This window comes from Burkholderia sp. WAC0059 (assembly GCF_002870125.1).
In the GTDB taxonomy this organism is placed as follows: domain Bacteria; phylum Pseudomonadota; class Gammaproteobacteria; order Burkholderiales; family Burkholderiaceae; genus Paraburkholderia.
In genome coordinates this window covers 1-57671 of record NZ_PNEO01000022.1, presented here as the reverse complement: position 1 = coordinate 57671, position 57671 = coordinate 1, and the positions used below count along the sequence as shown (strand labels likewise).

At 63.3% G+C, this 57671-nt stretch carries 44 protein-coding genes and 1 pseudogene (1 of these 45 running past the window's edge); 25 read left to right on the top strand and 20 right to left on the bottom strand.

Annotated elements, in window-relative coordinates:
• From CY652_RS20180 to treY, 15 genes are all read left to right on the top strand, one after another.
• On the top strand, nt 1–459 hold the 3' portion of the coding sequence (locus CY652_RS20180) for an efflux RND transporter periplasmic adaptor subunit (RefSeq protein ID WP_219723787.1). 636 nt of this gene lie to the left of the window's left edge; the window shows 459 of its 1095 coding nt (coding positions 637–1095); the start codon falls outside the window, past its left edge; it ends in the stop codon at nt 457–459.
• An 18-nt stretch (nt 460–477) separates the two neighbouring features.
• A complete protein-coding gene (locus tag CY652_RS20175) occupies nt 478–3744 on the top strand; it encodes an efflux RND transporter permease subunit (protein ID WP_102132527.1) in 3267 nt (1088 codons plus the stop codon).
• Complete coding sequence (locus tag CY652_RS20170) at nt 3741–5258, top strand: efflux transporter outer membrane subunit (RefSeq protein WP_258002386.1); 1518 nt, start codon at nt 3741–3743, stop codon at nt 5256–5258. Before CY652_RS20175 ends, CY652_RS20170 begins: the two co-directional genes overlap by 4 nt.
• Before the next feature lie 186 nt (nt 5259–5444).
• Nucleotides 5445–6884: an ATP-binding protein gene (locus CY652_RS20165; protein ID WP_146010161.1), complete on the top strand. Its 1440-nt coding sequence runs from the start codon at nt 5445–5447 to the stop codon at nt 6882–6884.
• Nucleotides 6885–6886: 2 nt separating this feature from the next.
• A complete protein-coding gene (locus CY652_RS20160) occupies nt 6887–7567 on the top strand; it encodes a response regulator (RefSeq protein WP_180970694.1) in 681 nt (226 codons plus the stop codon).
• A gap of 613 nt (nt 7568–8180) precedes the next feature.
• Entirely contained in the window at nt 8181–8663 is a 483-nt protein-coding gene (locus tag CY652_RS20155) for an Hcp family type VI secretion system effector (protein WP_102132491.1), read from the top strand.
• Between the two features lie 5 nt (nt 8664–8668).
• Nucleotides 8669–9034 carry a tlde1 domain-containing protein gene (locus CY652_RS20150; RefSeq protein WP_102132490.1) on the top strand — a complete coding sequence of 122 codons (366 nt, stop codon included), beginning with the start codon at nt 8669–8671 and terminating at the stop codon, nt 9032–9034.
• Nucleotides 9031–9387 carry a hypothetical protein gene (locus CY652_RS24205; RefSeq protein WP_146010160.1) on the top strand — a complete coding sequence of 119 codons (357 nt, stop codon included), beginning with the start codon at nt 9031–9033 and terminating at the stop codon, nt 9385–9387. Before CY652_RS20150 ends, CY652_RS24205 begins: the two co-directional genes overlap by 4 nt.
• A gap of 300 nt (nt 9388–9687) precedes the next feature.
• Complete coding sequence (locus CY652_RS20140) at nt 9688–11517, top strand: ABC transporter ATP-binding protein (RefSeq protein ID WP_102132488.1); 1830 nt, start codon at nt 9688–9690, stop codon at nt 11515–11517.
• Nucleotides 11518–11978: 461 nt separating this feature from the next.
• The gene (locus CY652_RS20135; RefSeq protein ID WP_102132487.1) at nt 11979–12134 is read left to right on the top strand and encodes a DUF3309 family protein; all 156 of its coding nucleotides are present in this window, start codon (nt 11979–11981) and stop codon (nt 12132–12134) included.
• Nucleotides 12135–12726: 592 nt separating this feature from the next.
• Nucleotides 12727–16143 carry a maltose alpha-D-glucosyltransferase gene (gene treS, locus CY652_RS20130; protein ID WP_102132486.1) on the top strand — a complete coding sequence of 1139 codons (3417 nt, stop codon included), beginning with the start codon at nt 12727–12729 and terminating at the stop codon, nt 16141–16143.
• Between the two features lie 83 nt (nt 16144–16226).
• Complete coding sequence (gene glgB / locus CY652_RS20125) at nt 16227–18524, top strand: 1,4-alpha-glucan branching protein GlgB (protein WP_102132485.1); 2298 nt, start codon at nt 16227–16229, stop codon at nt 18522–18524.
• Between the two features lie 3 nt (nt 18525–18527).
• A complete protein-coding gene (gene glgX / locus CY652_RS20120; protein ID WP_102132484.1) occupies nt 18528–20666 on the top strand; it encodes a glycogen debranching protein GlgX in 2139 nt (712 codons plus the stop codon).
• Nucleotides 20663–22516, top strand: a complete 1854-nt coding sequence (treZ, locus tag CY652_RS20115) for a malto-oligosyltrehalose trehalohydrolase (RefSeq protein ID WP_258002385.1) — start codon at nt 20663–20665, stop codon at nt 22514–22516. The genes glgX and treZ overlap by 4 nt, the downstream gene beginning before the upstream one ends.
• A 123-nt stretch (nt 22517–22639) precedes the next feature.
• Entirely contained in the window at nt 22640–25456 is a 2817-nt protein-coding gene (gene treY / locus CY652_RS20110) for a malto-oligosyltrehalose synthase (protein ID WP_102132482.1), read from the top strand.
• A 394-nt stretch (nt 25457–25850) separates the two neighbouring features.
• On the opposite strand, the gene CY652_RS20105 is transcribed toward treY, so the two are convergent.
• On the bottom strand, nt 25851–26819 hold the full coding sequence (locus tag CY652_RS20105; RefSeq protein WP_102132481.1) for a carbon-nitrogen hydrolase family protein: 969 nt from the start codon (nt 26817–26819) through the stop codon (nt 25851–25853).
• A gap of 173 nt (nt 26820–26992) precedes the next feature.
• Between CY652_RS20105 and CY652_RS20100 the strand changes: the two genes are divergently transcribed.
• Complete coding sequence (locus tag CY652_RS20100; protein WP_102132480.1) at nt 26993–27739, top strand: TrmB family transcriptional regulator; 747 nt, start codon at nt 26993–26995, stop codon at nt 27737–27739.
• Between the two features lie 58 nt (nt 27740–27797).
• Nucleotides 27798–29471 carry an MFS transporter gene (locus tag CY652_RS20095; protein WP_102132479.1) on the top strand — a complete coding sequence of 558 codons (1674 nt, stop codon included), beginning with the start codon at nt 27798–27800 and terminating at the stop codon, nt 29469–29471.
• A 194-nt stretch (nt 29472–29665) separates the two neighbouring features.
• Here the strand turns inward: CY652_RS20095 and CY652_RS24565 are convergent, their stop codons facing one another.
• Nucleotides 29666–29824: a hypothetical protein gene (locus CY652_RS24565; protein WP_180970692.1), complete on the bottom strand. Its 159-nt coding sequence runs from the start codon at nt 29822–29824 to the stop codon at nt 29666–29668.
• Between the two features lie 97 nt (nt 29825–29921).
• On the opposite strand from CY652_RS24565, the gene CY652_RS24200 reads away from it, so the two are divergent.
• Both CY652_RS24200 and CY652_RS20090 read left to right on the top strand, forming a co-directional pair.
• Nucleotides 29922–30215 (top strand): hypothetical protein, encoded by a 294-nt coding sequence (locus CY652_RS24200; RefSeq protein ID WP_146010159.1) that lies wholly within the window; start codon nt 29922–29924, stop codon nt 30213–30215.
• A gap of 1516 nt (nt 30216–31731) precedes the next feature.
• The gene (locus CY652_RS20090) at nt 31732–32907 is read left to right on the top strand and encodes a porin (protein ID WP_102132478.1); all 1176 of its coding nucleotides are present in this window, start codon (nt 31732–31734) and stop codon (nt 32905–32907) included.
• Nucleotides 32908–33854: 947 nt separating this feature from the next.
• On the opposite strand, the gene CY652_RS20085 is transcribed toward CY652_RS20090, so the two are convergent.
• The 6 genes from CY652_RS20085 to CY652_RS20060 all read right to left on the bottom strand — a co-directional run bounded on the left by CY652_RS20085 (nt 33855) and on the right by CY652_RS20060 (nt 39848).
• On the bottom strand, nt 33855–35222 hold the full coding sequence (locus tag CY652_RS20085; protein ID WP_102132477.1) for an MFS transporter: 1368 nt from the start codon (nt 35220–35222) through the stop codon (nt 33855–33857).
• Nucleotides 35223–35273: 51 nt separating this feature from the next.
• The gene (locus tag CY652_RS20080) at nt 35274–36203 is read right to left on the bottom strand and encodes a 2-hydroxyacid dehydrogenase (RefSeq protein ID WP_102132476.1); all 930 of its coding nucleotides are present in this window, start codon (nt 36201–36203) and stop codon (nt 35274–35276) included.
• A 379-nt stretch (nt 36204–36582) separates the two neighbouring features.
• Nucleotides 36583–37023: a RidA family protein gene (locus tag CY652_RS20075; RefSeq protein WP_102132475.1), complete on the bottom strand. Its 441-nt coding sequence runs from the start codon at nt 37021–37023 to the stop codon at nt 36583–36585.
• A gap of 62 nt (nt 37024–37085) precedes the next feature.
• Nucleotides 37086–37523, bottom strand: a complete 438-nt coding sequence (locus tag CY652_RS20070) for a VOC family protein (RefSeq protein ID WP_102132474.1) — start codon at nt 37521–37523, stop codon at nt 37086–37088.
• Between the two features lie 134 nt (nt 37524–37657).
• Nucleotides 37658–38620, bottom strand: coding sequence for an alpha/beta hydrolase (locus tag CY652_RS20065; protein WP_102132473.1), 963 nt, complete (start codon nt 38618–38620; stop codon nt 37658–37660).
• A 7-nt stretch (nt 38621–38627) separates the two neighbouring features.
• Nucleotides 38628–39848 (bottom strand): FAD-dependent oxidoreductase, encoded by a 1221-nt coding sequence (locus CY652_RS20060; protein WP_102132472.1) that lies wholly within the window; start codon nt 39846–39848, stop codon nt 38628–38630.
• 423 nt (nt 39849–40271) lie between these two features.
• Here CY652_RS20060 and CY652_RS20055 point away from each other — a divergent pair, with 423 nt between their 5' ends.
• Entirely contained in the window at nt 40272–40940 is a 669-nt protein-coding gene (locus CY652_RS20055) for a GntR family transcriptional regulator (RefSeq protein WP_180970690.1), read from the top strand.
• Here the strand turns inward: CY652_RS20055 and CY652_RS24560 are convergent.
• From CY652_RS24560 to CY652_RS20000, 11 genes are all read right to left on the bottom strand, one after another.
• The gene (locus tag CY652_RS24560; RefSeq protein WP_180970688.1) at nt 40897–41268 is read right to left on the bottom strand and encodes a hypothetical protein; all 372 of its coding nucleotides are present in this window, start codon (nt 41266–41268) and stop codon (nt 40897–40899) included. The genes CY652_RS20055 and CY652_RS24560 overlap by 44 nt on opposite strands.
• Before the next feature lie 217 nt (nt 41269–41485).
• Nucleotides 41486–42841: a sensor histidine kinase gene (locus tag CY652_RS20045; protein WP_102132470.1), complete on the bottom strand. Its 1356-nt coding sequence runs from the start codon at nt 42839–42841 to the stop codon at nt 41486–41488.
• A gap of 94 nt (nt 42842–42935) precedes the next feature.
• A complete protein-coding gene (locus tag CY652_RS20040; RefSeq protein WP_102132469.1) occupies nt 42936–43643 on the bottom strand; it encodes a response regulator transcription factor in 708 nt (235 codons plus the stop codon).
• 10 nt (nt 43644–43653) lie between these two features.
• Complete coding sequence (locus CY652_RS20035; RefSeq protein ID WP_258002384.1) at nt 43654–44472, bottom strand: MipA/OmpV family protein; 819 nt, start codon at nt 44470–44472, stop codon at nt 43654–43656.
• Between the two features lie 375 nt (nt 44473–44847).
• On the bottom strand, nt 44848–46566 hold the full coding sequence (locus tag CY652_RS20030) for a methyl-accepting chemotaxis protein (RefSeq protein ID WP_102132467.1): 1719 nt from the start codon (nt 46564–46566) through the stop codon (nt 44848–44850).
• Nucleotides 46567–46778: 212 nt separating this feature from the next.
• Entirely contained in the window at nt 46779–47819 is a 1041-nt protein-coding gene (locus CY652_RS20025) for a porin (RefSeq protein WP_258002383.1), read from the bottom strand.
• Nucleotides 47820–47989: 170 nt separating this feature from the next.
• A complete protein-coding gene (locus tag CY652_RS20020; RefSeq protein ID WP_102132465.1) occupies nt 47990–49390 on the bottom strand; it encodes an MFS transporter in 1401 nt (466 codons plus the stop codon).
• Nucleotides 49391–49517: 127 nt separating this feature from the next.
• Nucleotides 49518–50342, bottom strand: a complete 825-nt coding sequence (locus CY652_RS20015) for an alpha/beta fold hydrolase (RefSeq protein WP_102132464.1) — start codon at nt 50340–50342, stop codon at nt 49518–49520.
• 79 nt (nt 50343–50421) lie between these two features.
• Entirely contained in the window at nt 50422–51447 is a 1026-nt protein-coding gene (locus tag CY652_RS20010; protein ID WP_102132463.1) for an aldo/keto reductase, read from the bottom strand.
• A gap of 28 nt (nt 51448–51475) precedes the next feature.
• Complete coding sequence (locus tag CY652_RS20005; protein WP_258002382.1) at nt 51476–51958, bottom strand: aromatic-ring-hydroxylating dioxygenase subunit beta; 483 nt, start codon at nt 51956–51958, stop codon at nt 51476–51478.
• Between the two features lie 4 nt (nt 51959–51962).
• On the bottom strand, nt 51963–53225 hold the full coding sequence (locus tag CY652_RS20000) for an aromatic ring-hydroxylating oxygenase subunit alpha (protein WP_374703684.1): 1263 nt from the start codon (nt 53223–53225) through the stop codon (nt 51963–51965).
• Nucleotides 53226–53389: 164 nt separating this feature from the next.
• Between CY652_RS20000 and CY652_RS19995 the strand changes: the two genes are divergently transcribed.
• From CY652_RS19995 to CY652_RS19975, 5 genes are all read left to right on the top strand, one after another.
• Nucleotides 53390–54346, top strand: coding sequence for a LysR family transcriptional regulator (locus tag CY652_RS19995; protein WP_102132462.1), 957 nt, complete (start codon nt 53390–53392; stop codon nt 54344–54346).
• A 113-nt stretch (nt 54347–54459) separates the two neighbouring features.
• On the top strand, nt 54460–55461 hold the full coding sequence (locus CY652_RS19990) for a 2Fe-2S iron-sulfur cluster-binding protein (protein ID WP_102132461.1): 1002 nt from the start codon (nt 54460–54462) through the stop codon (nt 55459–55461).
• 32 nt (nt 55462–55493) lie between these two features.
• On the top strand, nt 55494–55808 hold the full coding sequence (locus tag CY652_RS19985; protein ID WP_102132460.1) for a non-heme iron oxygenase ferredoxin subunit: 315 nt from the start codon (nt 55494–55496) through the stop codon (nt 55806–55808).
• A 40-nt stretch (nt 55809–55848) separates the two neighbouring features.
• Complete coding sequence (locus CY652_RS19980) at nt 55849–56637, top strand: SDR family oxidoreductase (RefSeq protein ID WP_219723785.1); 789 nt, start codon at nt 55849–55851, stop codon at nt 56635–56637.
• A 63-nt stretch (nt 56638–56700) separates the two neighbouring features.
• Nucleotides 56701–57462: an ABC transporter substrate-binding protein gene (locus CY652_RS19975; protein WP_102132523.1), complete on the top strand. Its 762-nt coding sequence runs from the start codon at nt 56701–56703 to the stop codon at nt 57460–57462.
• A 23-nt stretch (nt 57463–57485) separates the two neighbouring features.
• On the opposite strand, the pseudogene CY652_RS19970 reads toward CY652_RS19975, so the two are convergent.
• Nucleotides 57486–57671 (bottom strand): annotated as a pseudogene (locus CY652_RS19970) (peroxidase); the annotation flags it as partial.

Genomic DNA, 57671 nt, shown 5'->3' with positions numbered 1-57671 from the left:
GGCACGACCTACGCGCACGAGGGCACGCTGCAGTTCGCCGGCGTGGGCGTCGACCAGACCACGGGCACCATCACGCTGCGCGTCATCGTGCCGAACCCGGAGAAGCTGTTGCTGCCGGGCGAATATTTGCACGCCGTCATCGATCAGGCCGTCAACGAAGACGCGATCCTCGTGCCGCAGCAGGCGGTCACGCACGACCAGCGCGGCAACGCGACGGCGCTAATCGTCGACGCCGGGAACAGGATCGAGCAACGCACGCTGATGCTCGCCGGCACCGCGAACAACAACGAATGGGTCGTGACCAGCGGCCTCGCGGCGGGCGAGCGCATCGTCGTGGCCGGATCGCAGTTCGTGAGCGTCGGCGATACGGTGAAGGCTGTCGAGGCGCCCGCGGCCGATCAGGAGGCCGCGGCCGACAGCGCGTCGTCATCGGCGGCGGCAACGCCTTCGGCGAACTAGGGGAGCGGGTGCATGCGTATCGCTCACTTCTTTATCGACCGGCCGGTTTTCGCGTGGGTGCTTGCGATCCTGGTGTCGCTGATCGGCGCGTTTTCGATCACGCAATTGCCGCTCGACCAGTATCCGGACATTGCGCCGCCGACGATCCAGATCACGGCGACCTATAACGGCGCGTCGGCGCAGACCAATCAGGACTCGGTCGTGCAGGTCATCGAGCAGCAGATGGTCGGCCTCGACAACCTGATGTACATGTCCTCCTCGGCGAACTCCGAGGGCAACATCACGATCAAGCTGACGTTCTCGGCCGGCACGAATCCCGATACCGCGCAGGTGCAGGTCCAGGACCAGTTGCAGTCCGCCAACGCGTTGCTGCCGGAAGAGGTGCAGGAAAGCGGCGTGACCGTGAGAAAGGCCTCGCCCGATACCTTCCTCGTCTTCAACCTCGTGTCCGAGGACGGCAAGATGAGCAAGGCGGCCATCGCGGACTATCTGTACAGCAATCTCGAGGAGTCGATCGAACGTCTGCCCGGCGTGGGCCAGGCCCAGCAGTTCGGTTACGAATACGCGATGCGGATCTGGCTCGATCCGAATAAGCTTCAGAAGTATGCGCTGATGCCGTCCGACGTCGTCACGGCCATCGACGCGCAGAACGACGACGTCGCCGCCGGCGAAGTGGGCGACACGCCCGCGACCCAAGGCCAGGAGCTCGACGCGACGATCACGGCGCGCAGCCGCCTGACGACCGCGCAGCAGTTCCGCGACATCGTGCTCAAGACCGAGACCAACGGCTCGCAGGTGCTGCTGGGCGACGTTGCGCGCGTCGCGCTGGGGCCGCAGGAATACACGGTCGAAACCAACTTCAACAACAAGCCCGCCTCGGGCCTCGGGCTGCAACTCGCGCCGGGCGCGAACGAAGTGCAGGTCGACAAGGAGGTGCACGACTTCCTGAACAAGCGCGCGGCCAGCTTCCCCGACGGTCTGAAGGTCGAGTATCCCTACGAGATGGTGCCGTTCATCAAGACGTCCATCGAGGAAGTGGTGAAGACGCTGGTCGAGGCGATCGTGCTGGTCGTCGCCATCATGTTCCTGTTCCTGCAAAACTTCCGCACGACGCTGATCCCGGCGATCGCGGTGCCGGTCGTGCTGCTCGGCACCTTCGGCATTCTCGACGTGTTCGGCTACTCGATCAACATGCTGACCATGTTCGGCGTGGTCCTCGCGATCGGCCTGCTGGTCGACGACGCGATCGTCGTGGTGGAGAACGTCGAACGCCTGATGACCGAGGAGCATCTCTCGCCGCGCGAAGCCACGAAGAAGTCGATGACGGAAATCAGCGGCGCGCTGGTGGCCATCGCGATGGTGCTGTCCGCCGTGCTGCTGCCGATGGCGTTCTTCGGCGGCTCGACGGGGATCATCTACCGGCAGTTCTCGGTGTCGGTGGTGTCGGCGATGGCGCTGTCGGTGGTGGTGGCGCTGACCTTCACGCCCGCGCTGTGCGCGACGATCCTGAGGGACGACCACGAGAAGCCCAGGGGCCGGTTCTTCAGCGGCTTCAATCGCGGCTTCGATGCGTCCACGAGCAAGTACCGCCGCGCCGTCGACAAGATCCTCCATCATCGCAAGCCCGCGATCATCGTCTACGTGCTGCTCGTGCTGGGCGCGGGCGTGCTGTTCATGCGCCTGCCCACGTCGTTCCTGCCCACCGAGGATCAGGGCGTGCTGATGGTGACGGTGACGGCGCCGGTGGGCGCGACGCGCGAGCGCACGGAAGCGACGATGGCGAAGGTCGAGGACTATCTGCTCAAGCAGCCGGCCGTGTCCGAAGTGTTCAACGTCGCGGGCTACGCGGTGGGCAGTAACGGGCAGAACGTCGGCATGATGTGGGTGAAGCTGAAGGACTGGAGCCAGCGCACCGCCGTGAACGATACCGCGCAGGGATTCGTCATCAAGGCCTCGCGCGACCTCGCCCAACAGGTGCGCGACGCGAAGGTGTTCGTGCTGCAGCCGCCGACGGTTCGCGGCCTCGGCATCAGTTCGGGCTTCGACATGGAGCTGGTCGACGAAGGCAACCTTGGCCACGCGGCGTTGTCGGCCGCGCGCGACAAACTGATTGCGATAGCCAACCAGAGCGGCGTGGTGCGCCAGGTGCGCTTCAACGGTCTGAGCGACACGCCGCAACTGTCGCTCGACATCGACGACCGCAAGGCGAGCGCGATGGGGCTGTCGCTCAGCGACGTCAACACGACCATCGAGGACGCGCTGGGCGGCGAATACGTCGACGAATTCCTCGACAATCAGCGTATCAAGAAGGTCTACGTGCAGGGCGATGCGCCGTTCCGCATGACGCCGGAGTCGCTGGAGCAATGGTATGTGCGCAATGCGTCGGGCACGATGGTGCCGTTCTCCGCGTTCTCGACCTCGCACTGGACTTACGGACCGCCGGAGCTGGACCGCTATAACGCCCAGTCGTCGTTCGAGATCGTCGGCGATCCGGCGCCCGGCGTGAGTTCCGGCCAGGCGATGAAGACCATGGAGCAACTGGTAGGAAAGCTGCCGAAGGGCATCACCTACGCGTGGACCGGGCTGTCCTACCAGGAGCAGCTCTCGGGCGGCCAGGCGCCCTATCTTTATGTCGTCTCGGTGCTGTTCGTGTTCCTGTGTCTCGCGGCGCTGTACGAGAGCTGGTCGGTGCCGCTGGCCGTGATCCTGATCGTGCCGCTCGGCGTATTCGGCGCCTCGCTCGGCACGACGCTGCGCGCGCTGTCGAACGACGTGTACTTCCAGGTGGGGCTGCTCGTCACCGTGGGCCTCTCGTCGAAAAACGCGATTCTGATCGTCGAGTTCGCCACGATGCTCGAAAGGCAGGGCGCGAGCACGCTGAAGGCCATCGAGCAGGCCGTCGCGTTGCGGATCCGGCCGATCATCATGACGTCGCTGGCGTTCCTGCTGGGCGTCGCGCCGCTGGTCGTGGCGACGGGCGCGGGCGCGGCCGCGCGGCAGTCGATCGGCACGGGCGTGTTCGGCGGCACGCTCGTCGGCACCGTGCTCAGCATTTTCTTCACGCCGCTGTCGTACTTCATGGTGCGCAAGCTGAGCGGCAAGGGCGGCGAACCTGGCGGCCCGGACGGGCGCGGCGGAGCCCACGCGCCGGCCGGCGATTCGGGGCCGCCGGGGCCGGAGTCGCCCGCGAGCACCCACGAGCACGCCGCTCAGGAAACCGCTCACGAAGCAGAAAACAGCGCACAGGTGTCGTCGAGCATGCCGGCGAACGGAGGCGCAGCATGAGATACGGCATGAAGCACGTCGTCACCTGGGTCATGGCCGGTACGGCCGTCGCGGCGCTGAGCGCGTGTATCGACCTGTCCCCTCACTATCAGCGGCCCGCCGCCCCGGTGCCGGCGTCGTGGCCGGTCGCGGCTTCGGCAACGGGCGCGTCCGGCGCCTCGCAAGCCCAGGCAGCGGGCACGCTCGCCGCCGATATCGGCTGGCGCACGTTCTTCGTCGACCCGCGCCTGCAACGCACGATCGCGCTGGCGCTGTCGAACAACCGCGATCTGCGCATCGCGATCCTCGACATCGAGAAGGAGCGCGCGGAGTACCGGGTCGAACGCGCGTCGCTGTTCCCTGAAATCGATCTCGGCGGCAGCGAGGACGCGGGCCGCACGCCCACGTCCGTGCGGCGAGCGGAATCCAGCGGGTCCACGACGACCACGGACGGCGCGAGCGGCGAAACCTCGCACATCTATAGCGCCGGCCTGGGCGTCACTTCGTATGAGCTCGATCTGTTCGGGCGCGTGCGGAATTTGAGCAAGGCGGCGCTGGAGACGTATTTCTCGACGATCGAGACGCGCCGCAGCGCGCAGATCAGCCTCGTGTCGGACGTGGCGAGCGACTGGCTGACGCTGGCCTCGGACAAGCGCCTGCTGGTGATCGCGCAGGACACCCAGACGAGCGAGCAACGCACCTTCGATCTGGTAGACCAGGAGCACGCGCTGGGCGCGGCGAGCGCGCTCGATGTCGAACAGGCGCAGGCAAGCCTCCAGTCCGCGCGCAACGACGTCGCGCAGGCGACGACGACGGTCGCGCAGGCGCGCAACGCGCTCGAACTCGTGGTCGGCGCGCGCGTGCCCGACGCCGATTTGCCCGACGCGCAGGTCGATCCGGTCTCCAGCATCACGACGATTCCCGCCGGCATTCCGTCGACCGTGCTGCAACGCCGCCCCGACGTGCTCGCCGCCGAACACACGTTGAAGGCGGATAACGCGGACATCGGCGCCGCGCGGGCGAACTTCTTCCCGACGATCAGCCTGACCGCCGCGCTGGGCTTCGAAAGTCCCGCGCTCGCGCAACTGTTCACGGGCGGCAATCGCAGTTGGTCGTTCGAGCCGTCGGCGACGATCCCGATCTTCGACGCCGGCGAGAATCGCGCCACGCTCGATGCGGCGAAGGTGACGCTCAAGATCGACGTCGCGACGTACGAAAAGACCATCCAGACGGCGTTCGAGGAAGTGGCGAACGCGCTGGCGACGCGCGCGACCATCGACGTGCAGCTCGACGCGCAAACGCGCACCGTGAAAGCCGATCAGCACGCTTACGATCTGACGATGGCGCTGTACCGACAGGGCAGCGAGAGCCTGCTCGACGCGTTGACCGAGCAACGATTGCTCTATTCGGCGCAGCAGTCGCTGGTCTCGACGCAGCTTTCAGCCCAAACCAGCCTGATCGCGCTTTACGCGGCTCTGGGCGGCGGCGTCGATCCCGCCACGGGAGACGCGCCGCACGCGGCAGGCGCGCATTGAGTGGCAGGGCGTCCGGCGCGCGCGTCCGTCGGCCGGGGGGCCGGGCTTGTGGCGGATAAGCGGCATGCCGCGCGGCGCAGGTATGATGACCGGGCGCCTCGAAGGCGGTGCGCCTGTTGCGCCGCGCCGGGGACGTTTTTGAAAAGAAGGATGGAGTAAGAAGACCGTGTGCCCGGAATCGACGCCATGCCCGAAGCGCTGACACGCGTGACGCGCGAGATTCATCGCGCGAGCCTGACCGGCAAACTGTTTGCCGCGATGCTCGCCGTCAACGTCCTGGTGATCAGCGCGATGGCGGTCGGGGCGCAGCTCAGTTTCGAGCGCGGCTTCCTGGGCTATCTCGAGAAGCAGGAAGTGAAGCGGCTCGAATCGAGCGTCGGGCCGCTGGCGCTGGCCTGGCGCGACCACGGAAGCTGGAATTTTTTGCGGGAGAACCGCAGCCTCTGGCACGAGATCATGCGGCCTTACGCGCCCGCATCGTATCCGGTGTCGGGCAGCGCGCCGTTGCCGCGCCTGCCGGTATCGTCGCTGATCGGCACCAACACGCGCTTCACGCTGCTCGACGCACGCGGCGCTTACGTATTCGGTAATCCGTCGTTTGCGGCCGTCTCGCCGCGCCGGCCCATCGTGGTCGACGGCAAGACGGTCGGCTGGTTGTTGATGGTGCCGTTCAAGCGCGCGACCGAAGCGGGCGATCTGCGTTTCCAGAAGACGCAGCGCGAGGCGAGCTGGATCATCACGATCGCGGCCACGCTGCTGGCCATTCTCACGACCTTGTGGATGGCGCGCGCGCTCGCGTCGCCGCTGCGCCGGATCGCGAGCGCGACGCACACGCTCGCCGGCGGCGATCTGAGCGCGCGCGTGCCGACGGTATCCGGCGGCGACATCGGCCAGCTCGAACACGATTTCAACCATCTTGCGCAGACGCTGGAGAGTGCGGAACGCATGCGCTCCGCGCTGGTCGCCGACATCTCGCACGAGTTGCGCACGCCGCTCGCGGTGATGAGCGGCGAGATCGAGGCGATCGAAGTGGGCGTGCGCCCCATGAGCATAGAGGCCGTGCGCTCGCTCGGCGGCGAGATCAAGCGTCTGAGCCGGCTGGTCGACGACCTGTACGATCTCTCGCTCGCCGACGTCGGCGCGCTGCGCTATCACCACGAGCAGCTCGACGTCTGCGAAACGCTGCGCTCGGCGCTGCGCCGCAGCGCGCGACGGCTCGGCGACGCAGGGCTCGCGCTGCACGCCGATCTGCCCGAGGAGCCGCTCTGGGTGCGCGGCGACGAGCGGCGCCTGCAGCAGGTTTTCACCAATATTCTCGAGAACGTGGTGCGTTACGTCGATGCGGGCGCCGCCGTGTTCGTGACGGCGCGCGAGGACGCGCGCACGGTGCGGATCGACTTCGACGACAGCGGCGCGGGCGTGCCGGACGCGTACCTGCCGTCGCTCTTTCAGCGCTTCTATCGTGTCGAGGCGTCGCGCAGCCGCGCGACCGGCGGCGCGGGTCTCGGCCTGCCGATCTGCCGCGGCATCGTCGAGGCGCACGATGGCCGCATCGACGCGTCGCGCGCACCGCAAGGCGGCTTGCGCATCGCCATCGAACTGCCCCGTCTCCAGGAACCGAAGTGAACATGAGTAACGAAACGCCCATCGACGTCCTGATCGTCGAAGACGAGCCCAAGCTGGCGAGCGTGATGGCGGATTTTCTGCAGGCGGCGGGCTATACGACGCGTTGCGTGGCCGACGGGCGCGACGTGGCGAAAGAGGTGGACCGGCGGATGCCGGACCTGATCGTGCTCGATCTGATGCTGCCCGGCCGGGACGGCCGGGACGTCTGCCGCGACCTGCGAACCTTCAGCGACGTGCCGATCATCATGGTGACGGCGCAGGTCGAAGAGGTCGATCGCCTGATCGGCCTCGAACTGGGTGCCGACGATTACATCTGCAAGCCTTTCAGCCTGCTGGAACTGGTCGCGCGCGCGAAGGCGATCCTGCGCCGTTCGCGCTTCGAGCGCTTCCCCGAGAGCGTGCCGCTCAAACTCCACGAAGAGCGCTTTCAGGCGACGTTCCGCGGCGTGTCGATCGAATTCACGCCGATCGAATTCCGGCTGCTCAAGGCGCTCGCGCTGCGGCCGGGTCGGGTTTTTTCGCGCGATGTCTTGATGGACCGGCTTTATCCGGACGGCCGCATCGTCGAGGATCGGACGATCGACAGCCACGTCAAGAAGATCCGCCGCAAATTCGAGGCAGTCGCGCCGGACGAAGACGTGATCCAGTCGGTGTACGGCGCCGGTTTCCGGCTGGCTTTATAGGGCGGAGCGGGACCGTAATCGCGGCAACCGCACGAATCATTTGAGCCTCGCAAGCAGCGCAGGCCACCGCCCAATCCACGGCCTCAAAGCGACAAGTACACAAATGGGTACGCTTTCCCGGGCCAATGAAAAAGGACTGACGGTCGAAACCGTCAGTCCTTGATTTTCCCCGTCAGGCGAGAGGATTTGAGCCTCTGCCTAACCTGCCCATCGCGGGCCGCGCGCGCCGGGACCGCACTCGGCAAGAGCTTCACGCCAAACGGGGCAAATACCGCCGGGATTTTGCCGCCCTGTCGTTCCGAGGTTCCGCCTCAATATATTCAACAGCATTCGCGTCTGTTTCAGGTCACTACTGCGCCCCGTCTTGCCGGCGGGAAGTAGTTTGCGCCACGGCAGCCTTTTTCGCCACATTCCTTGATCGCAATCAACCCACGGGTACACGTTTCTTACGCATCCCTAAAAATTCATATTCCACCCCATGTTTGTATACCGACTTCGGGCCGAATTGGATGGAAATGCGGAACAGCTTGACATGGATGTGCAGCAAGCTCCGTCCTCCGGCTTTCGTAGTGAATCGCGGCAATCAACCATTCAACAGGGGACGCAAACCAGCATGCCTATTCCAGCGTACATGTGGCTCAAGGACGACGGCGGGTCAGACATCAAGGGATCTTCGACCGTCCAGGGACGCGAAGGCAGTATCGAGGTAATCGGATTTGGTCACGGCTTGAATCTGCCCGTTGATAGTCTGAGCGGCAAGATTACCGGCCCGCGCGTCCATTCGCCTATGCGCATCGAAAAAGAATTCGATGCGGCGTCCCCCTATCTCTACAAAGCCCTATCAAAAGGGCAAACCCTGAAATCTGCCGAACTGCGCTGGTACCGGATCGACGACTCCGGGCGGGAAAAACTGTACTTCACGATGGCGCTCGAGAACGTGAAGGTTAGCGGCATCAATCCCGGCATGCCCAACATCAAGACACCCGGAGTGTCCGGGATTAATCACGTAGAGTCGGTCGCGCTTATGTATGAGCGCATCACCTGGCATTACGAGGATGGTCACATCAAGTTCACCGATACCTGGAACGAGCGGTAAACACCATGCCCTGGACGTACCATCAATCGTCGGCACGCCTTCTCCATAATGGGGTTTATGTGGATTCTGGATATTCAGGCCACGGTATTGGGAGAGACAACCCCACTATGCAAAGCGTTCCCAATATCGGACCTATCCCACGCGGCACATATCGCATAGGCGCCCCATTCACACACCCGCACGCCGGGGAATATTCTATGCGCTTAACTCCGGTCAATGGCACTAACACCTTTGGCCGTGATGGATTCATGATTCATGGAGACAGCATAAAACATCCGGGCCAGGCATCCAACGGGTGCGTTATTGAAGTGCCGCTCACACGCCACAAGATATGGAGCAGTGGCGATCATATTCTGGAGGTAATTCAATGATACGCCGCCTGCTTACACTGCTGGTGCTCATCGCTCCCATTGCCTGCTTCGCTAAACTGCCGCAGGGACTGCCCTGCTCTAGCTGGCCGACAAATATAACTGAGGGTAAGCTGCGCAATGCTGGAATTCTCACGATTCCAGCATTGGACGAATCAAAAACCAGGGCCATGCCGATTGCAATTCAGAAAATCGGCAAGGATCTCTATAAGCAGGTTTTCGACATCACCCTTTACTCAAAATCGGGCGAGCAATTCCACGTCGTTACCGTCAACAACGTCTCATCGCAAGAATGCTCCATAAGTGGTGTGGACATCTATCTGGTTTCCAGAAAATTCGGCGCTGACGAGCCCTGAACCAAGGCTAAATTGCTCATTGCATTGGTGCGCCCTTCCTGGACTTGCGTGGGGGCGCCAGGTTTGCCGTCCGCCACGGCTCCATGGAAATCCCCGACGTTTCGGCGATGCTGCGCCTCGCCCGGACGCACACAGCCGGAATCCCGCGGCAAATCGGCGGCCCGCGCATCCGGCAAGGCGATCGGCGCAGGCGTGATACTTGCGCAACCGGCACGGCCGCCCAGGGGACGCGCACCACGCGACTGGGGCCGGATCCGGCCAGCCAAGTTTCGCTGTTCGAGGTAACCATGGGTCGTCCATATGGAAAATGCCGATTCGACAGATCTGTCCGAACAACGCCCCCTGGCGCAGCACAACGCCCATGACGACCGGCTGGCGAGCTATGCGCGCCGGCCACTGAGGTTTCTGCTCAGCTATATCGTCCACCGCCCGGTCGAGCACGCCGTCGTGTTGATCAGTGTGTTTGCCGCGGTAGGGTGCGCGTTGGCTTCGCAATATGCCATCAAGCACCTGATCGATGTTCTGGGCCAGGGGCGCGGTCATCCGGGCCCATTGTGGGAGGCGTTCCTGATCCTGGTTGGCCTGATCGCCGCCGATAATCTGCTGTGGCGCCTCGGCGGCTGGGTCGGGGCCCAAACCTTCGTCAAGGTAACCGGAGACTTGCGGCGGGACCTGTTCCGGTATTTAAGCGGGCATTCGTCGAATTACTTCACCGAAAAGCAGCCGGGCACGCTGGCCAGCCGGATCACGGCGACCTCGAACGCCATCTACGTCACCGAAAACACCCTGGCCTGGAACGTCCTGCCGCCCTGCATTGCCGTCCTCGGCGCCATCGTCATGATCGTTGCCGTCAACCGCTGGATGGCGTTCGGCCTGTTCGCAGCGTCGGCCATTCTCGCGCTGGTTCTCTATAAGCTCGCCGGGCGCGGCAGCGCACGTCACCATGATTTTGCGACCAAGGCGGCATCGGTAGACGGCGAACTCGTCGACGTCATCGGCAATATGCCGCTGGTGCGCGCTTTCGGCATGAAATTTCGCGAACAAAAGCGCTTCGGCGGCAAGGTCAAGGAGGAAATGAACGCGCGCGAGCAGAGCCTGCTGTATCTGGAAAAACTGCGTCTCCTGCACGCCGTGGTGACGGCCATGCTGTCGGCGGGACTGCTCGGCTGGGCCCTTATGCTGTGGTCCGCAGGACAGGCCACAACGGGCGACATTGTGCTCGTCAGTTCGCTGGGCTTTACGATTTTGCATGGCACCCGCGATCTGGCGGTGGCCCTGGTCGACGTGACGCAGCACGTGGCCCGGCTGGCCGAGGCGGTGCAGACGTTGCTGGAACCGCACGGGATGCCGGACCATTCCGACGCGACGATTCTGAAAACGAACGGCGGACGCGTCGATTTCGAGAACGTCACGTTCGCCTACCCCGGCCGCCAGCCGACGCTCGATCACTTCGATCTGCATATCGAACCGGGCCAGCGGGTCGGCCTGATCGGCGAATCGGGGGCCGGCAAGTCGACCGTGCTGGCCTTGCTACAGCATTTCTACGAAATCCAGCAAGGAGCGATCAAGGTCGACGGCCATGCCATTTCGATGCTGACGCAAGACAGCCTCGGACATTCGATTGCGTTGGTGCCGCAGGATATTGCGTTACTTCAACGCTCGGTCTACGAAAACATTGCCTACGGCAAGCCGACCGCCACCGAGGAAGAAGTGCATGCCGCCGCGCGCGAGGCGCGCTGCACCGCTTTCGTCGAAGCCATGCCGGAAGGCTTCAATACGATAGTGGGCGATCGCGGCATGAAGTTGTCCGGCGGGCAGCGCCAGCGCGTGGCGATCGCCCGTGCCATTCTGAAAAACGCACCCATTCTGCTGCTGGACGAAGCCACTTCGGCGCTCGACAGCGCGTCGGAAGAGGTCATTCAGCAAGCGCTCGACCGCGTGATGCAGGGACGAACGGTCGTCGCCATCGCTCACCGCCTGTCGACTCTGCGGAATTTCGATCGCATCGTCGTGATGGACCACGGACGCGTCATGGACGATGGCTCCCCGGACGAACTGAAGAACCGGCCCGGACTTTATCGCGACCTGCTCAACCGTCAGTCCGGCCAGCAAAGCCCAATACAACCGTAACGGTATTGGGGGCGCCCCGCCGGCAGCGATACCGGACGGGACTCCGTGCCGGAGGGAAAACGGGCGCGGCAAGCGGATCTCGCGCGCGGTACAGGCACGGTACGGCCATGTCTGTACGGTAGCAGCCCAGCCGGAACGGGGAAATCTCCGGTCAGATCGCCCGGGCAGACCAGTCGCCCGCGATACCGTCGAATACGCAACCACACGCAGCCGGGTACGACACCGTACCGACTTCGACCCGGTATGCGCGCAACCTGTTTTCAGTTGCCCAGAAAGGCTTCCTGAGTAAATCACATACGCCCAAAGCCGGGGAAAGCCCCCGTCAACTCGCTGTCCGGCTACTGCCGCCTCCGGCGAGCTCGTATGACCACTACGCGCATCCGACCGTCTCGATCCTTTCCCGCCGTCTCGACGACCGCGAAAGTCAGATCAGGTTATGCGCTCATCTTTGGAGCCCCATCATGCTTGGAACCATCCTGCTGATCGTTTTAATTCTTATGCTCGTCGGCGCATTCCCGCGGTGGTCGCATAGCCGCTCATGGGGCTATGCGCCGAGCGGTGGCCTGGGTCTCGTTGTGATTGTCGTGATCGTGCTGTTGGTGATGGGACGTCTGTAAGGTGCGAGTCGCCCCAGCCGTCTCCTGCAGGCAGTATCTGGGCCTGCCCGAAACCGGCATACCCTCGCCACGTCGGGGTCAAGCCGTGCGCAAGCGTCGCTCGCAACGCGCCTTCGGCTTGTAAGCGGATGACCATGCGCCCTTGCTGGGCACGGTAGCGGCCACGCGCTCAATCTCTCCCAGCGGCGCGATGCGTGGCAACGGCGATTGCGCGACGGCATGGGCGGCGAATTCAGGTGGGCAATTTCGACGATTACGCGTCGAACGATCAGGTGCTTTCCTTCACCCGCTACCCCGCGAACCACGTGTGGTTGCCGGCGTCACGACGCGAAATCCGCCGCACCGCTCCGGCGGCGGCGTACTGCGGGGGCAATCAGCCTGGACCCGCTCAACACCCGGCACGCGAGTATCAAATCGCCGCGTTGGGAATGGGGCTTGCGCGACGATGCAGCGCGCCAGTGGAAGACCTGAGCAAAGTCGTCGCTTTGCCTCGTATGGCAAGGTCCGGAAATTCGCGCTGAATGAATCCGCAACAGATGCCGTTCCCGGTCTGGCGGGCGAGCCCGCTCGCCGCCTCCGGCATGGAGAGTCTATGAACAGGGATTTGCCCGGCTACCTCAATCCTGCCGATCGGGATACGCTCTGGTACAAGGACGCGGTCATCTACCAGGTCCACGTCAAGTCGTTTTTCGATGCCAACGGCGACGGCATCGGCGACTTTGCCGGCCTGATCGCCAAACTCGACTACATCGCCGCGCTGGGCGTCAACACCATCTGGCTGCTGCCGTTCTATCCCAGCCCGCGGCGCGACGACGGCTACGATATCGCCGAATACCGCGATGTCCACCCCGACTACGGAACCTTGAGCGACGCCCGGCATTTCATTGCCGAAGCGCACAAGCACCACTTGCGGGTGATTACCGAGCTGGTGATCAACCACACCTCCGATCGCCATCCGTGGTTCCAGCGCGCCCGCGCGGCCCGGCCGGGTTCGGCCGCGCGCAACTACTATGTCTGGTCGGACACCGACGAGGCCTACGCAGGCACCCGGATCATCTTCTGCGATACCGAGAAGTCGAACTGGACCTGGGACCCGGAGGCCAACGCGTTTTACTGGCACCGCTTCTACTCGCACCAGCCCGACCTCAATTTCGACAACCCCCAGGTGCTCAAGGCGGTGTTGGGCATCATGCGCTTCTGGCTGAACCTCGGCGTCGACGGCCTGCGCCTCGACGCGATTCCCTACCTGGTCCAGCGGGAAGGCACCTCGAACGAAAATCTGCCGGAGACGCATGCGATCCTGAAAACGCTGCGGGCCGAACTCGATCGCCTTTACACCGGCCGCGTGCTGCTGGCCGAAGCCAATATGTGGCCCGAAGACGTGCAGCCCTATTTCGGCGGCAATCCGGAGACGCGCGACCAGCCGGGCGACGAGTGCCATATGGCGTTTCATTTCCCGCTGATGCCGCGCATGTACATGGCCCTGGCGCAGGAAGACCGCTTCCCGATCACCGACATCCTGCGCCAGACGCCGGAAATCCCGGCCAATTGCCAGTGGGCGATTTTCCTGCGCAATCACGACGAACTGACGCTGGAAATGGTCACCGACAAGGAGCGCGATTACCTATGGAATTACTACGCCTCGGATAGCCGCGCCCGCATCAACCTCGGCATCCGCCGCCGGCTGGCGCCCCTCGTCGAGCGCGACCGCCGCCGGTTCGAATTGCTGAACACCCTGCTGCTGTCGATGCCGGGCACCCCGGTGCTGTACTACGGCGACGAAATCGGCATGGGCGACAACATCCACCTGGGCGATCGCGACGGCGTGCGAACCCCCATGCAATGGTCGTCGGACCGAAACGGCGGGTTTTCGCGCGCCGACCCGGCCAGCCTGGTGCTGCCGCCGATCATGGACCCGCTGTACGGCTACGAGGCCGTCAACGTCGAGGCGCAAAGCGCCGACCGCCATTCGCAGCTCAACTGGCTGCGCCGCATGCTGGAAGTGCGCAGCCAGCATCGCGCCTTCGGCCGCGGCTCGCTCAAGCTGCTTTACCCGAATAACCGCAAGGTGCTGGCCTATCTGCGCGAATACGCGGAAGACGGCGAGCCGACCGGCGAAACGCTGCTGTGCGTGTCCAACGTGTCGCGCTCGTCGCAGGCGGTCGAACTGGACCTGTCGAGCTTTGCCGGCCGGGTGCCCGTCGAGATGATCGGCGGCGCGACCTTCCCCGCGATCGGCCAGTTGTCCTATCTGCTGACGCTGCAACCCTACGGTTTCTACTGGTTCGTGCTGACGCAAGACAACCAGGCGCCGGGGCATGCGATGTCGCCGCCTGCCTTGCGCCGCGAATTCGACACCCTGGTCCTGCGCAACGGCGCGGCCGACCTGTTGCAGGCGCCGGCCCGCAACCTCCTCGAGCGCGGGGCGTTGCCGGCTTACCTGATGCAGCGCCGCTGGTATGCGGCCAAGGCGGAGCAGGCTCCGCAAACCCGGATCGACATCGCGGTCGAATTGGGCGGTACGCCAAGGCCTATGCTGCTGGCCGAGATCGTCGCCGACACGGCACAGGGCGGCGATCGCTATGTGCTGCCGCTAGGTTTCGTCGCCGAAGACGAGGCCACTTCCGCGCTGCCCGAGCAACTCGCCCTGGCGCGCGTGCGCCGCGGGCGCCGGGTGGGCTTGTTGACCGATGCTTTCGCGCTGCCGGACTTCGTATTCCGCGTGATCGAACTGATCGGGCAAAACGCGAAACTGGCCTGCAGCGACGGCGCCATCCATTTCATCGCCCATCCGGGGATGCCGCCGGCCGGCGCCGACAACGCGCTGGGCGCGCCGGCGGAAGTCCGTTATTTGTCGGTCGAGCAATCCAACAGTTCGGTGGTGATCGGCAATCTCGCGATGTTGAAATTGATCCGCCGCTGCCACCCCGGGATTCATCCGGAAGCCGAAATGGGCACTTACCTGACTGCGGCCGGCTACGGCAATATCGCGCCGATGCTGGGCGAAGTCACCCGCATCGATGCCCAGGGGACGCCGCATGTGCTGGCGGTCCTGCAAGGCTTCATCCATAACCAGGGCGATGCCTGGCAATGGGTGCTGGACGGGCTCGGCCGCAATACCGCCGACCTCGCCGATCTGCCGCTGGTGAGCGCGGTGTCCGCGGCGCCGGGCACGGCCGGCTCGTCGCCGCCGCCGGCCGGGGCGTTGCTGGACGAGGCGCTCGCCGAATACGCGCACTGGGCGGCCAATCTCGGCCAGCGCCTGGGCGAGCTCCACCTGACGCTCGCGCGTGCCACCGACGATGCGGCGTTCTCGCCCTACCCGGCCGGGCGCCCGGACACCGAGGCCTGGGCGCGCGGCGCGCAACACCAAATCGACCAGGCGCTGGCCTCGCTGGCCGCGCTGAAGACCCACCCTGCACAACATAGCGCCGAAGAACGGGCGCTGGCCGCCGAGCTGGAAGCGCTACGCGACCCGCTGCTGGCGCGGGCGGCCGAGCTGGCCCACGCAGGCCTGGGCGCATGGTGCACCCGCATCCACGGCGATTTGCATTTGGGACAAATCCTGATCGCGCAAGGCGATGCGTTCTTTGTCGATTTCGAAGGCGAACCGGCGAGGCCCCTGGCGCAGCGACGCCAGCGGACTAGCGGGCTACGCGATGTGGCGGGGATGTTGCGCTCGTTCGAATACGTCACGGCAGTCGCGGCCAGCGCGGGTCCCAGCGATCTGACGGAGAGCGCCCAGGCCGGTCGCGAAATCCTGCTGCGGCGCTTCCTGGACCAGGTCCGGCAATCGTTCCTGGATGCTTACTGGTCGGCGGCCAATACCATCCCGCACCGCTTCGCCCGGCCCACCGACGCCCAATCGCTGCTCGATCTGTTCACGCTCGAGAAAGCCGCTTACGAGGTCTGTTACGAAAGCGCCCACCGCCCGGCCTGGCTCGGCGTGCCGCTGCGAGGCCTCGTCGCGATCGCTCGACGACTGCTGAAACGAGGACAAACGACATGATGGACGAAACGCAAACCGACACCCGGACAAGACGGTCGTCCGTGCAATCCGTCCCTGACCACGGCAACCTGTCGGCCGAGGCCATGCAGGCGCTCACGGTCGGTCGCCTGGACGATCCGTTCAGCGTGCTCGGCGCGCATCCGGCACCGGCCGCCCAGGGCAGCCGCAACCGGAAACGGACACCGATGACGGTGCGTGCCTTCGTGCCGGGCGCGCTGCGCGTCGAAGTGGTGGTCGGGAACACAGTGCTGGGCGAACTGGCCGTCGATCCCGGCGGGCTGTTCAGCGGCACGCTGAATTTGCCGACGCCCGAGGCGCCAGCGTCGCTGGCCGCCTGCTATCGCCTGCGCGTCGCCTGGCCGGGCGCCGACGGCGCCAAGGTGGTCCAGGAAAGCGCCGATCCTTATGCCTTCGGCGTCTTGCTCGGGGATCTCGACCTGCACCTGATCGCCGAAGGACGGCATCGCGAACTCGGGCAATGTCTGGGCGCGCGAGTGATGACGGTGGAGGGCATTGCCGGGGTGCGCTTCGCGGTCTGGGCGCCGAATGCGTCCCGGGTCTCGGTGGTCGGCGATTTCAACGGCTGGGACGGCCGCCGTCACGCCATGCGCCTGCGTCATCAGGCCGGGGTCTGGGAAATTTTTATTCCTCAGGGATTCGGCGCGCAAGCCGGAGAACGCTACAAATACGAAATCGTCAGCCGCGACGGCATCGTGTTGCCGCACCGGGCCGACCCGGTCGCCCGGCAAACCGAAGCGCCGCCGGCCACCGCCTCGATCGTCGCCGACCCGGCCGAACCGGAATGGCACGATGCCGGCTGGCTTGAGCGGCGTGCCGCGCTCGATCTTCAGCAAGCGCCGCTGTCGGTCTATGAAGTGCACGTCGGCTCGTGGATGCACAACGTCAACGACCCCGAGCAGGGTTGGGACCGGCTGGCCGAACACCTGATCCCGTATGCCGCGCGCCTCGGCTTCACCCATCTGGAACTGATGCCGGTGATGGAGCATCCGTTCGGCGGCTCCTGGGGTTATCAGCCGCTTGCGCAATTCGCACCGAGCGCGCGCTATGGTTCGCCGGCCGCATTCGCCCGCTTCGTCGACCGATGCCACGTCGCCGGCCTCGGCGTGATCCTCGACTGGGTGCCCGCGCATTTTCCCAACGACGCCCATGGGCTCGCGCAATTCGACGGCACCGCGCTCTATGAATACGCCGACCCGCGCGAGGGCGTGCATCGCGACTGGGACACCCTGATCTACAACCTCGGCCGCCACGAAGTACGCGGCTTCATGATCGCCAGCGCGCTCGAATGGCTGGAGCATTTTCACGTCGACGGCCTGCGCGTGGACGCGGTGGCCTCGATGCTGTATCGCGACTACAGCCGCGCGGCGGGCGAATGGATTCCCAACCAGTACGGCGGGCGCGAAAACCTGGAAAGCGTCGCGTTCCTGCGGGAACTGAACCAGATCGTGGCCGAGCGCTGCCCGGGCGCGATCACGCTGGCCGAAGAATCGACGGCCTGGCCTGGGGTGACGCAAGCAGTCGAGCACGGCGGCCTCGGCTTCAGCTTCAAATGGAATATGGGCTGGATGCACGACACGCTGCGCTACATGGCGTATCAACCGATACATCGGCCCTGGCACCACAACGATATGAGCTTCGGCGCGATCTACGCCTGGTCCGAGAAATTCATCCTGCCGCTCTCGCACGACGAGGTCGTGCACGGCAAAGGGTCGCTGCTGAGCAAAATGCCGGGCGACCGCTGGCAGCAATTCGCCAACCTGCGCGCCTACCTGGGCTTCATGTGGGCGCATCCGGGCAAGAAGCTGTTGTTCATGGGCAGCGAAATCGCCCAGGAACACGAATGGACCCATGACGGCGAAATCGACTGGCCGGCGCTCGGGCAACCCGGACACCTGGGGATGCAGCGCCTCGTCGCCGATCTGAACCGCCTGCTCGCACAGACCCCGGCCTTATATCGGCTCGACCACGACCCGGCCGGTTTCGGCTGGGTGATCGACGACGACACGCATAACAGCGTCTATGCGTTCTTGCGTCGTGCCGAAGCGCCGCATGAAGTGGTGCTGGCCGTCTGCAACCTGACGCCGGTGCCGCGCACGAGCTACCGCATCGGAGTGCCGTTCGCAGGCGTCTGGCAAGAAAGCCTGAACACCGATGCCGGGCACTACGGCGGCTCGAACCTGGGCAACGCCGGAGCGATCGAAGCCGATGCGGTAGCGGCGCACGGCCAGCCGTTTTCGTTGCGGATGACGCTGCCGCCGCTCGCCACGCTGATCTTCAGATACCAGGCGCCGACCGATGCATCGAGCGCCTCGAGCAACGCTTTCGCGCCAGCCGCCCCTGCCGGCGAATCGGGAGCCTGATCGATGGCCGCCCGTCCGTCCGACCGTTTGCTGCCGGGTCTGCCTTATCCGATGGGGGCGACCGTCGACGGACTGGGCGTCAACTTCGCGGTGTTTTCCGCCAACGCGACCCGCATCGACCTGTGCCTGTTCGACTCCAGCGGGCGCAAGGAATTGGCGCGCCTGCCGCTGCCGGAATGCACCGACGAAGTCTGGCACGGCTACCTGCCGGGCGCCGAAGCCGGCGACGTCTACGCCTTTCGTGCCCACGGCCCCTATGAACCGGGTAACGGACACCGCTTCAACCCCCACAAGCTGTTGCTGGACCCCTATGCGAAACGCCTGAGCGGGCCGGTGCGATGGGCCGATTCGCTGTTCGGCTATCGTTTGCACCACGCGCGCGCCGACCTCTCGATGGATCGCCGCGACAGCGCGTCGGCCATGGCCAAGGCCGTCGTCTGCGACAACAGCTTCAACTGGGGCAAAGACCGCTTGCTGGCGCATCCGTGGTCCGGCACGGTGATCTACGAAGCCCACGTGCGCGGCGTCTCGATGCAGCGCGACGGCTTGCAGGCCAATCACTGCGGCACCTTCCGCGCGCTCTGCGAACCGCGCTTCATCGATCATTTGCTGAAGCTGGGCATCACCACGCTCGAATTGCTGCCGGTCCAGGCCTTCCTGCAGGACCGCTTCCTGCTGGAGCGCAAGCTGGGCAACTACTGGGGCTACAGCACGCTGGCCTATTTCGCCCCGGAGCCCGCCTACCTGTCGACCCGTCTGCTCGCGGAAATGCGCATCGCCGTCGCGCGGCTGCACGCAGCCGGCATCGAAGTCATCCTCGACGTGGTCTACAACCATACCTGCGAAGGCAACCAGCTCGGCCCGACGCTGTCCTGGCGCGGCCTCGACAACGCCAGCTATTACCGCCTCGTGCCCGGCGACGAACGTCATTACATCGACGAGACCGGTTGCGGCAACACCCTGAATCTATCGCATCCGCGGGTGCTGCAAATGGTGATGGATTCGTTGCGCTACTGGGTCGAACATTTCCATATCGACGGCTTCCGCTTCGACCTGGGCGTGACGCTGGGACGCGAAGGCACCGGCTTCGACCCGGGCTCGGGGTTTTTCGACGCGATCCGCCAGGACCCCGTGCTGAATCGGGTCAAGCTGATTTCCGAACCCTGGGATCTCGGTCCCGGCGGCTATCAGTTGGGCAACCACCCGCCCGGTTTCGGCGAATGGAACGACCGCTATCGCGACACCGTGCGGCGCTTCTGGCGCGGCGACAGTGGCCAGCTCGGCGAGCTGGCCGCACGCGTATCGGGCTCGGCCGACCTGTTCGATCGCCGGCGCCGCAAGGTCTGGTCCTCGATCAATTTCGTCGCCGCCCACGACGGCTTTACGCTGAACGACGTGGTGAGCTATGCCCACAAGCATAACGAAGCGAATCGCGAGGACAATCGAGACGGCAACGACGATAACGGCAGCGCCAACTGGAGCGAGGACGGCGCGGTCGAAGGACCGACCGACGACCCCGTCATCAACCAGACGCGCGGCCGGGTCCAGCGCGCCATCCTCGCGACCCTGCTGCTGTCGCGCGGCACCCCGATGCTGCTGGGCGGCGACGAATTCGGCCGAACCCAGCAAGGCAACAACAACGCGTATTGCCAGGACAATCCGCTCTCCTGGTTCGACTGGCAGGCCGCCGGGCAACCGCAAGCGCGCCAGTTGAGCGCGTTCGTCGCGCGCCTGACCGCGCTCCGGCGCACGTCGGCCTCGCTGAACGCACACGACTTCCCCCATGGCACCGAGCTGGCGCCCGGCATTCGCGACCTCGACTGGTTTACCGCGAGCGGGACCCCGATGACGCCCGAGAACTGGTCGGACGGCGAACACCGCACCTTCGCCCTGCGCTACGCCACGCGACTGCCCGGCACGGATGGCGCGGCTACGACGCTGGTACTCGAGCTGATTTTCTTCAATGGCACGACGGCGCAAATCGAGTGCCAGGCGCCGCCGGGCGCATCGGCATGGCAAGTGATGCTCGAAAGCGCTGCGCCCGAAGCACAGCCTTATGCGGCGCCGGACGGCAGCGTCAAGCTCGAAGCCCACAGCGTGACGCTCCTGCAAACCCATCTGGTCGAGAGCCCGGCATCATGAACCCTATGCATTCCTATCATTATGGATTTGGTCCACAAAATCTGGCCGACGGACGCACCCGCTTTCGCCTGTGGGCACCCGACGCCGACGGCCCGATTCTGCTTGAAGTGGCAGGCCAGCCCCCGGTGCCGATGCAGGCCAGCGCGCCGCGCGAAGACGACCGACGCCCCTCAGCCGCGCCCGGCTGGCTGCATGCCGACGTCGAATGCGCCGTCGGGGCACGCTACCGCTTCGTGCTGCCGGACGGCACCCGCATTCCCGATCCCGCCTCGCGCGCGCAGGCGCACGACGTGCACGACGCCAGCGTGCTCACCGACCCCGACGCTTACTCATGGCGTCATCCCGATTGGCGCGGCCGCCCCTGGCACGAAGCGGTCATTTACGAACTGCATGTCGGCCTGCTGGGCGGCTTTCGCGGCGTGATCGACCGGCTGCCGGGCCTGGCCGCGCTCGGCATCACCGCCATCGAACTGATGCCGGTGGCCGATTTCCCGGGCCCGCGCAATTGGGGCTACGACGGCGTGCTGCCCTATGCGCCGGACGCCAGCTACGGCACTCCCGACGAACTCAAGGCGCTGGTGGACGCGGCGCATGGCCTGGGCCTGATGGTGCTGCTCGACGTGGTGTACAACCACTTCGGCCCGGACGGCAACTACCTGGGCCGCTATGCCGGCTCGTTCTTTCGCGACGACCTCGACACCCCCTGGGGCAATGCGCTCGATTTTCGCCAGCCCGAAGTCCGCAGTTTCTTCGCCGAGAATGCGCTTTACTGGCTCGATGAATTCCGCTTCGACGGCCTGCGTTTCGATGCCGTCCATGCGATACGCGACCCCGACTGGCTCGACGAAACCGCCTTCATGATTCGCTCCCTGCTGGGCGTCGAACGCCAGGTGCACCTGGTGCTGGAAAACGAAGCGAACGGCGCGCACCATCTGGGCCAACCGTTCGACGCGCAGTGGAACGACGACGCCCATCATGCCCTGCATGTCCTGCTGACGGGCGAGCACGACAGCTATTACGGCGACTATGCGCAGGCGCCGGCGCAGAAATTGGCGCGGGCTCTGGCGGAAGGCTTCATCTACCAGGGCGAGGTCTCGCCGCATCTCAGCGCCTTGGCGGGCGTCCCGGTGACGCGCGGCGAAGCCAGCCACCATCTGCCGCCCAGCGCCTTCGTGCTGTTTTTGCAAAACCACGACCAGATCGGCAATCGCGCCTTCGGCGAACGTCTGACGGTGCTGGCCCAGCCCGCCGCGTTGCGCGCGGCGATCGCGCTGCAGTTGCTGTGCCCGCAGATTCCGTTGCTGTTCATGGGCGAGGAAATCGGCACCCGCAGCCCGTTCCTGTTTTTCACCAGCCATCGGGACGAACTGGCCGAGGCGGTACGCGAAGGCCGTCGGCGCGAATTCGCACGCTTTCCGGCCTTTGCCGACGCCGCTACGCGCGCACGCATTCCCGACCCGAACGACGCGGCAACCTTTATCGCCTCGCAACCGCAGGCACCCTCGCACACCTTGTTCAACCCCTGGACCGAGCTTTACCGCACGCTGCTGATGTTGCGCCGCCAGGTGCTGTCGCCGCAGTTTGTCTCGGTCCTGGCGCTGGGCGCGCAGGCGCTCGGGCCGGCCGCCGTGGTAGCGCGCTGGCGCATCGGCCATCCGGGCCACAGGCCAGTCCTGGCGCTGTTTACCAACCTGGCGCCGGAGGCCGTCGCGGTGGAACCCGCGCTGCAAGCCAAACCCGGCCAGTTGCTGTTTCAGACCGACGGCGACCTGGCCCAACCCAGCCCCGGCCATCCCGAACAACATGCGCACCTGCCGGGCTACAGCACGATCGCATGGCTCGAAGCATAAGGTCGAGATCATGAACGCAAGCAGTTCCGCTCATCCGGTCGGCACCTTATCCGACGGCGACGAGCTCGCCCGGCGCATCGCCGCACTCAACCAGGCTCGCAGTACCGCCCGAGGCCACTATCCATGATCCCATCGCCCGGGCGGTTGCCGCCCACGACGCCGCGCGCCACCGCGCGTTTGCAGTTGCACGCCGGGTTCACGCTGGACGACGCGACCCGGCGCGTGCCCTATTACGCCGCGCTCGGGGTCAGCCATCTCTACCTGTCGCCGATCTTCACCGCCTGCCCCGGCTCGCAGCACGGTTACGACGTCACCGACTTCAACCGCGTGAACCCGGCGCTCGGTGGCGAGGCCGCGTTGCGACGACTGGTCGACCGGTTACGCCCCGAGGGGATGGGCCTGATACTCGACATCGTGCCCAATCACATGGCCGCTTCCTGCCGCTATAACGTCTGGTGGCGCGACGTGCTGCAGTATGGAGAGCAAAGCCGTCATGCCAACTTCTTCGACATCGATTGGCAGGTCCCGGACCCGGCCCTGTACGGCAAGCTGCTGCTGCCCATCCTCGGTTTGCCCTACGGCGAAGCACTCGCGGCCGGAGACCTGGCGCTGGATACCAGCGATCCGCAAGCCGGATTCCAGATCCGTTATTTCGACACGTTGCTGCCGCTCGCCCCGGCGACTTGCGCCGAGATCCTGCGCGCCGATCCGCACGCGCGCTTCGAACACCTGGCGGCCCGCTGGTCCGCCCCCGTCGATGGCGAACGCGGGCGCAACCGGCTGGCCGATTGGCAGTCGGCATTGCTGCGTGAGCAGGCCGGCACGGCGCTCGACGACTTACTGCTCGCGCACGACGCGCACACGCCGGCCGGCCGGACGCGCCTGCATCAATTGCTGGAAAAACAGCATTACCGCCTGGCGTGGTGGCGTACCGCCGCCGACGAAATCAATTGGCGCCGCTTCTTTGAAATCAATGAACTGGTCGGCTTGCGCGCGGAGCAGCCCGAAGTCTTCGAAGCCACGCACGCGCTGGTGTTTCGCCTGTACCGGGAAGGCTTGATCGACGGCGTACGGGTCGATCATGTCGATGGCCTGACGGACCCCGCCGCCTATTGCCTGAACTTGCGGCGACGCTTGAGCGCCCTGACTCCGCAGCGACCGGCGGGCCTGAACCTCAACTCGGCGTACCTGGTGGTGGAAAAAGTGCTTGCCCAGAACGAAACCCTGCGCAGCGATTGGGAAGTGGACGGCACCACGGGTTATGAATTCATGAACGACGTGTCGGCGGTCCTGCACGCAGACCAGGGCGCCTCGGGATTAAGCGCGACCTGGCATAACGTAGCCGGCGACACGGCGGATTTCGCGGCCTATGAACGGGCAGCCCGTCGACAAATACTGACCGGGAACCTCTGCAGCGAGCGCGATACGGTGGTGCGTTACCTGCACCGGCTGGCCCGCCTGCAGTGGCATACGCGGGACCTCAGCCAGACCATGATCCAGCGTGCGCTGGAAGCTATCCTGCTGAACTTCCCGGTCTACCGGACTTACTTCCCCGGGCATGCGACAACGGCCGACGCCGCCATCCTGCAAGCCGCGGTGAGTGCTGCGCGCGAGATCCTGGGCGCGGCCGACCACCCGGTCCTGGATCAGTTGCACGCGTGGCTGGGCAATACCCGCCTCGCGGACCCGAACGCGGAAGCGTGGCGCCTGCGTGCGCTGACGCGCTTCCAGCAACTGAGCTCGCCGTTGGCCGCCAAAGCCGTCGAAGATACGGCGTTTTATCGTTATGGGCGACTCCTGTCGCGCAACGAAGTCGGCAGCAAACCCGACGATTTTGCCTTGCAGCCGCAAGCGTTCCACCACCGGATCGCGATGCGTGCACGGCTGTTCCCGCACGCGATGCTGACCACCGCCACCCACGACCACAAGCGCGGCCCGGATGCCCGCGCCCGGCTGGCCGTATTGAGCGAAATCGCGCCGGCCTGGGACCGCGCGGTACAGGCGTGGCGGGCGCAGGCCAGCCGGCTGGGCCCCGGTCCCGACGCGATCGATCAACTGATGCTTTATCAAACCCTGATCGGCTCCTGGCCGCTGGACTTGCCGGTGCCGCCCGAAACCGTCTGCCTGCCCGCGCTGCACGCCTTTATGCGGCGTGTCGAGACCTGGCAATTGAAGAGCCTGCGCGAAGCCAAACGCCGTTCGAACTGGATCGCGCCGGACCTCGCCTACGAAAAAACCTGCGCCGAATTCCTGGCCCGGCTCGAACGAGACTTTACCGACGACGACGGCTTGTTGGCATCCATCGGCCGCTTTGCCGGGACGATCGCCGCTGCCGGCGCGCTCAATGGCCTGACCCAGACGGCCTTGCACCTGAGCGCGCCCGGCGTGCCGGACCTCTATCAAGGCTCGGAAAGCTGGGACTTCAGCCTGGTGGACCCGGACAACCGGCAGGCGGTCGCTTACGAACGCCTCGAACATTCGTTGCAACACCCGCCGACATGGCCCGAGGCACTGTTGAATTGGCGTGATGGAAGCATCAAGCAAAAGCTGGTGCATGCCATGCTGCAATTGAGGAAACACTATCCGGCGTTGTTTACGGACGGGACCTATTCGCCCTTGCACAGCGAAGGGCTGCGCCAGTCGCATCTGATCGGCCTGACGAGACAACACGAGGGCGTGACGCTGTTGGCGGTCGCCAGCCGCCTGAGCCTGTCGCACGACGAACAGGCCATGGCCCGCGACAGCCGCCCGCTACCGCTGATACCGCCGGCGGTCTGGCAGGACAGTGCGATGAGATTGCCGCTCGACGTAGCCCAGGAGGGAACCTCCGGCCATTGGCTCGATGTGCTGAACGCTCAAACGGTCGAAGCGCATAGCGGTCGGCTCTATGCGCGGGATGTGCTGGAAACGCTGCCGGTCGCCATCCTGTTGAAGGTATGAGCGCATTTGCCGGGCATAGACTGCCTGGCCCGCATCGCGGCCGGCTCAGGCCACCGCATCGCCCCTGAAACCGACTATCCGTCCTCCACCCGCTCATCCGATCCTGTTTTTCCGGATCGGAATCCGCCTTGGCTCTCCGATGACTTCCGGGTCTGGGCTCCAGCCCGCTTCCGCCATTTCTCGCCGGCTGCGCGGGGTCGGCTGGCCCACATTCTCTCTCGCCAGGGCCCGGTAAATCGCAGCCCCGGACGGCATCCTCTGGAACGTGAAACGGAGCTTGCCCCATGGATATGCCCGGCAAACCGTAGCCGTACCGATTTGCGCGACTCAGCGCCCGAAACCGGTCGCGACGCCCGCGCAGCCGCTCGACTGCACGGGCCTCACGGTCCTGACTTCAATCGGCAGACGCCACGGATCCAGATCCCGCCGCCGCAGCGCCATGAAACGCGACGGCTGGTTTCGCGCGCGTGTCCACCTGCAACTGGAACACGTCAGGACGCGCATAGTGCCCGGTCGCATCGAAGTCGAACCGCGCGCGAGCGATGTCGTCGAGATCGAGTTCGGCGACGAGCATGCCGTCTTCGCCGTACAGCGGGCCGGCCAGCACCTGACCGGAAGGTGCCACGATCAGGCTCCCACCGCGCATCAGCGGCGCATCGCCCTGCCCTTCGAGACGGTTCTCGATGGAACCCGGAAACTGCTCGTGCCGCAGATATTGGCATGCCGACAGCACGAAGCAGCGGCCTTCGAGCGCGATGTGCTGCATCGTCGAAATCCAGGTATCGCGGTCGTCGGCGGTGGGCGCGCAATAGATCGCGACGTTCTGCTGATACATCGCGAGCCGCAGCGCCGGCATGTAGTTCTCCCAGCAGATCACCGCGCCGAGCTTGCCGAATGGCGTATCCACGGCCCGGAGCGTCGAACCGTCGCCGAACCCCCACATCAGCCGCTCGGCGGCCGTCGGCATCAGCTTGCGATGCTTGCCGAGAATCGTCCCCTGCGGCCCCAGGTAGACCGCTGTGCAATAGAGCGTACCGGCATCGCGCTCGATGATTCCAATGCAGACGTACAGCCCGAATTCGCCCGCCGCGGCCGCGAGCGCCTTCAGCTCGGGCCCGTCCATGTCGACGGCGCCATCGTAGTACTGCTGGAATTCGCGGCGTCCCTGTGCGGTACGCCCACCCACATAGATGTGAAAATCCGCGCCCTTCGGGTAGCCCCCGAGAAACGCCTCGGGAAAGACCACCACCTGCGCCCCCCGGGCAGCGGCCTCGGCCATCCAGTGCCGGGCGACCTGGACCGTCGCGTCCCGGTCGAACATGACGGTGGACGCCTGGACGACTGCAGCAATACATGAAGCCATGAGATGAGTTCCGTCTGATTGAGAAAATGGCGGCGACAACCGCCGTCGCGGCCCAGAGTACGCCTCAATCGATGGTACAGTCAAACATTGACAAAAAATATAGACAAGTTAACTTCTTGTTTTATTTATTTTTTATTGTTTTAATCGACAACATTGTCCAAAACGGTGAACACATGGACCTCGAAGCCTCCCTCGATCAGATCGGCATCCGCGGCAAGCTCTACCACGCCTATATGGCTGCGCTCGAACTGGGGGAAACCAGCGTGAACCAGATCGCCGCGCGTGCCGGCCTCGGACGCACGACCGCCTACAGCGTGCTCGAACGCCTGCAGGAAGCCGGCGTGATCAACCTCGTCGAGCGCGGCGACAAGCGCGTCGTCGTCGCCGAGGATCCGCAGGTGCTGCTGCAGCGGATCGAAACCCGCCGACGCACGCTGATCGACCTGATGCCGCAGTTGCGCTCGCTCTACAACCAGTCGCGCGCCAAACCGGAAATCCGCTTTTACGAAGGCCCGGAAGGCGTGCTGACGGTGTTGTGGGACACGCTCACCGTGCGCTCCGGCGTGCTGCGCGGAATTCTCTCGATGGCCGAACTGCTCGAGTCTCCGGGCCCGGACAAGATGCGCGAGTACATCGCCAGACGCATCGAGGCGCGGATTCCGCTGAAGGTGCTGCGCTCGCCCGCGCGGGAAACCAACAGCATCTGGCCCGGCTCCGCCGACGAGATCCGCGAACTGCGCTACGCGCCGCCCGGCATCACGCTCGGCATGACTGTCTATCTGTACGACGACAAGGTCGCGATCATCTCGTCCAAACGCGAGGACTACGGCCTGATCATCCAGAGCCACGATTTCGCAACGCTGCTCACCGGCCTCTTCGACGGACTCTGGATGATTTCGAGCGAACCGCCCGGGGGGTGAAACCCTGTCCGAATCCCCTTTCGCGTCCCGGTTTTTTTCAACATCTGTCGAGACTGACATGTCATCCATCACAACGCAGAGCGCCGGGACCGGTCCTCTTGAAGGCCTGGAGGAAATAACATCGCTGTCGAAGTCCGAGGAGCGTCTTATCGTCCTCGCGTCGTCGCTCGGCACCATGTTCGAGTGGTACGACTTCTATCTGTACGGTTCGCTTGCAGTCTTTCTCAGCGCCGTATTCTTCCCCTCGGGCAATCCGACCACCGCGCTGCTCGCCTCGCTCGCGACGCTCGCCGCGGGTTTTCTCGTGCGCCCGTTCGGCGCCGTGTTCTTTGGCCGGCTTGGCGACCTCGTCGGACGCAAGCACACTTTCCTCATCACCATGCTGCTGATGGGGCTGTCCACGGCAGCGGTCGGCTTTCTGCCCGGGTATCGCACGATCGGCAATGCCGCCTGGCTGATCCTGCTGCTACTGCGCATGATTCAGGGCCTCGCCGTCGGCGGAGAGTACGGCGGCGCGGTCATCTACATCGCCGAAAATTCGAGACCCCGCCGGCGCGGCCTGCTGACGAGCTGGATACAGATCACGCCGACCACCGGCCTCATCATGGCCATGATCGTGATCCTCGGCTCGCAGGCCGTGGTCAGTCCGGCGGCGTTCAAGGCATGGGGCTGGCGCGTGCCCTTCATCGTGTCGATCGGCCTGCTCGCGGTCTCGGTCTATATCCGCTCCCGTCTGAACGAATCGCCGGTATTCTTGAAGATGAAGGCCGAGGGACGCGCATCGCGCACGCCGATACGCGACACCTTCTGCCGCTGGAACAACCTGAAATGGGTGCTGCTCGCCATCGTCGGCCTCACGGCCGGTCAGGGCGCGTCGTGGTACACCGGGCAGTTCTACGTCATGTTCTTCATGCAGCAGGTAATGAAGATCGATCTGCACACGGTCTACCTGCTGATGACCATCGCACTAGTGCTCGGCACGCCGTCGTTCATCTTCTTCTGCTGGCTGTCGGACCGGATCGGCCGCAAGTGGATCCTGATGGCCGGCCTGCTGCTCGCCGCGCTGTCGTACCGGCCGCTATTCGTCTGGCTACTCGACGCCGGCAACCCCGACCTCGTCGCCGCGACCGCCCGCGTGCCGGTACTCGTGCATGCGTCGGAAAACGATGAAGCCTGCCGCTTCAGCATGGTCGCTTCGCTCGTCAGCACCCATCCGGACAACAGCAAGCCCTGCGTCGAAGCGAAGAAATACCTGACCTCCAACGGCATCAGCTTCACCTATGCGCCGCCCATCGCCGGTCAGCCGGTTGCCGTCACAATCGGCGAACGGACCATCGACGGCTTCGATCCGCAGGCCTATCGCGCACAGCTCGACCAGGTCGGCTACCCGCAGGCCGCCGTGCCGGCCCACATCCGGTGGGGCGAGGTCGTGCTCATCCTCTGGCTGATGACCGTCGTCGTCTCGATGGTGTATGGCCCAGTCGCGGCTTTCCTCGTCGAACTCTTTCCGCCGCAGACCCGCTATACCTCGCTCTCATTTCCCTATCACATCGGCGCCGGCGTAATCGGCGGATTCCTGCCGTTCTTCGCGACATACATTTCGATCGCGGATGGCAACATCTTTGCCGGGGTCTGGTATCCCGTCGTGATCGGGGCGGTCACGTTCGTCGTCGGTTCGCTGCTCTTGCCCGAAACGCTGCGCAGGAGCACTCAACAGAAAGTGCCGTATTAGCGCTGCGCCTGTGAACACGGCCCGGCACGATGCGCCGGGCTGTGTTCACGCACGTGTCGCTTCGGGACTCGTAACGCCGGCGGCCGGAGAACCAAATCGGCGGTAGCCGGTGATTTCATGCCAAGGTGCCGTTGCACCAACCCTTCCCAGCATCCTGTCTACGATGATGTACCGTGTGGATTGCGGGGACTCGTTCAGGCCGGAATGGTGGAGAGCAAGGTGCGCGTCTCGGCGACGACCTGGTCCTGAAATTTCGGATCGTGAACCTGCGTCGAGCCAAACATCGGTTGGCCGCGTTCGTCGTAGTAGACCCCGGTCCGACTGGATACATTCGTCAGGATTTTCGTGATCACGCGCAGCTTGCTTCGGTTTACTAAATATTTTGACGAACGGCAAGAGCAGCGGGACGAGTAGTGGAATGATGTATCTCTGCAGGAAGTACACGAAGACATGCGTCTGCTTGCCGCAATGGCCGAAGTGGAACGATTCCTGCGGGCTTCCGCCGTGGTGATCGCAATCGACGATCCCGCGAGCAAGGATGAACGTCTCGACGAGCGAGTAGAGATCGGCACTGGCCTGCGCACCGGAGATGGTGTCTGCAAGCAGACAGCCTCACCCAACCCTCCCCTGTACCTGCTGCGAACCGGCCTCTTAAGCTTGCACGCAAGGGAAGCAGAACGACTTCGATACGTGGAGAACTCGACGCTGAGCGCCGATTATCCCGATGCCGCTTCGAACCTCTGAGGATCAAGACCCGTAAAGACACTCGCACCGGGACATAACGGTCCTGACATCGCCGAAATCGACCTCGACTGCTGTATGGGCAAGTCGGTCGGTGTTCTACGGCACAGGCGTGATGAAGCGGAATCCGTTGCGATGCGCCGCGCGCCATAGAACCCGGTGTGATTTTTTCAACACTGCCGAAATCTATCGGCTTCGGCGAAAATAAGCGTCTTGTCGTCCGCGTGCTGGAACCAGCGCACGACGGCATCATGATCGCGGCAAAATTTTCAGCCACCCGGGACAGTCAAGGCAAACGTGGCACCATCCGGGGCAATGCCGCCTATGTTCGCCAGGCTTGCGACGCGAGTCTCACCCGCCTCAGGTTGACTCCGACAGTTTCGCGCGATGAGACGGTCGGCGCGACACGAAGCCCGGTTCGAGGCTCGCGACAGTGGCGCCCCCAACGCGCTCGCCCACATGTTGAGCCGACGTACCCCGCTTCCGTCCTTGCCCCCCGGCCGTTGCACGTCGGACCTGGTATCTCCGCCCGCTGCTACGCTGCTGTCTACGCTATTCCCCGGCTGCATTATCTGGAGATGAAAGCGGATATCCTGGCGGAACCTGCTTTCGCATAAACGCGCTGGACGCGTTGACGCTCAATCAGACGTGATGCCTGAAGCCGGCCTGCAGAGATTGGACATCGCCTTTATCCCGCTCGCCGTCGTGCGGTGACGGGAGCAGTGCTCGATTTCCAATGTCGATATCTAATTTTATATATATATATTTAGATATCTTAATTATATTCATTGCACCCCGAGTAGTAAAACGTCTTGCCTGGAACGGCTTGGATACCTGCGATACCGAAGGCCGCTGAGCGGGAAAACAACCCCTCTCCTGCCAGGTGGCCGTGCCTGTCGGGCGAGCCAGACTCGTTCGCGAGAAGGCAACCGGCAACGACAACCACACTCGGCCTTGTTTCAGCCAAATCGTGACGGCACATCGCCTGAACCCGTTCGAACAGCCGCCCCTCCCGGCCAGGGAAGCCAGGGGAAGCCGAGCTCGAACGGCAATCGACGAGCGGAAAGACCGACGCCGGCACTCACGTCACCCTCATCGGTGTTTCAAATAGACATATCGGAACACCATTTTTTTGAATCGTATACCGATATATTTTTTTCCTGTACCTTGTTTCATGGGCAGCAGGCGTGGTGAGCAGCGGTTACGCCGCCCTAAAGCGCGGCGCCATACCTGTGCGGCCACGCTTGGCTTTGCCGGGCAGTGACGGTAGCGCCAGCCTGTTAGCCAGGGCCGTCACATGATGCACGCGTTCAGTGTCTCAAGACGGTCTCGGCATGAACTCGTGCCGGCTTTTACTGCGGTTCGTGCCTCACGAATGAGTCGTCCATACAGGGGGACACCATTCAGGGCAATGCAGGTTCGGGTTTCGACACAACTCAGATAGCGCATCAAAAACCACCATGCGGCGACGTAATCATCCTCTTGGTTTATTAAAATATTCTATAAGGAATACGAATTAATGAAAAGATCGCTCCTCGTTACCGCGGCGATATGTGTTATCCCGCTGACGGCCAAGGCACAGAGCTCAGTGACCATTTATGGGTTGATCGATGAAGGCGTGCAATTCGTCAACAATACAAAAAACGTCGTGAACGGGGTCAATGTCGGTGGGCGCCAGTTCACGCTGGATTCAACCAATGGGTTCACAGGATCGCAGTGGGGCATACGCGGATCGGAGGATCTGGGTGGAGGGCTGAACGCGATCTTCACGCTCGAATCCGGGCTCAACCTGAATAACGGCCAGCTAGGACAAGGCGGAGCCCTGTTTGGGCGTCAGGCCTTCGTCGGCCTGAGCAGCAATCGCTTCGGTGCGCTGACGCTAGGACGTCAATACGATATGGCCACGGTGGACCTGGCGAGCGTCAGCACCACTCACTATATCGGCGGTCCGGCAACATTTGGCCACCCAGGAGACATGGACAATTTCCTCTGGGCGTACAGGCAGAACAATGCGATCAAATACGTGAGCCCCGACCTGTATGGCCTTCGCTTTGGTGCAATGATAAGCGTCGGCGGAGAGGCCGGGAACGCCACGGGCAACGGAGGTTATTCGGCCGGCGTCAAATATTCCGCCAACAATCTCAATATCGGGGCGGCTTATTCCTACTTTAAGAACCCGATAGGCGCTGCGGGCACGGGATATTTCACTAACTATCCCAATGGCCTCAACTTCCTGAGCGGCATCCTGAACAGCAATTACGTCAGCGCGACCTCCTACCAGGAGGCCGGCATGGGGTTCAACTACACAACCGGACCTGCAACATTCGGCGTCACGTACACGAACGTACAGTATGGGAATATCACGACATTGTCTGGGGCCACGGCGCACTTCAACGATGTGGAGGCCGGATTCAGATGGCAATTTACGCCATCCGTTTATGCGGGACTCGCCTACAACTACACGAAGGGCAGCGCCGTCAAATCCGACCTCGGAAACCAGCATTTCAATCAGTTCTCGACGCTGGTCGACTACAGGCTGTCGACACGCACCGACGTCTATGCCACGGCCGCCTTCCAGGTCTCGTCGGGGATAAGCTCGACAGGAGCCCCTGCAGTGGCGGACATCGCCGACGTCGGAGACTCGTCGAACAATCACCAGACGCTGGTGCGGGTGGGCATACGTCACGCATTCTGATGAATCGCTGAAGAGTCCGGCTGGCGGGTGAATTCCAGCCAGTCCGTCCTTGCCTGCCACCCGGCACACAACAGAGGCATCTCTCACCCCTCGCCCCTTTCCGGCGCAACAGCAAATACGTCAATTCCGCCTTGAGTGTTGGTGGTGGATAGCAGTTTCCCGCTTTCGTGGCAGTAATGCCCCCGCCCTTTCTCCGGTAGTCCCACCCTCGCGACGCCACGCCGTCGATCGCTACTCTGTCACACCTCCTCCTTATTCCGGGAACCGCAGACACGATCCCGGTCGCGATTGCATCAGGCTGTCGTACCCGCCAACGGCTTCAAAGCGCACACACGACATCAGACTTCGCTTACTTCAACGTCGGATTCGATGATCTATAGTGTCCGGCCATTCTGCTCGATATGAGTGCGCTCAAGGTCGGGCCCAGACGCGGATCCCACGAACCCTTATTCCGAGGCCTCTATTCACTCGCCCAGAATCGATGGCTGTCCAGCGCTGTCGGCCCATGGCACGCGTGAAGGGTTTCATCCAGGATGGCAATGCAAGACTGAATACATGAGACCGTGCGGAAAGAGTCGGATTGCGCGTCGTCCACCGCAGGAAACTGCCCGGGTTGACGCACGCACAAACCGGCACCCGACGTTTCCAGACTGATCCACAGGATTCGTGCCCCCGAGAGTGGCGGACTGCGAGCCGTCCACGCCATGCAGGGAAGTCACCCCGGAGGTCGCCGTTGCCCAATCCTCGATCGCTTACCACAGCGGGAGCACCAAGGTTCGTGCATACATGCCGTCGATGAATGCAGACCAGGGGGCTATCCGGCGTCGCTCGAGCCAGTTCCGACCAGACGTCAACCGCCGAAAATCACCGGCAACACGTCACACCGTGGGCCGCCCCTGTTCAGGGAGATTACTGCTTCCCCCGGAAGTAGATAGCCCTGGAGACAATCAGGTCTGTGGCCCCTGCCTCGAGGGGGCTGCGTATGCATTCACGGCCTGAGTTGCACCATGGGGCGGCGCTCCTGCTTCATGCGACCCGGCCCGAAGGCGGAAACCGAAAAAGAAAACGCTGATGAAAGCCATGACCGCCGTGACCAGCACGTAATACGCCGGAACGAACTTATCGTGACTCCAGTGAATCAGCCATACGCAGATGAAAGGGGCAAACCCGCCGAAAAGCGTGAAGTTCAGGTTGTGTACCAATCCCAACCCGGTCGTCCTCACGCCCATTGGAAACTGCTCGGCCAGCAGTGTCGGAATGGGTCCCGTGAAAACCGTCACCAGGACAGCGAGGATCGTGATGATCGACAGGAACATGACCGGCTGCGGATGCGCGATCATCAACGCAAATGCAGGATAGGTGCCGATGCCGGTCAGCACGATCCCGACCACCACGAATGGAAATTTCCCGAAACGGTCGCACAGCATGCCGATCATCGGCGTCAACACGATCTGCACGATGGAGAACAACATCGCGCCCCAGAATGACACATCCGGACTGAGCCGTAATTCCCTCATCGCATAAGTCGGAATATAGGCGTGGAGCAGATAGTTCGTTGAAGCCGAAAGCGAATAGATACCAATCGCGAAAATCAGCCTTGCCTTGCCGGACAGCATGAGATCCGCGACCGGCCGGGTCGTTTTCATCGCTGTCGCGTCAGCCAGGAATTCCGGCGTTTCGCTCACGCCCCGTCGAATCAGGTAGCCAACGGGCACGATCAACAAGCCGAAAATGAACGGTAACCGCCACGCCCAGGAAGCCAATTCTGCTGGCGTAAAGTAAGTATTCAGCGCGATTCCGGCGTACGACGCGAGCGCGGTGGCAATGCCGATTCCGACGAACTGGAAACTGCCGAAGAAGGTCTTCCGCTTCGCCGGTGCAGATTCAATCATGAACGCAATCGAAGTGCCGAATTCGCCGCCGGCCGAGAAGCCCTGCATGAATTTGCCGATCACAACCAGCACGGCGGCCCATTTCCCGATCGTTTCGTACCCGGGTGTAAACGCCATCAACGCGGTACCCAGGCCCATGATGCCGATCGTCAGCGTCATGCCGGCCTTGCGCCCGAAGCGGTCCGCATAAGACCCGATAACCGCCGCACCGAGCGGGCGCATGATATATGAAACGCCGAAGGTCCCGACGGCATAGAGCAACGATGTGAATTCACTGCCGCTCGGGAAGAAGATCTTCCCGATAATCACGGCAAGATAACCGTAGACGAACAGGTCATACCATTCAAGCGCGTTGCCGATCGTTCCGGCGGCAATAATTGCCAGCGCGCCCGGTTTTCTGGTTGGGGTGCCGTTGCCAGACATCGAAGACTCCGAATGAGTTGTCACGTATGCGGTGCAGGTAGAGGGTGACCGTCACGTACGCGCCGGCTGGACCGCGCTCGTGACGGGCATGCCCGCCAGATACTGGTTCAGGCTCGACAGCAACGCGTCCGTCTGTGCCTGGAACGACGCGGGAGAACGGCCAGCCATGTGCGGCGTAATCAGCACCCGCTCGTCATCAAGCAAAGCCTGCGGAACCTCGGGTTCCGTCTCCAGCACATCCAGCGCGGCGCCGGCGATTTCGTCGTGCCGGAGCGAGTCAATCAGCGCCTCCGTATCGACCACACTGCCGCGTGCCACGTTGACCAGGTAGCCCCGTGGGCCGAGTGCCCGAAGGACCTCGCGATCGACCAGATGACGGGTCGCCTTTCCACCCGGACACGCCAGCACGAGAAAATCGCTGGCTTGTGCCAGCGCCACCAGACTCCCGAAAAACGTGCCCGGCGCGCCGTCCTTTACGGACCGGCCGAAATAGCCGATCCTCATGTCGAAGGCTTCGGCACGCTCGGCCACGAGACGCCCTACCCGCCCCATTCCAACTATCCCGATCGAGCTGCCGGTCAAAGTCGGCCGCGCCTCGCGCGACGTGGCCCATTGCCCCGACTTCACCGCGTTGGACAGCGATTCCTGGCGCCGCGTCAGCGCCAGCAGAAAGCCTATCGTGTGATCCGCCACGGTGGCGACGTTGGTTCCGGGCGCATTCGCGACAACGATCTCGCGCCGGCCCGCCGCTTCCACATCGATGTTTTCGTAACCGGCGCCAAACGAACAGATCAGCCCCAATTGCGGCAGCTTCGCCATCGTCTCGTCCGTCATGCCTGTCGTCCCATTCGTGACGACAACCCGCGCAGCGTCTGGTAACGCCGTATCTGATTCCGTGCTCCGATGAACGTCGTAGTGCTCGCTCAACGCATGCAAGGTCTCCTGCGGCAGCGGAATGAATGAAATGAGAAGGGGTTTCATGATTGCTCTCAAAAAGCGATGACAGACTGGGTACGCAGACAGGTCGCCTCCCGGATCCACCCATGTGCGGAGGGAACGCTTCTCCGCGTAATGTCCCTGGCGACCCCATCATTCGATATCCGACGCACAGTTGTCCTGCACTCACCCGGCAAGCCGGTGTCGACAGCTTGCGAGCAAGATACGCCAGAAAATATGATTGGTGTACTTTTCAAAAACATGGAATACCGAAGGCAGTATCCCAATGCGTGCAAAGGAAGCAACGGAAAAGACCAGTCCGCTCGACGGGGACTGAAAGCATGTGGAAACGACTCAAGCAATGCGGCGGCCAACCGTCCAGCGATACCGCGCGGCGCCGCCGCGCCGATCCTGGGTCACCTCTCTATGGGCTGGAACCTGGCAGGCTGCTTCCTCTGGCCTCGTGAGGTCGTGCCGCCATCACCTTGAACTCGACAACCATTTCCGGCCGGGGCAATGCCCGTACCGCGACCGTCGTCCGGGCCGGTCCCGTCTCCATCGGGAAATACTCCGAATACACCTGGTTGAACGCATCAAAGTCGCCCATGTCGACAAGGAACACGGTAATGTCGAGGCAATGCTCGATACCGGTCCCGTACTCGCGAAGCACGGCCTGCAATTTGTCGAAGATCGTCCGCGTCTGCACGGCGACATCGAGACACAAGCGCCCATCAACCACGCTGGCGCCAGCGACAGCGCCCCCAGGAAGACGAGCGCTCAGGCCGGACACGAAGACGAGATCGCCCATGACCTTCGCTGCCGGATAGTTGCCTAACGGCCTGACATTAGCTGTATCTGGATTCATGAATCGTCTATTTTTCGTAGTACCCGCTCACCCGGTGCAAGCGGCAATACCGCTGCAGTTGGTCAACCCTTTTCGGATGCATTGCCGGCCTCGATCTCCGACGGCACGACCTCCTTCACCGCCCCCTTCCAGCCGCTTTCCGTGATGTCAAAAACGATGCCGTCCGGTGTCCGGTATTTGACCTCGTAATAGACATTGGGATCGGTCTCCTTGCGGCCCGTTAGGTAGGTTCCGCCGGCGGCCACCACGCGCTTCTCCGCCGCCTCCAGGTTGTCGACCCACATGCCGAAGTGAATCACGCCCCGCACGTCTTTCAAGCCTGCATAACCCGGCACTGATTCATCCTTGAAATTCAGCAACGCGACGTTCATCACCCCATCCGTCATGTACCACCCGCGCATTGCGCGACCCGCGCGTTTCATGCCAAACGCCTGCTCGAAAAAAGTTGCCGCCTGATCAGGATCACTAACTGACAATGCGATGTGCCGAAGTTTTTCCATTTAACTCTCCAGTTCTAGCGGAATGTACCCCACCCCAAAATTTTGGTATGCCACAAGATCGAACAGCGACCCACTCATTCATGCGTGGGCGGCTATTCCTCCGCCAATAGGTCTTCGTTTGAACTTCCAGAGCGTCATGCAGACGGGCTCCGGTCGCTGTCGTGTGCCGGCAGATCGTCGAAAAACCCCACCATCGCGGCCCCGAGGGTCTCCTCGCCGGAGTTGAAATGGGCAACGATCGACGTATGGTTATGTCCTTTCATCTGGACAAATCGCGGTTTGATCGCCCGGGCCTGACTGGCACGATGGAAGAATTCCGCGCCGTACCGGTCGAGATAGGGATTCTCGTATTCGGCGACGACAATCATCAACGGCACGTCGGCGCAATGCGCATGCGTGACAGGCGAACGCTCTTCGTAAAGCCCCGCGTTCTCGCCGAAATAAGCTTTCACGCCTGCAGCATTTGGATTGTCCGGATGTACGTCCGCGCGCAGCCGCGCGCTGACCAATACGACAGCACCGATATTCGCCACCGGACGCGCCCTGAACGCCGGATCGAAAACGCAGGTCGCTACGTGCGTGCCGCCCGCAGAATGGCCGACCAGCAGGACGCGCGGCGCAGGCGCGCCGGGCTCGCGAAGATTCGTCACGGCCCAGTCCGCGGCACGCGCCACGTCCTCGGCGCCGCCCGGGTACGGCGCATCGTGTGCAAGCCGGTATTCGACGTTGACCGCGACATAACCCTGACGGGCGAACCAGTAACAGACGTTATCGTAGATATGTCCGTTACGGCTCTTCGAACCGCGAACGAATGCCCCTCCGTGCACGAACAGAACGATGTCGCCGTGCCGACGCCGCCGCTCCGGCCCGTCCGCAGGCGTAAAGACATCGACCATGTTGCGCCCGTGTGCGCCGTATGCGATATCCCGCCGGACCGAAATGCCCGCGTTGTCGGCACGCGCCACCACCGGGCTATAGACGTCGATTACGAAATCGCGGTGACCATTGATGTCGTCCGCCCATTTCGGGCCGATTTCATCGAGCCGGCGCGCGTTTTCCGCAGATAACCCGCCGTGAGGTTTATCGATACCCATCATCACCGGCCTACTCGATTTCGTTGGCGGTACGCAGGCTTTCCAGCAGCGCTGCGCGTCGCATGTATTGGCGCGCCAACGCCGGATCGCCCGCGATGCGCCGCATTTCGTCGAATTTCTCGCGCCGCGCCTTCTCGTCCTTCTCCTCGAGCATTTTCTTGTTGGCGATCGTCTGCGCCTGAACGTATGCCACGGCAGCATGCCGGCGCTGTCGGCTATACAGGTCGAGCAGCCGGTCGTCCGCGCGGCCTTGCATAACCAGCACCAGCTTGTCCGCGAGATTCACGGCATCGTGAATGCCGCCGTTCATGCCCATGCCGCCGATCGGATTGTTCACATGCGCCGAATCGCCCGCCAGCAAAATCCTGTTCTTGCGAAACATTGCGGCTACGCGCTGATTCACGCTGTAGACGTTCGCATATTCAATCTCGTAGCGGCCGGACTTGGGGAAGAACTTCTGCAGACGCGCCTCGATACCCTCGGGACTGGCCGCCTGCTCCGCGGATTCTCCCGCGCGAGTCGGAAAAATCGCACGCCACAACCCGTCTCCGCTTTCGCCGCGGACCTTGAAGAGGTTGCACCATTCGTCCGGATCAGAGAAATAATTGCGGTACACATAATCCGGCCGCTCACCCTGAAAGTCGAAGCGAGTCGCGATCTTGATGAACTGCTCTTCGTAGGTGAAGCCCTCGAAGGCGATACCCGCCGCTTTGCGGATCGTGCTGCGCCCGCCGTCGGTGCCGATCACGTAACGGCCGACATGCTTTTGTGGCTCGCCGGGCCCTTCGACGACAAGTTCGACACGCTCGTCCGATTCGTGAACCTCCGTGACCCGATGACCGAACCGGACGTCGAAATCGGACTCGTTGCCGTACTGCGTGGCAATATCGCGTGTCAGCTTGTACTGCTCGTACTGAAGAACGAACGGGAACCGGAGCTCGTCGCCCAGATCCCCCAGGTTGAACTGCGCGATGAGTTCGCCTGACTGGCGATCGCGATACTGATAGGCTTCGGAGACCAGCCCGCGCGGAATGATCGCCTGGGCCACGCCCAACTCATCGAGCATCGCAAGCGTTGGCGGATGAATCGACGCCGCACGCTGATCCTGGACCGGACCCGGTTCCTGTTCGAACACCGTGACCTGGATACCGGCCCGATTCAGCGCAAGGGCGCAGACCATACCAACCGGCCCCGCCCCAACAATCAAGACTCTGTTTCTGTAATCTTGCATTTACCGTCCTTGCACTCCAGCGCGTTTCGCCTACCCTTCGGCGAGGCGCCCCCGACCTGGCCCGCCTGCCGGATGGCAGACCCACCGCCACAAACTGTGGCACGACGGAAAAAGCATCTCACCACAAAAAACCAAAGTCAATAATTGGTGCACCATGTTTTAATATGGTATGTCATTTGAGATTACGGAAGCGCTGCGGGGGGACGGTGCTTTGGAGCATTGCCGCAGGCATGCGACAGACAACCTGCACGCCTATGTCGCAACGATATTTTTGTTACGCAGCTCGGCAACGGTCCGATGTCGAGATCGCGGCGGCAACGCGTCACGCTTACGTTATGGGAAAACCGTCGTTGCACCAACCGGCCAGGGGGACATACAATTGGGCAATTTTGTTCTTGCGCTCCTGGCGCTCTCGTCCGACTCATGCCCACACTTGCATCCAAGATTCAGGCCCAACTGGGCGAGGACATCATCAGCGGCAAATACGCGCCGGGAACCAGGCTCGACGAGCGGAGTCTCGCCGAAACGCTGGGCGTATCGCGTACGCCTGTGCGCGAGGCGCTCAGGCAACTGGCCACGCGCGGCCTGGTCCAGCTTGAGCCGATGCGGGGCGCGGTTGTCTCCAGCATCGGACTGAAGGAAGTCGCCGACCTGCTCAATGCGAGCAGCGAACTCGAAGCGCTGTGCGCGCGGATCTCCGCCGAATCGATGTCGCCGATGGAAAAATCGGAGCTTGAGTATGTTTTCGATATCACCAAGGCCAAAGCCACCGCGGGCGATCTCGAAGGCTATCTGGACGCCAACGCGGAATTCCATCGCCTCATCGTCGAGGGCTCGCATAACGCCGTCCTCAGCAGGATGGTGATGGAGGTGCGCGACCGGTTGAGTCCCTTCCGCCGCTACCATCCGGCTGACGCCGAAAGGTTCAGCAAGTCCGTCGACGCGCACCGGACCATTGTCCAGCACATTGCGGCGGGAAACGGAGAACAGGCTTATCTGGCCACGCGTGCCCACGCGGTTCAGCTCGGCAGTGCCGCCCTGCGTGCGCTCAGGGAAGTCCAGGCGGCCAGCCTTGCTGGGCAGGAAGAATAGACGCAGCACACCAGATGCCCCCGGAGATTTGCCAGAAATCCCGCACCTTCGCGCACGCAGAGGTCGCCAGGCTCGTGCAACGCGAAGCGAAGACCGATGCGATCCACAAAGGGATTGAAATCCCGATCGCTGAAAAATAGCGAGCAGCAGTTCTCAACGCAACCAACCGGTCGCGATGAAGCGTGCCGATGGTCTTGCCAATCGTCACGTCACGCGCCCGTACCGCCACCAGAACCCCGGTGCGAATGTTCTGTCCCAGAGATAACTTTACGATTAAATTCCGCACCGGAAAAAGCGATTGGTCGCGCAGGGACTGGCGGGTCTGCATGATGAAGCGCGCCCGGGGCGACCACGCGCGCATGCCCTCCAATCATGCAGCACGGACTGTTCTCCAGTGCGCCAGCAGTTCCATCGAACACCAGCATGTCGATGCCAATGCAGCTTTAGCGAACGTACTACAGGCGTACCCAGCAATACGTCGCCGATCCGGGCCGTGCATATGACAAGAATCGAGCCAAGAGGCACCGGGCCAATAAAAAGCGTGGTTATAACCAGACAGTGAACCGGGTTCCAATCGAGAGAGAGTTCACCGTCAACCGCCAATCGTGCACTGACGCAATCTCCTTGCATATTGCCAATCCAAGGCCCGCACCATCGTGCCTTGCATCGGGCGCGCGCCAGAATCGCCGGAACAGAAACGGAAGATGATCCTTCTGTATGCCAGGCCCTTCGTCACAAATCTCGATGGATATCCCGTCGACCGTCAACAACACGATGCCGTGAGCAGGCGATGCATTGATCGCGTTTTCGACGATATTCTTGAGGAGGATGAACAGCGCGCTTTTGTCCGCCCAGATTGACGGTGCCGCGCCACGCTCATCTACACGCAACGTCACCTGCTTTCCGTCAGCCTTGCGAGCCAGATACGCGACGACATCCTGCGCCACATCGACAATGTCTACTTCGCCGAAGTCGAAATTCTGTGCCTCGCTGGCTTCGGCCAGATGCAGTAGCTGTCGAACCTGCCGCGACATAAGATCGATTTCGCGGAACAACAGGTCTCGCTCCCGGATTTCCGGCTGCAACTCGATCTGGCCACGGATCAACGTCAGCGGCGTTTGAAACTCATGTGCGGCGGCCGCAAGAAATTGCTGCTGAACCAGAAAACCGTTCTCGAGCCGTTCAAGCGCCTCGTTGAAGGCGTTGATCAACGGCTTGATCTCACTCGGAACGCCAAGGGTCGAAAGACGTGTTTTCAGATGGCGCGGCGTTATCTGCGCTGCCGCGTCAGACGCGTCCCGCAACGGCTTGAGCATCCGGCGAATCGTAAACAGCAGCGCCCATCCAAATATGACGACTGCAACGAAGAAAACGACCCTGACCGTAGCCGGAATCGGTTTGACCTTCGAACTGACCAGTACTTCTATGAAACGTGCGCTGGTCGCAGTCTGCACATAAAACTCGGATTGTCCCCGCAACACCCGCCGTGTCGCGATGGAGAACCGCCTTCCATCGACGTTCACGTGAGCTATCTTGCTGACCTCACCAGAAAGGTCGCCCGTCAACCACGGGCCGTCTTTTTCTGCTCCGGTCGAAGCCAGCAGGACGTGACCTTGCCCGTCCAGCACACGATATTTGAGCTCCGTGGGCACGATCTGATACAGCCATGCTTCACGCTCGGAAAGGTCTACAGAACGGGGAATGCCCGCGTCGCTGAATCTGATTCCACCGATCACCCTGTCGACGTTCTCCGTCTGCTCGCGTCGACCCAGCGTCTGCTCCGGATAGTGATCGAATACATAAATAACCAGGCTGGCAAGCGCAGTCAGGCTGGCTGCAAGTACGACAACGGTCGTCACCCATAGCCGCGCCGACAGACTTCGAATCCAGTGATTGAGCATGACGCCCCCCAATTTAGAACGGGTGTGGGATGCCGCACGATGGATCGCACACGGAATACTTACACGAGGCCGCCACCAGTACGAAGCCAACACCTCATATGTCTTCCGGTCGCGAAGGCCGCCGCCCGGCGGCTTCCTCAAGGGCAAATCCTGCGCCGCGAAGATTCGTCAGTCGCGTCCCTGCGTTGATCGCGGCAAGCTTCTTGCGCAACCGGTGCACGGTCACTTCCAGCGCATTCGGTGTTACGGCTTCGCCAAGGCCCCAGGCGGCATGCTCGAGTGCCGAGTGCCGAACCGTTCGGCCAGCCGCCTCGACAAGGCAGAGCATGATCTGTAGTTCGGCGGGCGCAAGCAGCACCGACAGCGCACCGCAGCGCATCTCGCGTTGCCGGGGATCCACCGTAAGGTCCGCGAATGACGCGACCAGCGTGGTCAGCGCCGCCGGCCGGCGCATCAGCGTACGCACCCGCGCAACCAGCTCGCTCATTGCGAACGGCTTGGTCACGTAGTCGTCCGCGCCGCTTTCAAGGCCGTCCACACGATCGTGCAGGGCATCGCGGGCCGTGAGCATCAGACACGGCGTCGTCTGGCCTGCCTCACGCAACGTACGCAGGAAGGTCAGCCCGTCGCCATCAGGAAGACCACGATCGACGATCAACACCGCGTAGTCGGCCTGCCGCACGCCATAGGCCGCCTCGGAGATATTGCGAAACAGGTCTGCCTCGATTCCCACTCTGGCAAGGGCCTGGCCCACCAGGTCGGCAAGGCGTTCGTGGTCTTCGACAATCGCAACCCGCGACATGACACTATGCTCACTTGAACTGGTAGCGGTAAGCGATCCTGACTGCGGGGACGTACCTCTTCCCAACAAGCGGACTGTCCGCGATGGCGCCGCCAAGGCGCGACACGCCAACGTCCAGGAGAACGCGTTGGTGTTCCGTCAAACTGTAGTCGACACGCGTTCCCAGCGACGTGTTCCAGGTCGCCGTGCCGGTGTATGCCGGACGTCCGGGTCGCGCCTCGGAGGGACTCACACCATAATAGTAATCAACATATTTTTCGCTCAACCACTCGACGCCGACATGCGGCGTGATCGAGAAAGTGCCCAGGTTAAAGGATTTGCTATAGTCCACGCCTGCCCGCTCTCCCTTGTTTCCACCCAGCAGGTAGTCTCCTGAAAGCGTGCCGAAAGCGGTATGCCATGCGAGCGCAGGGCCGTACCAGAATGCACCGTGCCGGTCCTGCATGCCATTCAGGATCGGCGCGTCGGACTGTTTGTAGCCGTCGCCAAGATCGAATCTCCCGCGCAACGCAACACTCACGCCGTCCCAGCTCCCGATCTTCAGGTCGACGGTCGTACCCAGCAGATGCACCCATTTGTCGTCGAAATCGACCAGCGGAAACGGGTAGACCTTTGAGCCATATCCCTTGTATGGCGACTCTCCAATGCTGACGCCTCCACCAAGCCCCCAGTGAGTCACATCGGTCGCATTGTTCAGGATCGTAAGACCAGAATTCTCAGCCCCGGTCTGGTCAGTGCCCAGCCCTTCTGCCCACGCCCCCCCGGATGAAAGCGTGAGCAACGCTGCGGTCAGGAATATGCTGCGAACAGGCAAAGGATTTTTTTTCACAATCGCTTCCGGAAAGTCAGTGAACAGGGCGGACCTGACTTTATGGGAGCTCGACTTACCAGTTACTTACCGGTTCAAAAATGATTACCAGCGACGTGCCTCCGCACAACAGTGCTACGGACCTCGCGTTGGCAGCTCTTTTTCGCCCGGGATCGAACGCAAACGCCACCCGCCAAACCTCCGTACCGCCATTCGTGGTGAACCGCAGTTCCTTCATAATCGGCCAACGAGGTCGAGCGTCGGGCAATTCTTGCCGGGAGACAGTTCTCGCAGATTCGGTTTCCACCAGAATAGCTCGTGATATGAACGCGGACGATGAAATCCGCGAGGCTATGGGCGCCCAATCGAGCTGAAACGCGAATCCCGACAAATTCTTCAGAATGTTTCCCAATCCTTGTCCGTGTGCGCCACGACCAAAGCCGGCACCTTGGCTGCAGAAGCGTTGTCCGGCAAAATCGTTGACCGCCCGTTTTCCTGTGCTGAAGGCGCGACCTTGCTAACGGATAGCATCACATGGCGCGCCATCGGCGTTGCGGACGCGCCCGGCCCTCCGTCATCGAGCCGGAACACCGCCACCGCAACGCTCAGCCTGCCGGCCTGGTTTTCGAGCGACTGAGCCGCCGCGGCCGCTTCTTCAACCAGCGCCGCATTCTGCTGGGTCACCTCGTCCATTTGCGCGATCGCCCGCGTCACCTGCTCGATGCCATTGCTCTGCTCTTCGGAAGCCATGGCGATCTCGCCCATGAGGTCCGTCACGCGTTGCACGGCGTCGGTGATCTCTGTCATCGTGCGACCGGCCTGCTGGACCAGTGCAGAGCCCGACTGCACACGCTCCGCCGAGGTGTCGATCAGCGCCTTGATTTCTCTTGCCGACGCCGACGAGCGCTGCGCGAGACTTCGCACTTCTCCGGCCACCACGGCAAAGCCGCGCCCTTCTTCCCCGGCTCGAGCCGCCTCGACGGCGGCGTTGAGCGCCAGGATGTTGGTCTGGAACGCGATCCCCTCAATGATCGAGATGATGTCGGCGATCTTCGCAGAGCTCTCGTTGATCTCGCCCATTGTCTCCACTACCTGACCGACCACCGCGTTGCCGCGACTGGCGATCTCCGACGCGTTCGCGGCAAGCGATCTCGCCTGGCGGGCGTTCCCGGCATTCTGCTTCACCGTCCCGGTCAATTGCTCCATGCTGGACGCGGTTTGCTGCAAGGCGGACGCCTGCTGCTCCGTACGCGACGACAGATCGAGATTGCCCTCGGCGATCTGGCGCGTGGCCGTCACGATCGATTCGCTGGCGCCCCGCACCGCGTTCACCGTCCCGGTCAGGCTATGCTGCATCTTCGCGATACCGGACATGAGAAGCCCCATTTCGTCGCGCGAGGCCGCCCTGACCGGGTGGCGCAGATCGCCGGCCGCGATCGCGTCGAAATGCTTGAGCGCATCGGCCAGCGGGCGGGTAATCGCACGGCGCAGCGTCACATACGACAACAGCGCTGCGGCCAGGCCCAGCACGAGCTCCCCGATGGTGACGAGGCGAAACGCGCCAAATGTGTTTTGCGCGTCCTGATAGGCCCCGTGAGCCTCGGTGAACTGAAATTTACGCAGCGCGTCGTCGGACGCCACCATGTCGCCATAAGCAGCTTCAACCTGCTTCGCGCCGTCGCCGATTCTCGCCCTGTCGTTTGCCGTGATGCCGGAGGCGAACGCATCCATCGCCTGATGCAGCGCATCGCGCTTGCCCGCGACGTCCTGCGCGAGCCGATCTTCGTCCGCACCGCGCGGAAGATCGAGATACTTCTTCCACCAGGTGTCCGACGTGACACGCATGGCGTGCGCACGGTCGATCATGGCAGCCACGTCCGGAGTTCCGGCCAGGATGGCTCCCTGGTCGAGCGCGAAACGCTCGTGCCCGGCGAAAATTTCTGCGTTGGCGATGGCGACAGCGCTCGGCATCTGGTTGGTCAGCGTCTCGTTATAGGAAGCGTCCGTTCGACTCATGCCGAGCAGGCCCAGAACGCTGGAGACGACCAGTAGCGCCGCAAGAAAAGCCATGGTCAGGCCGATCCGTGCCTTTATCGTGATGCCTTTGTTCAACATGCTTCTTCCTGTGTCGTGTCGAGTGAGTGGTTCCGGGCGCAACCGGGGACGGCGCGGCCGCTGCGGGCGTTCCAGTCCGCGTCGTATGGAGCCGGCAGACGACGCGCACCGCCGCGCCCACCTGTCCGCGCCCCGGCAAACACCCGTCGTGCCCGGTTCCCAGCGAAGGCGTCCCCTTTGGGACGCGCCCCTGGGCGGCACGGCTTCCTCAGTCAAAAGAAGTGATGCACCCCGATACGGAACGCCGCCTGGCTCGGCCCGCTGGCAGGCGTCAACAGCGCAATGGCTGCGTCGCCGGCGCCGTCGGCATGCTGGTAAGCAATCTGCGCATATACGACGGTGCTTTTCGAGAGCGCATAGACGTCGCCCACGCCCAGTTCCGAATAGCGGGTATCCGTCAGCCAGGACAGATAGCCCCCGAGCGTGACCGTATTGGCGAACGTAGTGTGAATGTCGGCCCCCAGTTCGACCGTGCGCATCCGTCCCGCATCCGACCGGGTGGAGAGATTCACCTGCGTCACGACGCCGTGCAGGTCCAGCCTCTGATTCAGCGAATAGAAGGCCGAGAGCCCCGTAATCTGCTGGGTTTGAGCGAGGAATGTCTGTCCGCTGCTCAGCGACTCGCCCAGAAAGCTGGTGTAGCCCAATTCGGGGCCGAGATTGATGGCGTGATCGTGCCAGTTCGTGTAGACAGCCGAGGCCCGGAACGGACCGCCCGCATAGACGACGTCGGCGCTCACGACACGGCCGGGCTGGGTCGACGAATCGGCAAGCCCGTAGAGCCCGGTGAAGGTCAATCCGCCGATAGTCGGCGACGTGTATTTCACCGAGTTGTTGACGGAGTCCCCCATGATGCCGATGTCGTCGAGATTGGCCGGGTGGAACAGATAGAACGTGTATTGCACGCAGCCGTCGGCGTTCAGCCTCAGCGTGTCGGCGGTCAGATCGAGTTGCCGGCCCAGCGTGACGGCGCCGTAAGGGCTCGACAGGCCCACCCACGCAAAATGGCTGAATGCCTCGCCTGCGATCGTGCCCGCACCCGTGCTAGAAAGAAAACCGTCTTGCAGCGCGAAGATGGCCTTGAACTGATTTCCCAAGTCTTCGGTACCACGTATGCCGAAGAAGTCCGGAACTGCAACCGGTCCCGCGGTGGCGGTCCCGCTTCCCTTCGCATTGGTGTTGTAGGTGATGCCTTCGTCGAGGCTGCCGTATAGGGTGACGTTACTCTGTGCGTATGCAGCCGATGCACTCACGATACCTGAAAATATTATTAGCCTACCTAAATACTTTATTTTCATAATCGCCTACCTCCTCTTTCCCCGGGTTTATATTTAGCCAGCGCTCCTGTCGGTCGGCGCCCCGTCTACACCGCCGCAGGCCCGGCATACGCGGCAATCCGGCCACCGCGCATGCCCGCAGGAGATCAGGCGTCTTCAGGCAGCGGCTTGCCGAGCGTCTCCGGCAGGAACGGCGTCAACACCACCCCGACCAGATAGATGAAGCCGACCGTCACCGCCGCGTGGCCATAGCCGCCGAAGCGGGCGATCAGCGTGCCTGCTACGAGCGGACCGGACCACGCGAGCAGTCGCGGTATGTTGAAGCAGAACGCGATCGCGGTGCCGCGGATGCGCGTCGGATAGAGCTCGGGCAACCAGGTCGGCATCCACGTGTACTGCCCCAGGCTGAAAAATCCGGTGACGGCCGACACCAGCAGCAACAGCCCGACATTGTGGGTCCACAGGAACAGCACGGGCGTCATCACGAGCGCCATGACGAAGAAGGTGAAGGTCACGCGTTTACGTCCATAGGCATCGGCAAGAAAACCAAGCCCGATGTAGCCCGCGATCGCGCCGACGTTGTACACCATGCCCGCAAAGCTCGCCCAGCGCGCAGCGGGCAAGCCCGCGTGCGCGGCCATCGAGCCGATGTACGGCGGCACCCAGGTGGAGATGCCCCACCAGCCGAGCGTGGTGGTCAGCGACATACACACGGCGATCAGCGTCCGGCGCCGCAGCGCGGGAACAGCGAACAGGTCGACCAGGGTGAACCGGCTGAGCGCCTGCTCGTGCCCGGAAAGGTCGTCGCCCTCGCGCCGGCGCGCCCGGATTCGCCGGCGGTCCTCATTGACGCGTTCCCACTGCTCGGATTCTGGAATACCCGCGCGCATCCACAGCGTGGCGAGCCCCGGCAGCACGCCCAGCACGTACATGTAGCGCCATGCCAGCTCGCCCGTCTGGCTCATGAAAAGCCAGACGAACGACGCCACGAAAAACCCCATGCCGAGACCGCACTGCATCAGCCCAGCGCCCTTGCCGCGATGACGGTCCGGCCAGAGCTCGGCGGTCATCGCCGTACCCGTCGCCCACTCCGACCCCATCGCGAGACCCACGCCGAAGCGCAGCACCGCGAACGACGCCCAGTTCCACGCGAACGCGCTCAGGCCCGTCGTCAGCGAGTACGCGAGAATGGCGAACATCATCATCCGCTTGCGGCCGATGTAGTCGGTCAGCACGCCGCCGACGAGCCCGCCGACGCCCCAGCCGAGCAGCGTCAGCGCGATCACGAGACCGGCATAGAACGGAATTTGCGCCTGCCGCGCCGGCTCGAGGAGCTGATGCAGCGCGATGCCGACGGTCAGGATCAGCGTGTAGGTTTCGTAGCCATCGAACAGCCAGCCGAGATTGGAGGCGGCGAGCGCGCTCCATTGCTGCCGGTTCAGCGCGCGATACCAGACCTCTGCCTCGCCGATGCCCGACGCGTCCTGGGCGACGCGCGGCACCGTGTCGGGCACGGTGTGCCCGGCACTACCTGCGGGGTGTTGCATCTATTGTCTCCTTCGTCTCTTCTTATGCCGTGTGTGGGGCACGGTCGGTACTTCGGCGATCCGGCCGGCAAGGCACGCGCGCAATACGCCGCGCCTGCCTGCCGGCGTCGCCGCCGCAGGCCACCGCTCAAGGCCCTCCGCTAACGAGCCTGATCAGTTCGTCAGCGATGATGTCGGGGGTTTCGAGCGGCGTCAGATGCCGCGCCTCTGGAATACTGATCAACGTCGAGCCCGCGATACCTTCGTGCAGTGCGCGGGCCATGGCGGGCGGCGCGGCATAGTCCTGTTCGCCGACGACCACGCTACATGGCACGCGTACCCGCGACAATAGCGCGCGTCCATCGAAGATGCCAAGCATCCTGCAAGTCGCTGCGAAGGCGTGCACGTCGTTGCGAAGAAAGGTATCGACGCAGTGCTGCACCACTTCGGGATGCGCAGCGCGAAACGCGTCGCTGAACCAGCGCGTGGTCTGGAACTCGACGAGCGGCGCGAGCCCGCCGTCCTCCGCCTTGCGCGCCCGCTCCTCCCAGTTTTTCACCGCCTCGTCGCCGTACCAGGCGGTCGTGTCGATCAGGCCTACGCCACGCGTCAGGCCTGGCCACATGCCGGCAAACTGCAGCGAAACGCAGCCGCCCATCGATGCACCCGCCACCACGATGTCGTCGAATCGAAACGTGGACACGATCTCGTGCACGTCGGTCGCGAATCGCTCGACCGTGTAAGGCCCCTGCGGACGATCCGATGCGCCGTGCCCGCGGCAGTCGATGGCAAGCACGAGCGCCCGGTCCGAAAGCCTGGCGATGACCGGCTGCCAAAAATTGCGGTCCATACCGAGCGAGTGCAGCAGCACGATGCGCGCATTGGCTTCGACGCTGCCGTGCAGGCCATACGCGATGCGCGTGCCGTCGCGCAGGCGGATGTGCCCGGACTCGACACCATGCATAGTTTCCATTGAGACTCCCGCTTGAAAAACGCCTTAAGAAACGAATCGGGAACGCACTCACACAGCCTGAACTGTGCCCCAGAGTGCGTCAGCTATGCCCGATCACCGGATGCGGCTCGTACGGCGCTTCGAGCGCCTCGAAGTCGATAGCCTCGAGCGACACGTCGAGCGCGGCCACGGCGTCGTCCAGATGCGCGGATTGCGTCGCGCCGACCACGGGCGCCGTTACGCCCTTGTGCAGCAGCCACGCGTAGGCAAGCGTCGCGTGGCTCAGGCCCCGGCGCGCCGCCAGGGCACCGAGCCGTTCGAGCACGAGCCAGTCTCCACCGCGGCCGTAGTACTTCTGCGTAACGTCGTCGGTCCGGCCACGCAGCGTCGCGCTGAGCGCAGCGTCCTCGCGATGGCGGTTACCGGCCAGAAATCCGCGCGCGAGCGGGCTCCACGGAATCACGGCCACGCCCTGATCACGGCAAAGCGGAATCATTTCGCGTTCCTCTTCGCGATATACCAGGTTGTAGTGGTTCTGCATGCTGACGAAGCGCGTCCAGCCGTGCTCGCGGGCAATCTGCTGCGCCTTGGCGAACTGCCACGCCGCCATGCTGCTCGCGCCGAGATAGCGCACCTTGCCGGCTTTCACGATATCGTGAAGCGCCTCCATGGTTTCCTCGAGCGGCGTGTCGTGGTCGAAGCGATGCACCTGGTACAGATCGATGTAGTCGGTACCGAGGCGCCGCAGACTTTCGTCGACGGCCGACATGATGCGCTTGCGTGACAGGCCGTCGGCATTCGGGCGTTTCGGCGGCTTTGCGCCGCCCACCGCACCGCCCTTGAACGCGAGATCGACGGGATAGAACACCTTTGTCGCGATCACCGCTTCGTCGCGGCGGCAGAACTCACGCACGAGCTTGCCGGTCAGCACCTCGGACTGGCCCGCCGAATACATGTCGGCCGTATCGAAGTAGTTGACGCCCAGTTCGACGGCGCGCTGCACGATCGGGCGTGCGGGTGCCTCGTCGAGCACCCAGGGCCGCCATTCGGAGGAGCCGAACGACATCATCCCCAGCGCGATGCGCGACACCGTCAGGCCGCTGTTGCCAAGTTTCACGTATTTCATGGCCGCTCCTGCATGAACGGTTCCCCCGTCAGATGGGGTAAATGATCGAGTTCCGGATCCACTCGCTGTCGAACACACAGGCGCGCGAACGAAACTTCAGCCCGGCCTCCGTACGCTCCATCGAGTCGATGTAGCGACCGACGTTGAAGAGTTCCGAGAACTTGTCCCGTTTCGTCCGGATCACCAGATAGTTGGTTTCGGCCTGAATCCCGCCGTCGGTCGCCTTGATGATGTGCGGTGCCGACACGATGTGGCGCTGGTAGTAAGGATCGTGATAAAGAGTCTCGCGCACGCCGTAGATGCGGTCGAGCAGCATGCCCCGCCCCTCGAGCCACATGGTCGAAAGCGGCAGTTTCGCGTCATAGTTCTCGCGCGCCTGGATGCGATATTCGCATTGCTCGGTGAAGAACTCGGGCCAGCGCTCGAACTCGCCCCGGTCGAGACAGTCGGCATATTCCCCGTGCAGCGCGAGCACGGCCAGGTAGTCGCTCATCGCGTTCGTCGTCTGCATCGCTTCAAATCTCCATCAGCTTGCGCCAGTACGCGTACATGCCGCGCAACTTGTTCTCGGTAATCGTGTGGGTGGAGCCGCTCCAGTCGCGGCCACCCTGCTCGGCAATCGTCGAGCGACGGCTGTCGCCGTGGTCATAGGATTCCTGGCAGAATTCCAGCACCTCGCCGTCGTCGGCCGATACGTAGCCAGCCGGACCAAACATGTTCGCCTGACGAAGGCGGCGCTGCTCCATGTCGGGATCGTCGTCCTCGAAGCCGAAGTGCGTCCACACGAAGTCAAACGCGTCGGTGCCGCGCGGAATGATCTGGCGCACCGAGAGGCTGTTCGACTGCTGCTGGACGATGAGATTGGGAAACAGCGTGAGCATCACGACGGTCGGGCCGTTCCACCACGGCTCGGGCTTGATATCGACGATGCGCTCGTCGTTCAGGCGCATGTCTGCCTTGAAGCTGTGCAACCCCTCGCTGACCGCCCCCTTGCCGGTCGCCTCGCGCGTGGAAGCCATCGCGCCGTGACGGCCATGCGCATCCATCACGATGCGCGATTTCTGGTCGCCGCGAATCAGCCCGAACATCAGGAACCACGTGTGCAGCAGGCCGACGTGATACGGGTCCTTGATGTTCTCCTGCATCAACTTCCAGTTGCCCGGAATGCGCTGGCGCGCGTGGCCGTGAATCTTCAGCTTGCGCCCGTCGAATGTGCGGTCGAAGTACGGCAGGATCTCGGGCCCCAAATAATCCTCGATCGGCTCGACTTCGTGATCAAACGAAGCAAAGATCACGCCGTTGCGTGTCGCCACTTTCAGCCTGTTCAGGCCGTGCCGGGCGGGGTCGAAATCAGCCGGCATGCCGCCGCGCACCTCGCCGTCCTTCTTGAGGCCGCGCCGGAACGGCACACCGGTCAGATTGCCCTTCAGGTCATACGTCCACTGATGATAGGGACAGAGAAATTCCTTGCGATTGCCCGAGCGCTCGCGGCAGAATGCAGCCCCGCGATGCGCGCAGATGTTCTCGACCGCGCTGACCGAGCCGTCCTCGTTGCGCGCGAGGATCACCGAACGCTCGCCGACCCAGGTGCGCTTGAAATCGCCGGAATTCGGCAATTCGGCTTCGAGGCCCACGAAGTTCCAGTGCTTGCCATAGAAAATGAGTTCGAGCTCGCGTCGATACACCGATTGATCCGTGTAAACCCAGAACGGGATGCGGCTCGATCCGTCGCCCTGCCATTTCGGCACGAACGAAATCGGTACAGGCTCCATGCTCATGCGTCGTCTCCAAAGTTGATTCTTTCTGGGAAGCATGATCGGCGAAGCGGAGCGCACGGCCAATAAACAATCGTGAATGGACGATATAATCGCCAGCAATATTAGAGAGGATAATTAAAAGAGGACACTTAATAGAGGATAGAGGAGACTTAAAAGAGGAGACGATGGAGCTGCGTAATCTGGATCTCAATCTGCTGCTGGTATTCGCCGAGCTCGTGCGCGAAAAGAGCGTGTCGCGAGCCGCACAGAATCTCGGCATGTCCCAGCCGGGCATGAGCAACGCGCTGAGCCGGTTGCGCGCGCTGCTCGGCGACGAACTCCTGCTGCGCACCGGCCGCGGCATGCAGACGACGCCCTACGCGGAACGGCTCGCCGGCCCGCTGGACGAAGCGCTGCGAATCATTCACGGCGTCGTCAACATGGAAATGGATTTCGATCCGTTCACAAGCGAGCGAAACTTCACGATCGCGATGACGGACATCGGCGAGATCGACTTTCTGCCGAACCTCATGCGCGGCCTCGAGCGCGTTGCGCCGCTGGTGTCGCTCAGTACGGTGCGCAAGGGCGCCTCCAATCTGAAAGACGACCTGGAAACCGGCGCCGTGGATCTCGCCGTCGGCTGGCAGCCCGACCTGAACGCCGGTATTTTCCAGCGCCGGCTCACGTCGAGCCAGTACGTCTGCGTGTTCCGCAAGGGCCATGTGCTCGACAGGGGCTCGGGCTCGGTCACGCTCGAAGAATTCGCCGCCGCCGACCACCTCGTCGTCGTGGCAGCCAATACCGGCCACATGATGGTCGATCACGACATCGACCGCCTCGGCATGCGGCGCAAGGTGAGGCTACGCATCCCTCACTTCGCGGCGGTCGGCCACATCCTGAGCGAGACGGACCTGATCGCCACGCTGCCAGGACGCCTCGTCAACCGCAGCATCGTGCCCTTCGGGCTCGCGTGGGCACCCGCGCCGATCCAGCTCGAGCCGATTCCGCTCAACGTGTTCTGGTCCGCCAAGTATCACCGCGACCCCGCCAACCAGTGGCTGCGCGCGATGATGTTCGAAACGTTCCGCGAGAGTCCGCCGCATGTACCGCCGGGCGCCAATGTGCCCACGCCCGGGAAGTAACTCGTCGCCCCTATTCACGGCCGGAATATCGTTCATTGCTGACGCGGGGTTCCAGGGTGCCTGTCCCGGCCCATAAGATCGGCGAAACAGCGATCTCATGGCGGGAGACATTCATGCAGTTGCGCGTGCAACCGCTCGGGCAGTCCATCGACTGCGCACCGGGTGACAATCTGCTCGACACCTTGCGGCGGGCTGCCGTACCCATTTCATACAGTTGCTCGGCCGGCCGCTGCGGCACCTGCCGCTGCCGGGTCGTCTCCGGCACGCTCAACGCGAGCGCAGACGCCGACGGCAGCGCCCCGGGGACGGTGCTCGCCTGCCAGGCGACGCTGACCGGCGACTGCACCATCGAGATTCCCGAGCCCGACGAAGTCGTCGTGCATCCCGCGCGCATCGTCAAAGGCACCGTGGTTTCGATCGATGCGCCGGTTCACGACGTGCGCATCGTGCGATTCGGCACGAACCGTCCGCTGTCGTTTTCGCCGGGACAGTACGCCACGGTGCAATTCGCGCCGGGATGCGAGCGGCCCTATTCGATGGCAAGCATCGAAAACGACGCGCTACTCGAATTCCATATCCGCATCGTGCCAGGCGGCGCGGCCAGCAGCCATGTCGCGCATGCACTCAAGCCGGGCGACACTGCGCGCATCAGCGGGCCGCTCGGCACCTCCTATCTGCGCCGCAAGCATGACGGTCCGATTGTCTGCGTCGCAGGCGGCACGGGGCTCGCGCCGGTGCTGTCGATCGTGCGCGGCACGCTCGAGGCCGGCAGCGCAAGGCCGGTTCACCTCTATTTCGGCGTGCGCTCGGAAGACGATCTCTACGGCGCGCCCCAGTTGGCCGAACTGCAACGCCGCTACCCGAACCTCGTCGTCCATACCGTGGTCGCGAACGGTCCCGTACAGGAGGGCCATCGCGGCGGCCTTGTCCCCGCCGCGCTCGAAATCGACTGGCCGGCTTCCGATGCACTCGCAGGTATGCGCGCCTATGTGTGCGGATCGCCGCCCATGGTCGACGCGGTGCGTACGGTGCTCGCGGCGAAGGGCCTGCCCGACGGGCATTGCTACGCCGACGCCTTTTTTGCCCAGTCCCGGCCCGTCCCCGTTCCGGCCTGAGGCCATCGCATCATTCAACAGGAGAAACATTCATGAGCGGAGACTGGATCGACGTGGCAGCGCAGACCGACCTGCCGGACAACGACGTCGTCGCGGTGAGGGCCGGCAACGGCGAGATCGCGCTCTACGCGGTCGACGGCACCGTGTATGCGACCGACAACGTCTGCACGCACGGCAACGCACGCCTGTGCGACGGTTTCCTCGAAGGCGCCGAGATCGAATGTCCGCTGCACCAGGGCCGCTTCGACGTTCGTACCGGCCAGGCGCTGTGCGCGCCGTTGACCGACGACCTGCGCACCTATCCGGTCAAGATCGCCGATGGCCGCGTGTTCGTACAAGTCGGGTGAAGGCCGCGACGCACGCCCCAGTCCCGTCATGAAAGGAGACATGATGCAACTGAATCTGGAAGGCAAGGTCGCGATCGTCACCGGCGCAAATCGCGGCATCGGCGCCGGCATCGCGCGCCAGCTTGCGGCCGAGGGCATGCGCGTCTCGCTCGTAGCACGCGACGAGGCGCTGCTCGGGGAAACTGCAGCGGACATCCGGCAGGCGAGCGGCGCCGACGTGACGACGGTCGCCATCGATCTGCGGGCGCCGGCATCGGCGCAAACCGCCGTCGACCGGACCGTCGCCGCGTTCGGCCACGTCGACCTGCTCGTCAACAACGCAGGCGCGACGAAGCGCGGCGACTTCTTCGAGCTGACCGAAGACGACTGGCAGGACGGCCTCGCCCTCAAGCTGCACGGCTACGTGCGCATGACGCGGGCGGCGTGGCCACGGCTCTCATCGACGCAGGGCGGGATAGTCAACGTGGTCGGCATCGGCGCCTGGACCGGTGTCGGCGAATTCACGATCGGCGGCGTCGTCAACGCGGGACTGATGAACTTCACCAAGGCGATGGCCGACCTCGGCAAACGCGACGGCGTGCGGGTATGCGCGGTCAACCCGGGGCGCATCGCAACCGATCGCCTCGAGCGCAACCTTCAACGCATCGCGAACCAGTCGGGCACCGACAGACAACAGGCCGCCGCGCTGCTATTGAAGGAATGCGGCATCAATCGCTTCGGCACGCCCGACGAAATCGGCGCAGCCGTCGCGTTTCTCGCTTCGTCGGCGGCCTCGTTCGCCCAGGGCACCATCCTAGACATCGACGGCGGCGAAACCCGGGCCATCTGATTTCACCACCGGCCGTCCGCTCCTGTTCGCGCAACGCGCCAACTTACACGGAACATGCACGCCATGGTGACGGAATTTGAACAACGGCACGTGGACGCCGCGGCGATCCGGGCCCTGACGCCCACCGGCCGACTGCGCGCGTCGATCAATCTCGGCAACCCCATCCTCGCCTCGCGAGATCCGGCCACCGACGAACCCACCGGTGTCTCGGTGGATCTCGCGCGGGCATTTGCGAAGCGCCTCGGCGTCGGGCTGGAGCTCGTCGTGTTCGAATCGGCGCGCGAATCTGTGGAAGCAGTCAGCTCGGAGATCGCCGATACAGGCTTCTTCGCCGTCGATCCGCAGCGTGCCGAAACGATTGCCTTCACGGCGCCGTACGTACTGATCGAGGGGTTTTATCTCGTGCGCGACGACTCGCCCGTCAGAACCCTCGACGACATCGATCAGGCGCACAACCGAGTGGCCGTCGGCAAGGGCAGCGCCTACGACCTATTCCTTACGCGCGCGCTCAGGGCAGCACGCGTCGTGCGCGCGCTCAAATCGCCCGAGGTCGTGCAGACGTTCATCGATCAGCAGTTGGAAGTCGCGGCCGGGGTCAAGCAGCAACTGGAAGCGGACGCGAAGCGCATAGGCGGCCTGCGCCTGCTCGACGAGCGCTTCATGGTGATCCGCCAGGCAATGGGCACGCCGAGCAGCCGCGGAAGCGCAGCCGCCGAAGCGCTTCGTCACTTCGTCGAAGACTCGAAAACGTCGGGCTTCGTCGCTCGAGCGCTGGCGCGTCACCGGATCGAAGGCGCCCAGGTCGCGCCCGCGGAGACAGTATGACCACTCGCCCCTATCGCCCGACTCTACCGATCGGGCTGCGGCGTCATGCGCAGATACGGACGCAACGCCTTGTAGCCCTTCGGGAACTTCTGCCTGATCACCTCCGGGTCCTGCAGCGACGGCACGATCACGACGTCGTCGCCCTGCTTCCAGTTGCCGGGCGTCGCAACCTGATAGTTGTCCGTGAGCTGGAGCGAATCGATCACGCG

What these genes read in the sequence shown, in the direction of transcription:
- CY652_RS20140 (WP_102132488.1), top strand. Translation starts at nt 9,688, where the DNA reads ATGGAAAATGCCGATTCGACAGATCTGTCCGAACAACGCCCCCTGGCG.
- CY652_RS20065 (WP_102132473.1), bottom strand. Translation starts at nt 38,620, where the DNA reads ATGATGGGTATCGATAAACCTCACGGCGGGTTATCTGCGGAAAACGCG.
- CY652_RS20095 (WP_102132479.1), top strand. Translation starts at nt 27,798, where the DNA reads ATGTCATCCATCACAACGCAGAGCGCCGGGACCGGTCCTCTTGAAGGC.
- CY652_RS20015 (WP_102132464.1), bottom strand. Translation starts at nt 50,342, where the DNA reads ATGGAAACTATGCATGGTGTCGAGTCCGGGCACATCCGCCTGCGCGAC.
- glgX (WP_102132484.1), top strand. Translation starts at nt 18,528, where the DNA reads ATGGCCGCCCGTCCGTCCGACCGTTTGCTGCCGGGTCTGCCTTATCCG.
- CY652_RS20100 (WP_102132480.1), top strand. Translation starts at nt 26,993, where the DNA reads ATGGACCTCGAAGCCTCCCTCGATCAGATCGGCATCCGCGGCAAGCTC.
- glgB (WP_102132485.1), top strand. Translation starts at nt 16,227, where the DNA reads ATGCAGGCGCTCACGGTCGGTCGCCTGGACGATCCGTTCAGCGTGCTC.
- CY652_RS19990 (WP_102132461.1), top strand. Translation starts at nt 54,460, where the DNA reads ATGCAGTTGCGCGTGCAACCGCTCGGGCAGTCCATCGACTGCGCACCG.
- CY652_RS20155 (WP_102132491.1), top strand. Translation starts at nt 8,181, where the DNA reads ATGCCTATTCCAGCGTACATGTGGCTCAAGGACGACGGCGGGTCAGAC.
- CY652_RS24200 (WP_146010159.1), top strand. Translation starts at nt 29,922, where the DNA reads ATGCGTCTGCTTGCCGCAATGGCCGAAGTGGAACGATTCCTGCGGGCT.
- CY652_RS19995 (WP_102132462.1), top strand. Translation starts at nt 53,390, where the DNA reads ATGGAGCTGCGTAATCTGGATCTCAATCTGCTGCTGGTATTCGCCGAG.
- CY652_RS19985 (WP_102132460.1), top strand. Translation starts at nt 55,494, where the DNA reads ATGAGCGGAGACTGGATCGACGTGGCAGCGCAGACCGACCTGCCGGAC.
- CY652_RS20080 (WP_102132476.1), bottom strand. Translation starts at nt 36,203, where the DNA reads ATGAAACCCCTTCTCATTTCATTCATTCCGCTGCCGCAGGAGACCTTG.
- treZ (WP_258002385.1), top strand. Translation starts at nt 20,663, where the DNA reads ATGAACCCTATGCATTCCTATCATTATGGATTTGGTCCACAAAATCTG.
- CY652_RS20160 (WP_180970694.1), top strand. Translation starts at nt 6,887, where the DNA reads ATGAGTAACGAAACGCCCATCGACGTCCTGATCGTCGAAGACGAGCCC.
- CY652_RS20105 (WP_102132481.1), bottom strand. Translation starts at nt 26,819, where the DNA reads ATGGCTTCATGTATTGCTGCAGTCGTCCAGGCGTCCACCGTCATGTTC.
- CY652_RS24205 (WP_146010160.1), top strand. Translation starts at nt 9,031, where the DNA reads ATGATACGCCGCCTGCTTACACTGCTGGTGCTCATCGCTCCCATTGCC.
- CY652_RS20040 (WP_102132469.1), bottom strand. Translation starts at nt 43,643, where the DNA reads ATGTCGCGGGTTGCGATTGTCGAAGACCACGAACGCCTTGCCGACCTG.
- CY652_RS20030 (WP_102132467.1), bottom strand. Translation starts at nt 46,566, where the DNA reads ATGTTGAACAAAGGCATCACGATAAAGGCACGGATCGGCCTGACCATG.
- CY652_RS20055 (WP_180970690.1), top strand. Translation starts at nt 40,272, where the DNA reads ATGCCCACACTTGCATCCAAGATTCAGGCCCAACTGGGCGAGGACATC.
- CY652_RS20010 (WP_102132463.1), bottom strand. Translation starts at nt 51,447, where the DNA reads ATGAAATACGTGAAACTTGGCAACAGCGGCCTGACGGTGTCGCGCATC.
- treS (WP_102132486.1), top strand. Translation starts at nt 12,727, where the DNA reads ATGAACAGGGATTTGCCCGGCTACCTCAATCCTGCCGATCGGGATACG.
- CY652_RS20020 (WP_102132465.1), bottom strand. Translation starts at nt 49,390, where the DNA reads ATGCAACACCCCGCAGGTAGTGCCGGGCACACCGTGCCCGACACGGTG.
- CY652_RS20060 (WP_102132472.1), bottom strand. Translation starts at nt 39,848, where the DNA reads ATGCAAGATTACAGAAACAGAGTCTTGATTGTTGGGGCGGGGCCGGTT.
- CY652_RS20150 (WP_102132490.1), top strand. Translation starts at nt 8,669, where the DNA reads ATGCCCTGGACGTACCATCAATCGTCGGCACGCCTTCTCCATAATGGG.
- CY652_RS20135 (WP_102132487.1), top strand. Translation starts at nt 11,979, where the DNA reads ATGCTTGGAACCATCCTGCTGATCGTTTTAATTCTTATGCTCGTCGGC.
- CY652_RS20090 (WP_102132478.1), top strand. Translation starts at nt 31,732, where the DNA reads ATGAAAAGATCGCTCCTCGTTACCGCGGCGATATGTGTTATCCCGCTG.
- CY652_RS20070 (WP_102132474.1), bottom strand. Translation starts at nt 37,523, where the DNA reads ATGGAAAAACTTCGGCACATCGCATTGTCAGTTAGTGATCCTGATCAG.
- CY652_RS24560 (WP_180970688.1), bottom strand. Translation starts at nt 41,268, where the DNA reads ATGCAGACCCGCCAGTCCCTGCGCGACCAATCGCTTTTTCCGGTGCGG.
- CY652_RS20075 (WP_102132475.1), bottom strand. Translation starts at nt 37,023, where the DNA reads ATGAATCCAGATACAGCTAATGTCAGGCCGTTAGGCAACTATCCGGCA.
- treY (WP_102132482.1), top strand. Translation starts at nt 22,640, where the DNA reads ATGATCCCATCGCCCGGGCGGTTGCCGCCCACGACGCCGCGCGCCACC.
- CY652_RS20005 (WP_258002382.1), bottom strand. Translation starts at nt 51,958, where the DNA reads ATGCAGACGACGAACGCGATGAGCGACTACCTGGCCGTGCTCGCGCTG.
- CY652_RS20170 (WP_258002386.1), top strand. Translation starts at nt 3,741, where the DNA reads ATGAGATACGGCATGAAGCACGTCGTCACCTGGGTCATGGCCGGTACG.
- CY652_RS20165 (WP_146010161.1), top strand. Translation starts at nt 5,445, where the DNA reads ATGCCCGAAGCGCTGACACGCGTGACGCGCGAGATTCATCGCGCGAGC.
- CY652_RS19975 (WP_102132523.1), top strand. Translation starts at nt 56,701, where the DNA reads ATGGTGACGGAATTTGAACAACGGCACGTGGACGCCGCGGCGATCCGG.
- CY652_RS20045 (WP_102132470.1), bottom strand. Translation starts at nt 42,841, where the DNA reads ATGCTCAATCACTGGATTCGAAGTCTGTCGGCGCGGCTATGGGTGACG.
- CY652_RS20000 (WP_374703684.1), bottom strand. Translation starts at nt 53,225, where the DNA reads ATGAGCATGGAGCCTGTACCGATTTCGTTCGTGCCGAAATGGCAGGGC.
- CY652_RS20085 (WP_102132477.1), bottom strand. Translation starts at nt 35,222, where the DNA reads ATGTCTGGCAACGGCACCCCAACCAGAAAACCGGGCGCGCTGGCAATT.
- CY652_RS19980 (WP_219723785.1), top strand. Translation starts at nt 55,849, where the DNA reads ATGATGCAACTGAATCTGGAAGGCAAGGTCGCGATCGTCACCGGCGCA.